We start from the raw sequence: 57,671 nt of genomic DNA, 5'->3' as shown, positions 1-57,671 counted from the left end.
TCTAAAAATATTCTTAATATGCTGGTGTTGTTCATAATACTTTGATTGGTAGCCTTTTTCTTCTGAGGAGAAGTTTTTGGCTCGAATGTTCCAGTATATTTTCTTTGATATGATAGGTGATAATCTAAATAAATATCGATGCATTTTCTTAAGAATTGACATTATTTTTCTCAGCAGTAATGATAAGTAACTGACGAACTCAGAAGTCATCAGTTACAAATTGAATGACTTAATGTGTTCTAAACAACTTGGGCAATAAACATTGAGTCAGATGTGTAGGAATTAATGCAATTGTCTTTGATGAGTTCATCAACAGCTTGTTTTACACCACATGGGTTTCCGTAGTCATGGAATATGACAATGCCACCTGATTTTACTTTCGGGAAAAAGTTAACAATGTCTTCTTTGCATCCTTCATAAGAATGGTCGGCATCTATAAATAGAATATCAATGCTCTTATCATTGAATTTACTTTCAAACTCTCTTGAGTATCCTCTGTGAATGGTTATATTTTTGAGCTCTTTGGTGTTCTCTAAAAATGTTTGATAAGTGTCCCAATTGCCATCACTCATGGCATCGTTTTGCCACGTATCTAAACAATGCAATTCATCACATTCATCTTTGTTCATTCCAATGAAGTTTGTCGATCTTCCGAGGAATGAACCAATCTCAATTATTTTTTTGCTCTTATTTTTACTCACGATATGAGATAACTCTGCTCCTTCTATTCGAGATAAATGTCCTTTTATTGGGTAATCTGGATACTTTGATAAAAGATATCTGTTGCGTATCGATTTATATATTCTCTTTGTTAAATTCATAAAAATAACTCTGTTAATTGTTCAATACTTAAATGGTATTACTTTAGCGAGCGTACTCTATTACTAATTTAGATATATTAGTAATATCCTTGTGAGTTAATCCCATATGCATAGGTAGTGAAATAATTTCATCGCTCGCTGCCAAAGCATTTTCACAGCGGCCACAGCTACGATACATTGCATACTCAGAGTTATCGGTATAATGAACACCAGGGAAGATGTCATTCTCGTTTAACTTAATTAACAGCTCATCGCGGTTAGATACGCGAATTTGTAGTAAATGAGTAGATGATTCGCAGTCTTTTGCGATAGGAACTATTCGCACGTAGGGTGCGTCTTGCAAACACTCACGGTACCAACTTGCAATTTGACGGCGATATGCGTTATCTGTGTCTAGATATTTTAGTCCAACTAACGCTAGGCTCGCCATAATAGAATTACCATGGTACTTAAATCCAAGTTCTTCAACATCGTACTTCCATTTGTAAGAGCCTTGTGCAGCTGTTCGTGCATAAGTGTCTTTGTTGATTCCTAGCCAAGTGAGTTTTCTTGCTAGTTCATCATCCGCCTTGTCTTGAAAGCAAATCATACCAGAGTCAGCAGTAGGTAAGTTTTTAACGGCTTGAAAGCTAAAGACAGAAACATCGGCATTGTGACCTACATGCTTTTGGTTTACACGAGTTCCAGCCATATGAGCAGCGTCTAGGACCAAAGCTAACCCGTGTTCTTTACAAATTTTAGATACTTCTTCAAGTTGACCTGAATTACCCCCAAGACCAACAAAAACGACCGCACGAGTTTTTGGGGTTATTTTTTGCAGGATACTTTGTGGATCTAAACATAGGTATTGATCAACATCTGCGAAAACCGGTTCAAGTTTTGCATATCGGATGGCATGGTTTGTTGAGACAAAAGTAAGTGAGGCAGAAATTACTTCATCACCGTCATTCCAGCCATGTTTCTTTTTCAGAACTTCGAACGCAAGATGTAAGCCTGCAGTTGCTGAGCTTAGGAAGTGAGCATGAGGTAAACCAGTATACTCAACCCATTCATTTTCTATCTCGACTGTTTTGAACCCCATACCTGTCCAGCCTTTTTCTAGACATTCGCGTATTTGCTCAAGACATTCATCTACTCGAAAGTTTGGAACGAAAAGTTGTGTTGCCATAATTAAACCTATTGAAATATTTCAGCGTCTTCGAAAGAAGTGCCATTCTTATCTTTGTCAGAAATAGTGAATTCTACATCTAATTCTGGCCATGATATATTTAATTTATCATCGTCCCACTTGATGGTTTTCTCATCCGCAGGGGAATAGTAGTTGTTCGTTTTGTAAAGAAATTCAGTATGGTCTGAAAGAGAAAGGAAACCATGAGCAAAGCCTTCAGGAATCCACAATTGTTTTTTGTTTTCCTCTGACAGCTCAACTGCAATCCACTGCATAAACGTAGATGAGTTAGCTCGAAGATCGACAGCTACATCGAGTACTTTACCCTTAACGACACGAACGAGTTTAGCTTGTGTGTTCTCTATTTGATAATGAAGCCCACGTAAAACGCCCTTTGCTGACTTAGAATGATTATCTTGAACAAACTTTACGTTGCGACCAACTACATCAAGAAATTCTTTCTCATTAAAACTTTCCATAAAGAACCCCCTGTTATCACCAAAAATTTGGGGAGTGAGAATCAGGACGTCATTCAGTTTTGTTTTTTCTACCTTCATTTAGTCACCAGTTGACACAGATATTTTCCGTATTCGTTTTTCATCATTGAGCTAGATAGCTCTAATACTTTTTCGCTAGATAACCAACCATTGCGCCAAGCGATCTCTTCCAAGCAGGCAACTTTTAGTCCTTGAACATTTTCTATGGTTTGTACGAATGAAGATGCTTCATGTAGACTTTCATGGGTTCCCGTGTCTAACCAAGCAAAGCCCCGACCTAAGAGTTCAACCCTAAGGGTCTCTGCTTCTAAGTACATTTGGTTAATACTCGTAATTTCGAGCTCCCCACGAGCTGAAGGGGTAACTTGTTTAGCGTAGTCAATGACTCGATTATCATAAAAGTACAAGCCTGTGACCGCGTAGGTGGATTTAGGCACTAGTGGCTTTTCTTCTATTGAAATCGCTTTCATATATTGATCAAATTCTACAACACCAAATCTTTCAGGATCTTTAACTTGATAACCAAAGATTGTTGCGCCTTCTGTTTTTGTCGCTGCGTTTCTTAGTGTTTGACTGAATGATTGCCCATAAAAGATATTATCACCAAGTATAAGGCAGCAATGGTCATTACCAATAAAATTCTCTCCAATAATGAAAGCTTGTGCTAGTCCATCGGGAGTTGGTTGCGTTGCATACTCTAGATTGATGCCAAGATCTTGCCCATCTTTCAGTAGTCTTCTGAAACTAGCACTATCTTCAGGAGTTGTAATGATCAGAATATCCCGAATGCCCGCGAGCATTAGTGTTGATAGGGGGTAATAGATCATTGGTTTGTCATAGACTGGTAGCAGCTGCTTGGATATACCTTTTGTGATCGGGTATAGCCGCGAGCCAGAACCGCCTGCTAGGATGATACCTTTCATTTTGAACCTTTCCCCTTCCGTTCTATCTGATAAGAACTATCAAGAATACCTTGCCACCATTGATGGTTTTCAAGATACCATTCAACCGTTTTTCTCAATCCTGTTTCGAATGTTTCTTCAGGCATCCAGTTAAGTTCTTCTTTTATCTTAGAAGCGTCAATGGCGTAACGTAGATCATGACCAGGTCGATCTTCAACAAACGAAATGAGATCTCTATACATGGAGATCCCTTTGGGTTTTTTAGGGGCTAACTCTTCGAGGAGTGCACAAATCGACTCAACCACTTCAATATTGGATTTTTCATTGTGGCCGCCAATATTATAAGTCGCACTTACCTTTCCCTTAGTCGCGACAGTGTATAGTGCTCGAGCGTGATCTTCGACGTAAAGCCAATCTCTTATCTGTTTCCCTTCGCCATAGACAGGCAATGGTTGCCCATTCAGAGCATTAATAATAACCAGAGGGATTAATTTCTCTGGAAAATGATAAGGGCCATAGTTGTTCGAACAGTTAGACACGATTGTCGGTAAACCGTATGTTCGATGCCAAGCTCTGACTAAATGATCACTGGATGCTTTTGATGCTGAATATGGGCTACTTGGGGCATAAGGTGTTGACTCTGTGAATAAGTCGTCCGAACCGTGTAAATCGCCAAACACTTCGTCTGTTGATATATGATGGAATCTGAAAGATGTTTTTCGAGGTTCTGACAGTGTGTACCAATACTCTCGAGCCGCCTCAAGAAGGGTATACGTACCTATGATATTGGTTTGAATAAAATCTGCTGGCCCATCTATGGAACGGTCTACATGTGATTCAGCAGCGAGATGCATAATTGTGTCCGGTTGAAAGACATTTATTGCTTTCTTGATCGAGTCATAGTCACAGATATCAAGTTTTTGGAAAGAGTAACGTTCACTACTAGCAATAGGAGTTAATGAGTCTAAGTTTCCTGCGTAGCTGAGTTTATCGATGTTTAGTACATCGTCACTTGTGTTGCTTATGATATGACGGATCAACGCAGAGCCGATGAAACCTGCCCCCCCAGTAACTAAAATTCTCATATAATAACCGTAAAAAGTAGAGTGATCTGCGATTGTAGCAAAGGAAAAATAGAGGGTATAGACCTTCATAAGGCTTTAATTTTGTTTCATTGCCGTAGGTCTTCGTTGGTATAGTGTGTCTGCATGACTGTGACGCAGAAAGAGTTGTTTAGAGGCTTGTGAGCATATGCTAGTATACGCAAAATTTAATGTTTAGTATTTTTAATGGTAAGAATATTATTATGGAAGTCTCTCTGGAAAAATATTTAATTACCTTGGGGATGGATATAAATTGAAATGATGAAAGTTAAAAACATTGTTAAAACAAAATTTTTTAAAGATCTGTCTAAGTTGACTAGTGCAAAATTAGTGTCTGTAGGTGTAGTTTTTATCCTAAAAATAATCATTGCTAGGCTTTTAACTAAAGAAGACTTTGGTGTGATTGCTGTACTGACTTCTCTTAGTACTTACTTTGGCATGATTAGTGATTTTGCAACTAACTCAATAACGCAAAGGAATGTTATACAAGATAGAAATAACTATAATGATCATTATTCAATATATTTCCTTACAAAAATAATTACTCTTTCATTTAGTACGGTCATTTTTATTTTGGTCTCTTATCTCTTAGGTTATTTTGAGCATGATGTTGTTATGACCATTATCATAATAAATATGATATTGGGGACCATTTCATCAATACCTAAGGTGATGCTGGAATCTTTTGAGCTTTTTCATAGCTATTCAAAAATAATAATTATCGTCGCATTGTTTAATTTGATATTTCAAACCGCTACAGTTTATATATTTAGAAGTATAGAGGCGCTCGTTTTTTCAACATTAATGGCGGCTTGCTTAAATATTTTACTGTATTGGAGAGAGGCAATAAAAAGCTTGGTAATGAGCCCAAATTTAGGCATTGTAGGATTTGCGGGTGTGCGTAAACTGCTTATGGAAGCATTACCTCTTTTTCTAGGGAACTTTTTCTATTTGCTTTATTATAGAATAGATACCGTAATGATTGAAAGTATTTTAGGCTTTGAGGCGGCAGCTGAGTATAGCCTCGGATTTAATATGGCAGATCAGATAATAGACTTGATTTGGGTTCAATTTATTATTATCTATTATCCAAAGATGGTTTTAGGATTTAAAAAAGATAAAGATAAACTTTTTAAAGAAATGATGATTATTTCAACAGTTATTACGATTTTGTTTGTGTTGGGGTTCATTATTTCTCATTTGTTGGCTCAAGATGTGTTCTCTATTATATTTGGGGCGGAGTATGCAAGTTCTGGGATTATATTTAAATGGGCGATGCTTTCCAGTTTGTTTATAACATTGTTTGCTTTGTTTTATAGAGTGCTAATCATCGATAATAAGCAAAAAATCTACTTGATCGTGGCAGTTTTTTCTTCAGGGTTAAATGTTTGTCTAAACTATATTTTAATTAATAATTTTGGTGCTGTCGGTGCTATTTATAGTTCGGTTATTGTTAACTTGATAATATTTTTTATTGTATTTATCTGTGCATGGAAAATATTTAAATGTAAATCATTAAGATAAAGTAAGGTTGATTTGGTGAGTAAGAAAATAGCCGTTGTCCACTACGATTTCAATCGTAGTTATTTAAACAAAAATGTCGGTTACTTTGTAGATGCTGCGATTAGTAAAAGTTATAATGTTGATTTTTTGACACCTAGAGATAAAGTAAGAGATAAAATAACAAAAGGTGGTTTTAAAAATATCGAGATCAATGCAAATGATATTGAATCGTTAGAGCTATATGGATATCTATTTAGGAATAGAAAATCTTACGATGCAATCTGGTTGTATCCTTCATATAGCAAATTTTATTTTCTAGTGTTTTTTTGTCGAATGTTGGGTATCAACCCAATAATTAAAACTGATAGTATGAACTGCGACTATACAGGTATGCCTTTGTACAGTTATATGAAAAGGATTATAAATTGGAAGATAGTAAAATTCTTTTCTAAAGTTATAATTGTTGAAAATAAAAATCTACTCAACTTCTTTCATAGTGATAAATGCATGTGCTATGGTTTGGGGCTGCCTAGTAAAAACATTGAACTTATAAAAGAAATATCCAAAAAACACCATAAAGAAAGGGTGATTTTATATATTGGTCGTATCGTCTATGAAAAAGGACTGGAACGATTAGTAAAAATATTTGAATCCGCATTACTAAGTAGTGAAGTTAGTGATTGTTACAAGCTAAAAGTTATTGGTAAGATTGATGATGAAGAATACTATTTACAAATTTTAAAGATAGTAAAAAATAGTGCCATTCTAAGAGATAGAGTGATTTTTGAAAACGAAAAAAGTGGAGAAGATTACTACGCTGAAATAATAAGGTCACAACTAGTTGTTTTACCAACGAGAGAAGAGGGGTTGCCCAATATACTCGGTGATTGTTATTACTGTAATACTCTATTTTTAACCACAAAGGGAGCAAAAGCGGACCATGTAATCAATGATAAAGTATTTTTTAGTGATAATGACAACCTCTCTCTAAAGGAGTCAATGATAGAGATATTAAACAATAGTGATAACTACTATAATAATTTCGATAAAATATATAATAATGATTATATTATTGACTCTGATGGTTTTTTTAATGAAGTGATTAATAAAGCAATCCGACAGTGATGATGGAGACTCAAATGGTAAAATACGATTCTGAAAACTTTGACCCAGAAAGCTTAAGTAGTAATAATATAGATTACATCCAATTGAAAATGATAGCAGGGAACTCAAGAGTGCTAGAAATTGGTTGTGCTACGGGCTTTATGAGTGATTATCTTAGAAAAGAGAAAAACTGCTTTGTTTATGGAGTTGAATACTCAAAAACTCAAGCAGAAGTTGCATTGTCAAAAAGTGACTTTTTAACTCAAGGCAGTATTGAAGATAGTAATGTTCATAAAGAAATAGATGAACATGTAAAACTGTATGGGAAATTTGATGTTATCTTTATATCTCAAGTGATAGAACACTTAGTGTCGCCCAACAATATATTAGAAAAAATGAAAGATTGGCTTGCTGTTGATGGAAACTTAATTATTTCTACTGTCAATGTGGCTCATTGGGAGAGTCGAATAAGATTACTAAAAGGTGTATGGGAATATTCTGACTATGGATTGTTTGACAATACACATTTGCGATTTTTTACCGTGAATAGTTTGGAAAAAGACTTAATCAGTAGTGGTTATATCATTGAAGATTCTGGTTATAACGTGGTGGATTTTCCACCTTTATTTATGATTCCCGTTTTGAATAAAATAACGTTCATTAAAGTATTAGACAAGCTTGGTATAAAGAATAGCAAGGCAAGAAATTGGTATGTTAATAAATTTAGAAATTTGCTCGCATTCCAGTTTGTATTTAAAGTAAAACTAAGGTCTAGCTCGGATGTTTAAGAGATAATCTAGATGGAAAAACTTGTTTCAATAATAACACCTACTTATAACTCACAGCAGTTTATTCTAGAAACCTATCACTCGATTATTGCTCAATCTCATCAAAATTGGGAATGGGTAGTAACGGATGATTGCTCATCTGACACTACAATCGATATTTTAACTGAATTGGCGAGCAAGGACGCTAGAGTTAAGGTCTACAAAACAGAAGTAAACTCGGGAGCGGCTGTCGCTAGAAACACTTCTCTTCGCGATGCAAAAGGGGACTATATTGCCTTCTTGGATAGCGATGATCTTTGGTATGAGAGTAAGTTAGAAAAGCAGATAGCGTTTATGGGAGATAGTATTAACTTCTCATATACTGCATATGAAATTGTGAACGAGGATGGGCTACCTAGCGGGAAAACCATTGATCACGCTTCTCCGACAGAGTGTACTTATCATGGTCAGCTCAAAAAAACAACAACATTAGGGTGTTCAACCGTAATGTTGAGAAAGGATGCGTTTGGTACCATTCAAATGCCAAACTTGAGAAACCGCCAAGACTTTGCGTTATGGCTTCAGCTTCTTAAAGGTGGCGAGAAAGCATATCTAATCCAAGAAGTTCTCACCAAGTACAGAGTTGTTAGCAATTCCATTTCAAGAAATAAATTCAAAATGGCTCAAAGAACTTGGCATGTCTACCGAAAAGTCGAGTGCTTGACTTTAATAAAGTCGCTATACTATTTCTCTTGCTACGCTTGGAATAGCGTGTTCAGAAAATAATTTACTAGGGTTTATTTGTGGACGTATCAGTTTGCATAGTTAACTTCAATACTTACGAGTTGACTAAAAAGTGCATAGAAAGCGTGTTGAGCAAAACTATCGGATGCACATATGAAGTTGTTGTTATCGATAACAATTCTAAAGATGATAGTGCAGCGAAACTTGCAGTCGAATTTGGCGATAGAGTTATTATCAAGAAAAATGCTTCAAACAGATACTTTTCTGGAGGCTTTAATGATGCATTGGCTTTGGCCAGTGGTGAGTATGTTATTTTCTTAAATTCAGACGCAGAGCTGAGCAACAACGCTGTTAAGATGATGTTTGATTTTATGGAAAAAAATGACGCGGTTGGTGCAGCTGAAGGGACGATAGTCGATGTTGCGACGGGAGCAATTACGCAAACTTGTTCTCTGGAGCTTACTGAAAGACGAAATCTTGTTCGCTCCTCACGGGTTCGCAAAATATTCTTTAAATCTGAGTATGATGCATACCGAATATCTGAATGGGATAGAAAAAGCGATAAGGAAGTTGAAGTTATCTGTGATGCGTTCATGATAGCTAGAACGGAGTTGCTACGTAGATTTTCTGGCTTTGATGAGGCGCTGAAGTTGTACTTCACTGAGGAATACTTATCAGACAAGATTAGAGAATCAGGTTATCAGTTATGGCACTTAGCTGAACCAAAAGTGACTCATCGCTGGAGTAGCAGTACAAAAAAAGTGTCGAGTGACTTTATTCGAGCTATCTATAAAAGCGATGAAAGATTATATTTTGAGTTGAAGAAACTATGAATATTTTTTTGACAGCATTTTATACCAAGGACCTTGGTGGTGGTGAAACTAGCTTTATCAATTTGGTAAATTACATTGCTACTAGAGATGACATTAATAGTATTACACTATGCGTCCCTAAGAGGGGGGCGCTAACAGAACGGCTTAATAGTAAGATTGAAATAGTCGAAAAGTCATCTCTTTTTGAACTAATGAGTTTAAGCGGTCAATTTGATTTAGCTATCCATAATTACATGAATTTTGGTAAGAAGTTTCTTTTCTTGCCAAGATTAAAAATAAAGCGAAATATATTTTTGTGCCATGGTTTGTGGGATATACCGCGCTATACGAAAACACTATTTTTCGATATGACTGGTGCGGAAATTTCATGTGTTAATAAAGATGTCTACCATAAAATAAAATATAAAAACAAAAAAGTAACACACTTGCCTTTAAACTCAGGTAATTTGATAGATTCGAAAATAAATGATGGAAGTATGAATATATCTGTCATAGGAAGATATCAAGATATAAAAAATCAATTATTTGCGGTTGATGTCTTTGAGGAAATTGCTGAAAGCCACGAAAATGTGAAATTGAACTTTATAGGTGACTCTGCTTTCTCCCAAGAGAGCATTCAGTATAAAGAAAGGGTCGAAGCAAGAGTTTCACTATCTAAATACAAAGATAGAATAAGTTTCTTTGGGCATCTTGAACCATCAGATGCTTACAGTAAAACAGATTTGGTCTTTGTCTCTTCGAAATATGAAAGTTTTGGCATGGTTATTATTGAGGCTCTATCTGTGGGGATCCCCTGTATTGCTCCATACATAGGAGGCCCTAAAGAAATAATGTCAAAAGAATATTCTAAATTCCTGTATGAGCCTGATTCAGTAGAGCACGCTTCAAGAGTATTACAGGACGTTATTGCATCTTTCGGAGAAACAAAAGGATATTTTAAGATATTGTCGGAGAAAACCAAATCTCAATACGGGGCTGACAAAATTTTTGAAAATCTAATATCTAATGAAAATAATATACATACTTGATTTTTTGCCGTTTGATCATGAACTAAATGGCTTGTCAAAAATATACTATAATTTGATTAAAAATGCATCATTGGAGCATGACGTAGACATTATTATTTTTACTAATGATGAAGTTGAGAATAATGAAAGCTTCTATAACGTCAATAATATATTTTATGAAACTAACCAAAGTTCAGCGCTTAAGAGAAATCTGAATAGATTAAAAGGAGATGTGTTCAATGCCATTTCATTGTCTGATGTAAAAAAGATAAACGAAAAATACAATCTAAGTGATTACGATATTATACACACGGCTCATTTGTTTTTTTCAAAAATCGCAAAACTACATCCGAATGTTGTCGTTGGAGCGACAGACGCATCTTCTCTTGCGATGACCCACAATGGAAACCCTCGGCGTTATCTCAGGAAACTTTATTTCAGAGCGATTGAAGCTAAGTTGAGCAGACAGGACGTATGGATTCATACAGTGACTGAAAGAGATTGCGCTGGCTTTGGTACTGATAAATGCTTCGTTATTACTAACGGGGTAGATAGTGATATATATAAACCATTAGTTTGTGTTGAGCGAATCCCTAATAGTTTCGTATTTCACGGCAATCTTGATTATAAACCAAACCAAGAAGCTATAGTTTATATGAGTGGTGTCCTCAAAAAGGATAGTCCCTCGGCCACACTTTATGTCGTAGGGAGAGGTGAACCTGGAGTTTGTCTTACTCTTGATAATGTTGAAGTTGTTGGTGAAGTATCTAACATCGCTCAAGAGCTTTGCAAATATGAAAAGTACCTTATATTAATGACTTCTGGTACAGGGGTTAAAAATAAGTTGCTTGAGGCATTAAGTTGTGGGTGCAATGTTATTGCAAATGAGCTTGCTATCAACGGTATTGAACCTGTAGATCAACTAAAAGAAGTCATCCAGATATATGATGGAACAAATGAAATTAGTTCAATATCATCAAATGCAAATAAAATAAGTTCACGAGGGTACATAGAAAAATATCATGGATGGAAATTGTTTACCGAGCAGTTTGGCTCAATTTATGAAAAGATTATCTCTGCAAGCAAGTAATAAAGATTATAATATTTTATTTCTTTCTGCGTCTATCTCATTATATGGTATTAGCTTTTTTGGAGTTAGCACAATTACAATAGGGCTCGTTTTATTTAATATTTTAAGCTATCGAGAGATTTCTTATTGGATTAAATATGTGACATATAATAGCTCTATGCTTCTTTTTTTAATCTATGCAACTTTAGTATGTGTCTCATTTATCTTTTCCATTAATAAATCTGCATCAATAGAAGAAATATTTACCATTTTTAACTGCATGCTATTGATTATTGCGCTGAGCCATTATGATAAACACCGTGTTATTTTGATTCTAACGGTAGCGCTGTTTTTTAGAAGTGGCTATGAGATTGTAAGTATGTTTCTAAATCCTGATGAGTGGTTAGGATTAACGCAACATGATGTCAGAATGGCAGCAACAAGTTTAGGTGGCGATCCAAATAACCTAGCATTGATGCTTGTAGTGGCTATTGTTTTTTCACTCTATTACTGTAAAGGAGTATGTAGAGTAATACTCCTTTCTGCTTTTACTTTGCATTTTTTCGCACTTTATTCTCGAGGTGCATTTTTATCTATACTCTGTGCATTGTTTGTTTGTTTCATTTTCCAAAAGCAATATAAGAATATACTGTTTTTGATAACCTGTTTCTGTGCTGTTGCAGTGCTAGTTTGTGTGCTTTATAAAATACAATATGTACACTTCAATTTAACAAGCTTTACTTTTTCAGATAGCTCAAGTAACACTAGGCTAACGTACTGGCATAAGGCTCTTCAGTTTAATGATTTGAAGAGTTTACTGATAGGTTATGGACCCAAAACCTCACTTTCGCACTATGGGCATATGATCCATAGTAGTTGGGTTACAAGGTTAAATGAAGTTGGTCTGTTTGCGTTTATAACATATATGTTATTGCATCTGACTGCTATTATAAGGCTGTACCTCGCAAAATCCCCTATAGGTATAATGCTAATGGCATTGTTTGTGGGTAGCATGTTTGTTGATTTTCACTATAACATTGTTCTTTGGATGATTTTGGCTTTTGCCTATCAACCCTATTTTTTTCCTTTTGATCAAAATGGTATCTACGATGAAAAAGATTAATATTGCCTTTGTTAATATAATGGATTGCTATAGTGGTGGAGAAAAGGTACTCGAAAGGATTGTTAATAATATTGATAGAGAAAAATTCCACCCCATAGTAGTTAGCCGAAATACTGTTTTTTTAAATGCAATTGAGGTTAATCATGAACAGTTAATCGTGATCAATAGAAGTTTTCAGTTAGGACTATCTCGTTCTCCAATGGTTCTATTTAAAGTTATTGCTAACTTCTTCCAAGCCTTTTTAATTTGTTTCAAACTAAGAATCATTCATAAAGTGAAAGTAGTTCACTCAAATTCATTGATTTCAAACGTCTACTTTTCTCTCTTTTCTAGAATTTTGGGTATGAAATTTATCAGCTACTCACATGAAGTAAGATATGGGTTAGCATATAAGGCTCTCCATCGATACTTGTCTCTGACATCATCTAAAATTATTACTGTCTCTGAAGCTGTTAGAAAAAACTGGATTAATAATGGTGCTGATAAAAAAAAAGTGATTACTATTTATAATGGGTTGTAATATGATTTTTTCCAATATATCAGCTATTTCAGCAACTAAAGGCATTGATATTTATATTGAAGCAGCTTTAGAATCTGAATTAAATTCATCTTTTCACATTGTCGGTAAAGCTAGGGATGTTGAGTACGCTTTCGAAGTGGCAATGAGGCAAAAAGTTGAAGCTAGTGGAAATCAAAATATTAAGTTTTTTGGCTATCAGAACAATGTTATTGAATACCTTGAAAGTATCGATGTGGTGGTTTTGACGTCTGTTGTCGAAGATGCATTGCCTACAGTTTTAATTGAGGCTATATCTCAAGGTAAGATCATTATTGCTAGTGACGTGGGGGGGGTAAGAGAAATTGTTCCCGCGGGGTGTGGTAACATCATTATCCCTAAGGGAGATGTCCAAGAGTTGAAAAAGGCAATTCATACCGTTACTAACTATGATGCTTCGATTGTTGAAACGACATCTAAGATGAACCGAGCGCATTTTGCTGAAAAATTCATTTTTGAGAACCAAATTCACGCGCTAGAGAATGTATATAAAGGGGTTTTATAATTATGGGAGTTTTTTCGCATGGTAAAGTCGTAACTGTTTTACAGTATTTCACTCCCATATTTCAGGATTACTGGCACACTATTTATCCTGTAACCAGACGTGTAGATATAGCGAATGACCGCTTTAGCTATTTCTATGATATATCGAGTAAAGCTATGTCATTTTCCGGGCGTTTTAATGATGAAGGTATCTATCTTTTTCCAGGGTACGATGGCCAAGATCATATTCATTCACTGGAAGTTGCTCAGTATACGCTAGCATGTTGGTTATCATGGAGAAAAACCGACGATGTATTTTGGTTGAACAAAGCGATATTGCATAGCGAATGGTTGAGAGAAAATCAGCTAGATGATGGACGCTGGGTTATCTCCCATGTGAATCCTCAATATAGTGATTTGGGCGAGTCATGGTGTTCTGGTTTGGCGCAAGGTTTAGCTATTTCTGCATTAATCAGAGCTTATGAGCATACTTCAGATATCAGTTATATGGATGCAGCACTAAAAGCCGCAGATTTTCTTGAGCGTGACTTTGAACTCGGCGGTCTCAAGAGAAGTATAGTGATTAATGATGTCGAAGGCTTTGTGTATGAAGAGTACCCAAGAGATAAGGTCAGTGGTGTTTTAAATGGACATATTTCTAGTGTCTTAGCCATTTTCGAACTTTCACACTATGAAAAACGATTCGAAATTAGTGCTGAAGAAAATATTGAAAATCTAGTAAATATCCTTCCATTATATGACATCGACTATTGGTCATTATATTCTTTAGATGGAGTTATATCGAGCGGATTCTATCATCGACTAGTTATCAATCAGTTGGATGCTTTGTCTTCTTATGATGAGAGATTTGAAAGTTACAAAATCAAATTTTCTTCGTACGCTAATAGCCTACTATTTGCAACTAAAGCCTTGATAAAAAAAATTGGTTCAAAGATATGAATGTATTGATTGTACATACTTTTGGTCTAGGCGACACAATTATGTTTACCCCTGCTTTGGCGGAGTTGATCGCTTTTGAACCTAATGTAAAAATTGATTTTTTAATCAAACAAAAGCATTCAGTTGAACCTATAAGAAGGTGTAAAAATGTCAACGATATATATACGTTTGAAGGTGGTTTCTATCAAAAGATAAGGTTGTTGAATAAATTATCTAAGAATAATTACGATTACATTGTTCATACCAGTGGTAACTCAGTTGGTAAAATATCACTTCTTCTTTTATTGATTAAAGCTAAAAACAAAGTTGGTGAGTTTAGTGGATTTAAAATACCTTGGTATAGATATCAAACTCCGAGTAATTTCAAGCAACATAGAGTTATTTCAAATTTTAAATTGATATCCTGCCTAACAGGAAAAGACGTTCTAACTAAAAAAACAACTTATTATAACGGTCAGGTTCCAAATGAAAGGGTGAGTAATAGTAATGCTGTTATTGGATTGCATCCTGGTTGCAATAAAGTAAATGATGACAAGCGCTGGCCAATTGATAATTACTTGGCGCTATTAAGTAAATTCGATAAAAAAGTTAAGTGGTTGGTTTTTTTAGGACCCGATGAGTTAAGCTTAAAAGAAGATTTTGAGTCAGTTGATTTAAACATAGAGATCGTCATTGGAGACATGGATTATGTGTTTTCACAAATGGGTGAACTTTCTATGATGGTCACAAATGACAGTGGTTTGGGGCATTTGGCATCATGTTATGATATACCATGTGTTACTATATTCACTAAAAAATCTTTGGCACAGCCACATAAGATCAAGCCTTATTGCTCTCATTCAATAGTCGTAGATTTTAAGTCACATACGTCGATTGACTCCGCCCAAGAGGTTGAATTGGTAGAAAATAGCATTAGAGACTTGATGTAAGAGAGAATTATGAATGTACTTTTGACTGGCGCTTCTGGTTTTATAGGTAGACAAATTGCACTCGATTTAGATTGTGTTTGTGTTGTTCGAAAAAAAAATAGTGGTAACTCGTGTCGAACTATTGAAGTTGAGAGTATTAACGGAGATACGGACTGGGGAGATACTCTAAGTAATATTGATTCAGTTATACACTTGGCCGGTGTCGCACATAACCCAGCGATCCCTGCCTCTTATATTGATGAGGTGAATGTTAACGGCACGTTACAATTAGCTAATGCAGCCTCTTTATCTGGAGTAAAACGGTTTGTGTTTGTTAGCTCTATCGGTGTAAACGGTTCTTACAACCAAAATGGGCATATATTTTCTGCTTTTTCAGCTGTAAATCCAACTAACTCCTATTCACTTTCTAAGTCTGTTGCGGAAGAGAAGTTAAAGAACTTTTGCCAGATAACAAATATGGAGTTAGTTATAGTTAGACCGACTTTGGTGTATGGGGTTGATGCTCCAGGTAACTTTGGGAAACTGGTCAAGTTAATATCAAGGTTCAGGATGTTACCTTTCCGTTTAGTGTCGAATCGAAAAAACTTTATCGCTGTACAAAACCTTTCTAGCCTATTGATTGAGTGTGCTCGCAATCCCAATGCCCCTGGCCATGTTTTTTTAGCGAGCGATGGTGTGACTGTTTCCACTCGGCAGTTTACAGACGCTATCGCGAAAGGCTTAGGGGTTTCGCTCGTTCAGTTACCTGTACCGGTATTTCTTATGACTTTTGTCCTCAAGTTGTTTGGTAGAGAAACGTTATTAGAGCAACTATTTATGGATCTGGTAGTTGACAGCTCTTGCACAGAGAAAGTACTAGGTTGGAAACCTTTAATAAGCATGGAGAAATCGCTTGAGCAATTGGGCTCTCGTTTATAGTTTATAGTTTATAGTTTATAGATATTGTAAACCACCCCTAATTAGTTGCATCCATAATTAGAGTTTTCGGCTTGTTCACTCTTCATTAAATATTCTCATGGTGTTAGATCATTGAGAGCATCATGGGGACGGTCTTCGTTATATCTTCGTATCCAGTTTTCTGTCAGCTCACGCACTTCATTCAAGGTTCTGAATACATATCTAAGATCTCTGTGTGATACGTACGGTTAAAGCGTTCGATATAGGAATTCTGAGTCGGCTTGCCTGGCTGGATAAATCTCAGATCGATATCATGTTCTTCAGCCCAAGTCGCTAGCGTCAAAGAGATAAACTCTGGACCGTTATCCATTCGTAATTTTTCAGGGTAACCTCACCATGCAATGATCCGGTTAAGCACTCGAACCACTCGTTGCGTAGGTAGACTTAAATCCACTTCGATAGCTAAAGCTTCGCGATTGAAGTCATCCACCACGTTGAAAGTTCTAAATCGTCGAACGCAATGTAGGCTGTCACTCATAAAATCGGTGGACCAACACTGGTAGCTAACATGGGCACACTAAGCGGCTCGGACAAACGAGTTGGTAAGCGTTTTTTCCTTTACGACGCTTATTGAGTTTGAGTTCGCAGTAAATCCGATATATCCGTTTGTGATTCCAGTTATGTCCCCAGCGACGAAGTATTTTGAGCAATTTGTTAAAACCGTAGGCAGGATAACGTTCAACCGCCTTCTGCAGTTCAACAATCACTTCATCGTCGTTATTCGCTTTAGGTTGATATCGATAAACCGAATCACTCATGCCAACTACGCGACACGCAATACGTAAACTGGCATTGTGCCGTTGTCTGGCATACTCAACCAGTTCGTGTCTTATCGCTGGCTTTACAGCTTTTTTCTACAATGTCCTTGAGAATTCGATGCTCTAAACTCAACTCAGCAAACATGGCTTTCAACCGGCGATTCTCATCCTCCAAGTCCTTAAGGCGCTTTACGTCAGAGGCATCCATCCCACCGTATTTCGCTTTCCAGTTGTAATAGGTTGCATCTGAAATACCGTATTCACGGCACACTTCATTGACCTTATGACCTGCTTCCACTTCTTTTAAGATTTTGACGATTTGTGTTTCTGAGTAACGTGATTTTATCATCGCGAGTTCTCCTTCTGTGCTCAGTCTAAGTCGAAGAACTCTAAAATGGTATGTCCCTAGTTTAGGGGCGGTTTACAGTGGGAGGACAAATTTAATCCTCTAGTAGGGAAAACTTGTGTTCAATGGTAAAATTGTTCGAAGATTCGTGTAATTAATACTTTGTGAGGGACTTAGGTTGAAAATTATTCCTGTAATATTGGCTGGTGGTGCTGGATCAAGGTTGTGGCCACTATCTAGAGCTCAACACCCTAAGCAGTTTTTGAAATTGACTAGCGATAAAACTATGCTGCAAGAAACAGCGATAAGAGCAGAATCGATTTGCAAAACAAGGATAGTAACGATCTGTGGTGAAGAGCATCGTTTTTTGGTGGCTGAGCAACTAAGAGAAATAGATCTATTAGGCGATATAATTTTGGAGCCTTCAGCTAAAAACACTGCTCCCGCCGTTGCCCTTGCCGCTCTAGAGGTTAAAAGGCAGTATAAAGACGCAATAATGCTTGTTTTGCCAGCAGATCATTTCATTGGGGATGTTGATGGACTGACAGAAAGTATAGAGAGTGCTTTAGCTACGGTTGAAAATGGAAAAATGGCTACATTTGGTGTGACTCCAACTTCTCCAGAAACGGGATACGGGTACATAAAAGCTGGTAAGCCAGTTGTTGGTGCGATGGAGTTGGATAAGTTTATAGAAAAACCAGATATAAAAAGTGCACAATACTATTTGGATGAGGGATACTTTTGGAATAGTGGGATGTTTCTACTTAAGGCTTCTCAGTACCTAGAAGAATTGCAAAAGTATCGACCTGATATCTACGAGTTTTGTAACATGTCATTCGCCAAGATGTCTTCTGACTTAGACTTCTTGAGAATTGAACAGTCCCATTTCATGAAGTGTCCATCAGAGTCAATAGATTATGCTGTAATGGAAAATACAAAGGATGCTGTAGTTATTCCACTTAATACAACATGGAGCGATGTAGGGTCTTGGTCTGCTCTGTGGGATTTATTTCAGAAAGATCCTGAAGGTAATGTAATTCAAGGGGATGTACTTTGTGTCGAGAGCCGAAATAACTTCCTCCGCTCAGAACAAAAGCTAATTGCAACAGTTGGTGTCGAAAATCTAGTAATAGTTGATACTAAAGATGCAGTTTTAATAGCAGACAAAAATCAAGTACAAAATGTTAAGTCGTTAGTAGAGCTTATGGACATGAAAGGAAGGAAGGAGCACATTTTAAATCGTGAAGTATATCGTCCTTGGGGGAAATATGATTCGGTAGATGCCGGGAAGCGTTATCAAGTGAAACGGATCACAGTAAAACCTGGTGAAAAACTTTCTATTCAGATGCACCATCACCGCTGTGAACATTGGATAGTTGTAGCTGGAACTGCAAAAGTTACAGTGGGAAATTCCACAACATTAGTAACAGAAGATCAGTCCACTTATATACCTGTCGGGGCTGTTCATGCTTTAGAAAATCCAGGGAAAATACCTTTAGAAATGATAGAAGTGCAAACAGGGAGTTATCTTGGAGAGGATGATATAGTAAGATTTGAAGATCGTTACGGACGAACTTTACAAAGTTAAAGGTTGGCAATTCATGAAAGCTAATGAAATAATAAGAAATAGTGGCGTATCTTTTGGTACTAGCGGTGTTAGAGGATTGGTTGAAAACCTAAGTGATCATGTATGTGCCGCTTTTACGTTAGCATTTCTAGATGTTATGACAGACAAATTTTGTTTTGATACTGTTGGAATTGCTATCGATAATCGCCCTAGTAGCCTAAAAATAGCTATGGCATGTGCTAACGCGGCGCAACACGCTGGAATTGATGTTATTTATTTTGGTGTAGTACCGACTCCAGCTCTGGCGTTGTTATCAATTCATAAAAAAATTCCTGCAATTATGGTGACAGGAAGCCATATTCCTTTTGACAGAAATGGTTTGAAGTTTTATCGGCCTGATGGCGAAATTGACAAGCAAGATGAATGCTCAATTCTAGCATCAGATGTTTCGGTTGAAATAGGTCAGGTATTGCCAACTCTAACTGTGAGTCAAGAAGCATCGAGATTATACCTTGATAGAAACACTAGTATTTTTCATGGAAAGCCTCTATATCAAATGCGAATAGGAGTGTATCAACATTCGAGTGCTGGGCGAGAATTGTACCCTCTAATTTTCTCTGAGCTTGGGGCTGACGTTATTTCGTTAGACCCCAGTGATACGTTTGTCCCAGTAGATACTGAGGCTGTAGGAATAGAAGAACGAACGAAAGCGAAATTGTGGTCTTCAATATATAACTTGGACGCTATTTTTACAACGGATGGTGATGGTGATCGCCCTATGTTGTCTGATGAGAATGGGGAGTGGTTACGAGGTGACATGTTGGGGATGCTTTGTGCGGAGGCGTTAGGAATTGAAGCTGTTGCTATTCCTATTAGTTGTAATACATCGATAGAAACATCAGGCGTTTTTTCCCATACAAGCCTAACACAAATTGGCTCTCCATATGTAATAGCAGAGATAGACAGACTAAAAAAGAAGTTTACACGAGTGGCAGGTTTTGAGGCCAATGGTGGGTTTATACTTGGTTCTGACATATATGAGTCTAATTTTTACTTATCAGCCTTACCAACACGCGATGCAGTATTGCCTGCACTAATCGTTTTAACTAGCGCAGCGCAGAGGTCTGTAAAGATTTCTGAACTGCTAAAAACATTGCCTAGACGCTATACTTCTAGTGATCGTTTACAGAATTTTGACCATAACGATAGTAAAAGATTACTCGAATTAGGATTATCAAAGCCTCAAGCTTTATTGGATTCTTGGCGTGTTGAGGGGGAGTATATAGATAAGATAGACATTACTGACGGGTTAAGGATGTACCTCAAGAGTGGTGATATCATCCATATTCGCCCTTCAGGTAATGCTCCTGAGTTAAGGTGTTACTCTGAGTCATCCACACAAGAACGAGCTGATTGGTTAGTGAAACTTGTTCTCGACGCTGTTACAAAATAGGCGTCTATTGTAATCATTGCATTTCCCTCCTTCCACTTCGCTAAAAACAAACCTGGCAGAACAAGAAATATAAGTGTCGGGAATACAAGATAACGACGTCAATATGAGAGGTGGTTTTATTATTGAACTCACCGTAAAAAGGTGAAGGTAAAGATTTTAGATTTAAAATCTGAGTGGTTAGACGGAACTGTTGAGGTGTTCCGCTTCAGCAGCTTTGGATGCCGATTTAAATGAGTACAATCACTAAATAGGTTAACAATAGCAACTAAGAAAACTATAATTAAATGTCGTCCTGAGTTTAAGGCTGAATCTTTGCAACTAGTCGATAAAATATGAGTAGTTGTGTCAGTAAGACAGTTTTATATGAATCTCATATTTACGGGTGACGAAAGAACTTGACGAAAGAACTTGAAGAAAGACGTTAGTGGTAGCTAGCATGAACAAGTACTAGTCGCAAAAAGTTGCGAAGCTCTATAGGCCGTTAGCTGAGCAAGCAGAAGAGCTAGAAATTGTGAAAATGGCTGCCACCTACTTCACGAAGAGTCTAAAATAAATTGCTACGAATTTATGCTCGACCTGCTTCTGTGCTTAAGTATTGTGCGTATGGTCAAGGCGTTCGGGATTTCCCAAAGTGGGTTTATTACTGAATTAAGAATCGATACAAGGCTATCCAACGCGAGGCTAGGCTATTCGACAAAATCTTGGTAGAAAGGTCAAAGGGGACATGAAAACAGCGAAGGTCGAGATGGTTAAAAGTGCATCCCCAATGAACTGGTTGGTAGCGGTCATAATCACAATGTTAAAACCATTGCTGTAAGTAAGATGCTGTCGAAAGCTGCACTTAAGTCTAAGTGCATTATGGAAAGCAAGCATCAAATATCTGTTGCTAGAAATTTGTTAGTTCAGAACCTTAAAGCAGTAGCTCAGAATGAAAATGGGCGGGAGAATTGCTACAAGTGAAGGCAGGCTGTTTCTGGAGGTAATTATTGAACTTTAGCCAAGATAAGTAATTGGACGGTCTATGGATAGCAAAATGATGTCTACGCTGGTCTATGTGCGCTATCTACTCTGTGAGCGGTTGTCGTATATAGTGATCGAGGAAGTCAGTGCTGCTCAAAAGACTATCGAGACCTCATAACTGACTTATAATCTAAAACAACGAATGAGTAGGAAAGATAGTGCTGGAATAATTTTCGTGTTGAGTGCTTGTTCCATTCTATGAAATTTGACGCGACCCTAAATGAACCGATTAGGTAGAGAGACCTGATGCGCCAAAAGATGTTCGAGTTCATAGGGGGGGATTATATTCGGTCGAGAACGTCCAGTGTTCTTCGGTATCTAAGCTCAGTTAACTTTGAACAACAAAATTTCGCTTGATGACGTGCCCAGTCTGACTGGATCAGAACAAAGTTATTAATGCAAAAGTGTTCAAAAATAGCATTGCTTTTGATGTATTTTAAGTAATCCTCGCTATCACCAGATTACTTGTTAGGATCAATCTAAATATAACGTCAAGCTAATGGATTCTGGCTGATTTAGGTTTAGTATTTTGCTACTGATAACAAACAACATACTCAGCCCATTAATCAGGTAGCGGTTTGCGTTTTCTCTTCAACTATATAGTATCGCATTTTAAGTCATTACTGCTGTTTATTAATGTTCATTGGAACATGTTAAATTGAGAATTCCAATCTAAATTGTGTCGGAATATTATTAGCCAAAATCAATGAGTATATATCTCACAGAAGTGAGTGCTAATTGGAGTAAATTGTGAAAATTACCATAGTGGGTACAGGATATGTTGGCCTATCTAATGCAATGTTACTAGCGCAACATCACCAAGTAGTCGCATTAGACGTTATTGAAAAAAAAGTTGAACTTCTTAACCAAAAAATCTCTCCTATTGCTGACGCTGAAATTGAAGGCTTTTTATCAAGTAAGTCGCTCGATTTTGTTGCAACGACTGATAAGACCCTTGCTTACCAAGATGCACGTTTTGTTATAATTGCTACACCAACGGATTATGACCCTGAGACTAACTACTTCAATACGTCCTCAGTTGAGTCGGTTATCAAAGATGTTATAACGCTTAACCCTCAAGCTGTAATGGTCATTAAGTCAACGGTTCCGGTTGGCTATACTGAACGTATAAAGAAGGAGTTTAGGTGTGATAACTTACTGTTCTCTCCTGAGTTTTTAAGAGAAGGAAGCGCCCTTTATGACAACTTGTATCCATCTCGTATTATTGTGGGGGAGCAGAGTGAACGTGCGCAAGAGTTCGCCAATCTGCTAGTTGAAGGTGCTGTAAAAGAGAACATCGATGTACTCCTAACTAACTCGACTGAGGCTGAAGCAGTAAAGCTATTCTCAAATACTTACTTGGCTATGCGTGTGGCTTATTTTAACGAGCTTGATTCTTATGCCGAGGCACATGGTTTGAACACGCGACAGATTATCCAAGGCGTGGGATTAGATCCTAGAATAGGTAGCCATTATAATAACCCTTCGTTTGGTTATGGTGGCTACTGTTTACCTAAAGACACTAAGCAGCTACTAGCTAACTATCAGGATGTTCCTAATAATATTGTTTCTGCGATAGTTGATGCAAACCGTACTAGGAAAGATTTTATTGCTGACTCGATTTTAAAGCGTAACCCTTCAATTGTTGGTATTTATCGTTTAATTATGAAATCTGGCTCGGATAATTTCCGAGCTTCTTCTATTCAAGGCATTATGAAGCGTCTGAAAGCTAAGGGGATTACGGTTATCGTTTATGAGCCTACACTTCAAGATGATGAGTTCTTCCATTCAGAAGTGATGCGAAATCTTGAGGCGTTTAAGGCTAAGTCTGACGTGATTATCTCAAACCGAATGGCGCAAGAACTTTCTGATGTAGTAGATAAAGTTTATACACGTGACCTTTTTGGTTCTGACTAAAGGAATAGTGGCTGAGCAACTACTCCTTATCTCTAACTGCCTTTTTCTGAAAGGTGGAGTATTTTTAGACAAAATTTGTGTTGATATAAAGGATTAAGTAGAATGTCAAAGACAATGATATGTCCAATTTAGCAGTAAGTGTTGAATTAATGTCCACTTTCGCATGATAGATACGTTGATGCCCTTGGCAAAAACTCGTAGTGAATGTTTTTATTTAAACTTATTATACTAACGAATAACTATTTCACTTATTTTATCCAAACAGCGACAGGCAAAGGAGCTGGAGATCGAGTTTAACTCGACGTTCTCCGCAACTTCACAATGCTAACCTTCCTATTTTTGTCTTGAGTATTACTCTGAAATTAAAGACAAAAATAGGGAGCGTTGGCAATGCAACTCATCCACCACGGCGGTAAAAATACAGTCACAGGTTCTTGTCACGAACTCGTGTTTGGTGACCGTTCGATTCTGATTGATTGCGGTATGTTTCAAGGTGCGGATGCGCAGCAACTTACCGAGCCATTTCCTTTAAATAACGTGAAAGCGTTAGTGCTTACTCACGCGCATATAGACCATATAGGGCGCTTGCCTTGGCTTATAACTCAAGAGTTCGATAAACCCATTTACTGCACCAAAGCGACGGCTGAATTAGTGCCTTTGATGCTTGATGATGGGCTCAAAATTCAGCAAGGCCTAACGTTAGAAGCTCGCAAGCCGATTATTGAAGCTATCATTCGTCTGCTTCATCCGGTGGATTATTATCGCTGGATTGATGTCGATACTTTCCGCTGTCGATTTAATCCTGCTGGTCATATCTTAGGCTCTGCGTATTTAGAAGTGGAGTTACCAAATCAGGAACTTGTGGTGTTTTCTGGTGATTTAGGACCAAGCAATACACCGCTATTACCTGATCCTATACCACCTAAGCAAGCAGACTTTCTGGTTATTGAAACAACTTATGGCAATGCCAAACACGAAGGGGTAGAGCACCGGTCCCAGATACTAAAAGAGATCATAGACCGTTCTTTGTCTGATGGTGGCACAATCCTTATTCCCGCGTTTAGTGTCGGTCGAACTCAAGAATTGTTATTCGATATCGAACAATTGATTCATGAGCATCAACTCGATTCTAAACTGCCTATCATTCTTGACTCACCCATGGCACAAAAGGTTACTTTGTCTTATCAAAAATTCAGAAGTCTTTGGGGTGAAGAAGCCAAGCAACGCCTGAAAATGCATCGTCATCCACTCGCGTTTGAACAGTGTATTACGGTTGGCGACCATCAAGCGCATCAAGAACTTGTGAATCGTCTTGTTTCAACAGGGGAACCGGCGATTGTCGTAGCTGCCTCTGGCATGTGCGAGGGCGGGAGAATTATGGATTATCTCAAAGCTCTTTTGCCTGATGAAAGAACCGATGTGATATTTGCAGGGTTCCAGGCTGAAGGGACGCTAGGTAAGTGTATCCAACAAGGAAACAAAACAGTTTGGATTGATGAAGAGGAAGTGTTAGTAAACGCTCACATTCATACTATGTCGGGTTATTCTGCTCATGCAGATAGTGATGACTTACTCAAGTTTATTGAAGGTATACCAGTTAAACCTAAGCAAGTTCATCTCATTCACGGAGAACTCGAATCCAAACAAGCTTTTGCCAATATCCTGCGTTCCAAAGGATACAAAGTTGTTGAGTAAGCTTACCGACTAAATACAAGAATGAACATGATTGCGGATGTATTCCACCACCTCTGCTTCAAACCAATGATTTTTCTTTAACCAAAGAGTGTTGCGAGGTGAAGGGTGTGGAAGTGGTATAAACAGCGGTGCCCATTTTTGCCATTGCTGTACGGTTTCTGTGAGAGTTACGGGTTTATCTTTTAGGTAGTAATTTTGCGCGTACTGACCGATCAGTAAGGTCATTTCTATGTTCGGCAATTCTGCTAGCACTCTTTGATGCCAGAGTGGAGCACATTCTTTTCTTGGTGGTAAGTCGCCACCGCTACCTTTGCCGGGATAGCACAATCCGATTGGCATGATGGCAATTTTCTCAGGGTTATAGAATGTCTCTTTATCTATATCCAGCCAGCTTCTTAGGCGGTTTCCACTAGGGTCATTCCAAGGAATAGATGTCTCGTGTACTTTTACTCCCGGAGCTTGCCCAATGATAAGCAACTTAGCCTTTTTGTTAGCCTGAATAACTGGGTTTGCACCTAAGGGAAGTGAGTGAGCACATACATCACAAGCTCTGATCTCCCTGAGTAGAAGATCTAGCATCAGTAGCCTTTGTCAAAATCAATTCGGTTTTCTAATTGGAAGCCATCTCGCCACAAGCGGTAGTTGTGAGCAAAAATCTCTACTACCTGGTGCGGAAAACTCAATGCTGCGATATGCGGAGTAACGGTTATCCCGTTGTGATTCCAGAAAGGGTGTTCTGGTTTTAGCGGTTCACTGATAAACACATCAAGAAATGCGTGTTCGATATGCCCATTTTCAATTGCGGGAATTAAATCTCCCTCAATCAAAATGGCACCACGACCTACATTAAAGAGCAGAGCATTTGAGCAGTAACGTAGTGTTTTAGCGTTTAGTAGCCCTTTGGTTTCTACGGTATTAGGCAAAGTATTGACGATAATGTCAGCTTGTTTCATGGCATTTTCAAGCTCATTGATATGGTAAGTCTCATGAAACGTCCCTGTTTTTGCTGGAATCCCCGTCGTATTAATCCCTATAACTTTCATGCCAAAGTTTGCGGCTATAGATGAGAGGTGTGAACTTATTGAACCGGTGCCGAGTATCAATATTACCTTTGTATCAATCGATTGATATAAGTGTTGCTCCCAGTGATGTTGTTCTTGCTGTTTTTGATAGTTGGCAAAGTGACGATAATGGCTAATCGCATAGCCTAAGACATACTCGGAAATTTGTTGGCCGAAAATACCTTTAACATTAGTTAACTCATAATCCTGCCGCAGATGAAGAGCCGTTAATGCGTCTATTCCGGCATACGCAGATTGCAGCCATTCCAGTTTAGGAAATTCATCAAGGCACTTCGCTGCCATTGGTGGTGCCGCTAAAAGGATAGAAGCTTCATCTTTGACATCCGTAATAACTAAGTCTTCAAGTTCTAGAGACTCTATGTTTTCACGATAAACATCGTTTTGTTCCGTCAAAATATAAAGCTTGTGAGTGAAATTGTTCATAAGAGCGGCTTTTTTCCCCGTTGGTTATCCAGTACACTTCCGCTGTCAATTTTCCTCAACGGTTGAGTGCTTATGCTCCAAAATCCTGTACAGGTTCGTCTAGAAAAGTTCGAACCTTGGCAACAAATTACCTTCATGGCTTGCTTGTGTGAGCGTATGTACCCTAACTATGCCATGTTTTGTGAAAATACTGAATTTGCAGATGCTCGTGTTTATCGTGACATTCTTGACAGCGTCTGGGAGCAGATGACAGTCAAGACGGCAAAAGTTAACTTTGAACATCAGCTAGAGAAGTTAGAAGAGATCATTCCGAGTTCGGAAGACTTCGATATGTATGCCGTTTACCCAGCGATTGATGCCTGTGTTGCATTGTCTACCTTACTTCATGGCCTGCTCGACCGTGATTACCTGTTTGATAACATGTTAGAGGTGAGCCAGATATCGGTAACTACAGTGGCTCAACTAGAAGAAGCTCAGACGGGCGAAGAAATCACTAACGAAAATCAGAAGCAGAACGAAGCTGTCTGTGCTGAATGGGATGTTCAATGGGCAATTTATCGTCCTCTGCGTGAAGCTGAAGGTCGTGACATCAGCCTAATTAAGGACTTACGCCAAGAGCTGCGTGAAGAGGGTGTAAGTAACATTGGTGTTGCTCTTTGACCATATCTTTTTATAAAGCTTGGTCTTTTTCTGAAAAGTTAGTGCAATTAAAGCACTTCATCTTGGAAGCGTTAGATTTTCGATCGCGAATTTGGGTGATCCGGATTTCTGAATCGAGATTGAAAGATGAGTCGTTCATCATCAATGAAGATAGCTTCCAAGAGCCTTTGCAATGGATGAAACGTCGTCACTATTCGTTGGCTATGCTCGAACAGGTGGAAAATATGAAGCGTTCCCAAGTTCGAACCTTTCAAGTCGGTCAACAAACGCATCGTTTACTTAGAGTCAAATAGAGTAATCTATTTGGCTTTTTGTATTGTATTCCTTGATGCTTAATTCTTATTTATATCACTAAGTTAAATGAACTTAGGTCTCTCGTTTGTGTTAAGCCAGACGCGATGAGCTCTGACTTTGGCTCAAATTGTGAGTTGAAGCTCAGAATATGGTTAAAACTACGTCATTTAGCCCCAAGATGCGTGACAAACCTTTGCCAGACGGGGCGTTTATGCTTTAGAGTGAAGTGAATTCGATAACCTATCAGAAGGGAAAACTAATGAACAAGACCCAATTAATCGACTTTATCGCAGAGAAAGCAGATCTATCTAAAGCTCAAGCTAAAGCTGCTCTTGAAGCGACTCTAGGCGCAGTTGAAGGTGCACTTAAAGATGGTGACCAAGTTCAACTAATTGGTTTTGGTACATTCAAAGTAAATCATCGTGCAGCTCGCACTGGCCGTAACCCAAAAACTGGTGCTGAGATTCAAATCGCTGCAGCAAACGTACCTGCATTCGTAGCAGGTAAAGCACTGAAAGATTCAGTTAAGTAATCTATACTACGCCGAGGTAGTCTTATCTCGGCGTTCTTTTCTATGAAAAAAATTCTTTCCTCTTTCATCACTGCTATCTTAGTTGCGGGATGTTCATCTTCCGTAACGAATTCTAATTTCAACCCAATGAGCCAGTTCTCTGGTGGTCAACGTACCGGAGATGCAACCAGCTATTATTGGTATACCGAAAGTTCATCACAATCTGTATCAGCTTCTGATCATGTGACCTCTGAAACATACGGTTGGTACGAAACTTCATATCGTTGGGACGAAGGAAGCGTTAGAGAAGTGGTCCGCAATGGTGAGCAACTAAAAGATGGTGAGCTTGTGCCGTACACTGCACATGTCCGTTTTAATAAGGACGGCGAAGCAGTATATCAACAGTACCGCGTGAATAAAAAAATCCTTCCTTTAAACGAAGGCCAGCTAGAACGCTATGTTTTAGAAGCGAAAGCCATCAACAAGATAACCAAAGACCAAAACAAGCAAGGTCTTGAATTGATTCAGGGCTTTTGGGATGGTTCGACGTTTGAAAGCTGTAATGGGCTTGATTACAACAAAGTCGAATTTAATCATACGCTTCCTAACTTCGTGATGAGTCGCTTGTCTAGTCTAGATAACTACATTGGTTTTTTGGGCAAAATTCGTAATAATACTGTTTATATCGATGAGTTATTGATTCTTGCCGATGATGATCATGACTGTATCGAAAGACCTAAGTTGATCACTGAATAACGGATTACGTCTAAAAAGATTAAGCAATAAAAAAGACGCTGATTTCTCAGCGCCTTTGTAATCAATTATCAGGTGTGACTTCTTCTACTATTCGCCAGCTTGCTCACGAGCGATAGCTCGGTAGCCGATATCATTACGGTAGAAAACACCATTCCATTGAATTTGTTTCGTTAGCTCGTAAGCACGTTGTTGTGCTTCCGATACTGTGTTGCCTAATGCTGTTGCACAAAGAACACGACCACCATTAGTTACTACGTTACCGTCTTTTTCAGTTGTGCCAGCATGGAAAACTTTCTGACCTTCTACTTCAACGGTTGGCAGGCCAGAAATGACATCACCTTTATTGTAATCACCAGGGTAACCACCGGCTGCAAGCACAATACCGATTGAAGCGCGTGGGTCCCACTTAGATTCCATTTGGTCAAGTTTGCCATCAATAGCAGCTAAACATAGCTCCACCATATCTGATTGCATACGCATCATGATTGGTTGCGTTTCTGGATCTCCAAAACGGCAGTTGTACTCGATAACTTTAGGTGTGCCAGCTGCATCGATCATCAGCCCTGCGTATAGGAAGCCTGTGTACGGGTTACCTTCCGCAGCCATGCCATGTACCGTTGGGTAAATCACTTCTTGCATGATGCGGTCATGGATTTCTTGAGTAACCACTGGCGCAGGAGAGTAAGCGCCCATACCGCCGGTGTTAGGGCCAGTATCTTTGTCGCCTACGCGTTTATGGTCTTGGCTGGTGGCCATAGGTAGAACGTTAACGCCATCAACCATCACGATGAAGCTTGCTTCTTCACCATCAAGGAACTCTTCCACCACAACGCGACTGCCTGCTTCACCAAAAGCATTGCCAGCGAGCATATCTTTGATAGCGTCTTCCGCTTCTTCAAGCGTCATTGCGACGATAACGCCTTTACCTGCAGCAAGACCGTCCGCCTTAACTACAATAGGTGCGCCTTGCTGACGAACGTAAGCCAATGCAGGTTCTATTTCAGTAAAGTTTGCGTATGCTGCCGTTGGAATGTTGTGGCGAGCTAAGAAGTCTTTGGTGAAAGCTTTTGATCCTTCTAGCTGAGCCGCAGCTTGAGTTGGACCAAAAATTGGCAAACCCGCTGCACGGAATGCATCAACGACACCGATAACTAATGGCGCTTCAGGACCAACAATCGTCAAATCAATCGCGTTTTCTTGTGCGAAAGTCACTAGGCTAGCAACATCTTCAACCTGAATAGCAACGTTTTGCAGCTTAGGCTCTAACGCTGTTCCCGCATTACCCGGTGCGATATAGATGTTTTTAACGTTTGGGTTTTGAGCTACTTTCCAACCAAGGGCATGTTCACGACCGCCGGAACCAATAATTAATACATTCATTTTAATATCTCTTGAATTCAACTCCCCTTCATGTGAAGGGGAGAACTAAAAACAAATTTGTTTAGTGGCGGAAATGACGCATGCCAGTAAAGATCATCGCCATGCCGTGTTCATCTGCTGCTGCGATAACTTCGTCATCGCGCATTGAACCACCCGGTTGAATTACGCACTTAATGCCAGCTTCTGCGGCTGCGTCGATACCATCACGGAATGGGAAGAATGCGTCTGAAGCCATTACGCTACCCGCAACTTCAAGACCTTCATCTGCCGCTTTAATACCTGCAATTTTAGCTGAGTATACGCGGCTCATTTGGCCAGCGCCGACACCGATAGTCATGTCGCCTTTTGCGTAAACAATCGCGTTTGATTTCACATACTTCGCAACTTTCCAGCAGAATAGGGCATCTTTTAGCTCTTCTTCTGTTGGTTGACGTTTAGATACCACTTTGAGGTCATCTACAGACACCATGCCTTGATCGCGATCTTGAACCAACAGACCGCCGTTCACGCGTTTCACGTCAAAACCAGTCGTCTTAGTTGACCACTCGCCGCACTCAAGTAGACGCACGTTTTTCTTCGCTGCTACCACTTTAATTGCTTCTGCAGAAACTTTTGGTGCGATGATCACTTCAACGAACTGACGTTCAACAATTGCAGATGCCGTTTCAGCATCTAACTCTTGGTTAAATGCGATGATGCCGCCGAATGCTGATGTAGGGTCTGTTTGGTAAGCGCGGTTGTAAGCTTCTAGGATGTCTTTACCAAGCGCTACACCACATGGGTTCGCGTGTTTTACAATCACGCAAGCTGGTTCTGCGAACTCTTTAACACACTCTAGTGCAGCATCAGTATCTGCAATGTTGTTGTAAGAAAGTGCTTTACCTTGAATTTGTTTCGCTGTGGAAACAGACGCTTCTTGTGGGTTTGCTTCAACATAGAAAGCAGCAGATTGGTGACTGTTTTCACCGTAGCGCATATCTTGCTTCTTCTCGAACTGCATGTTGAAGGTGCGAGGGAACTTAGACTCATCGTCACCCTCTTTATTCTCACCGTAAGATGGAACCATAGTACCGAAGTAGTTAGCGATCATGCCGTCGTATGCCGCTGTGTGTTCGAATGCTGCGATAGCGAGGTCAAAACGAGTAGCAAGAGTCAGAGATTTTTCGTTCGCATCCATTTCAGCAATAACGCGGTCGTAATCTGAAGCATTGACTACGATAGTGACATCTTTATGGTTTTTCGCTGCAGAACGAACCATTGTTGGGCCGCCGATATCGATGTTTTCAACAGCATCTTCCAGCGTACAACCTTCTTTCGCTACTGTTTCAGCGAATGGGTAAAGGTTAACAACGACCATATCGATAGGGTTGATGCCGTGTGTTGCCATGATTTCATCATCTTGGCCACGACGGCCCAATACGCCACCATGAACTTTTGGGTGTAACGTTTTTACACGCCCGTCCATCATTTCCGGGAAACCGGTGTAGTCTGAAACTTCAGTTACAGCAATACCTTTCTCAGCAAGAAGGCGAGCTGTACCGCCAGTAGATAGGATATCGACACCGCGCTGTGCTAGCGCTTGGGCGAACTCAACGATGCCAGTTTTATCTGAAACACTGATCAGTGCGCGGCGAATTGGACGAGCGTTATTCATGCTTCCATTTTCCTTTAATTCATGGAGTTGATACGAAAGATGTTTGCCAAAATTGTTCATGGGTGATGGCTGAGCATCACAGTTTGGTCAGTTTTGGTAAAGACCCTATATCAATATCAACGAGGTTCCAAGATTTCGGATGGCGCGTATTCTAACCAATTTATTACAAAAGATCTCGCGCAATCGTTTGGCATGGGGAAAATAATATCTAAAAACAGGTTTTTCAAGAGAAAAAAGTAACAAGAGCTTAAATAAAGCAGTTTAATAATACAGTTGATGCTGAACGAATAGATAAACACTAAGGATAGAAAAAGGGTGAGTTTGAAGAAAAATGGCTAGAGAAGGTACAGCGAAGGTAATAGGGCAGATGTGGTAGTTTTTGTGTGGGCAAACAACAAAAAAGCTCAACTATTTCTAGTTGAGCTTTTCAAATTCAATCAGTTAGAACTTTGTATTAGTTCATACCATATTTTTTAAGTTTCTTGCGAAGAGTACCGCGGTTGATACCCATCATAGTTGCTGCGCGAGTTTGGTTACCGCGAGTGTACTGCATGATTGTATCTAGTAGTGGCTGTTCAACTTCCGCTAGAACTAACTCGTATAGTTCTGTCACTTCTTGGCCATTTAACTGAGCAAGATAGTTTTTAAGAGATGCTTTAACGGAATCACGTAGTGGCTTTTGCGTGATTTGGTCTTGTGAAGTTACTGTAGTTACTGTTAAAGCTTCTGAAGTCAGATTTTGTTCGAACATATTCGGTCTAGCTCTTCTCTTAATTATGATGATGCAACGTTACCCGCGCGGGTATGCTTGGGTATTATCAAAATAACCTTCAAGCGCTTCTAATTGCAGCGGTGCTGCCTCTATGGCGTTGAAGGTACGGCGAAACTCACTCGCTTCTTCATGTTCTTTTAGATACCAACCCACGTGCTTACGCGCGATTCGTGGACCTAAATACTCTCCATAGAAACCATGCAGAGCTGTCACATGACCCAGCATAATGCTTTTCACTTCCTCAAGAGGAAGCTCAGGCATTGTGGTGCCGTTTTGTAAATAGTGTTGGATTTCTTGGAAAATCCACGGACGGCCTTGGGCAGGGCGTCCAATCATTAAAGCGTCAGCGCCTGTGTACTCAAGCACATATTTAGCTTTCTCCGGAGAATCGATATCACCGTTAGCGATAACCGGAATATTGATTGCCTCTTTCGCCGCTTTAATGCTGTCGTATTCGGCCTCACCTTTGTACATACAAGCTCGCGTTCTCCCATGGAGTGCTAATGCTTGTATGCCGCAGTTTTCGGCTAATTGAGCGATATAGACACAGTTTTTGTTGTCTGTATCCCAGCCAGTACGGGTTTTGAGTGTCACAGGGACATCCACTGCATCTACTACTGTTTTTAAGATCTCTTCGATGAGGTCTGGAAAACGAAGTAGAGCAGAGCCGGCTAGCTTCTTATTCACTTTTTTTGCTGGACAACCCATGTTGATGTCGATGATTTGTGCACCGTTTTCAACACTGAATTGAGCAGCATCTGCCATTAGCTGTGGATCACTGCCCGCAATTTGTACCGAACGAATGCCCGATTCGCCTTCGTGTACCATACGGTTTTTTGATTTCTCGGTTCCCCACAATGCAGGATTAGAAGACATCATTTCACTGACTGCCATTCCTGCACCGTACTGAAGACACAACTCGCGAAATGGTCTGTCCGTGACACCCGCCATTGGGGCGACGATAAGATTGTTTTCGAGTTGATAGTTTCCGATCTTCAAAATGTCTTCACAGCTTATTTTTAGGTCAATCGACCAGTAGCAAGGGCGCGCATTTTACGCATTTTTTTACTGCGTGAAAAGACTAATATTTGAGCATTTACAATTTGTTTTTGTAAATAGCCCAATTTTCAATCAATTACGCTTTTACCTTGTAATTAGAAACTGCAACATTGCTTTGTATCTATAACGTTGGCGTCGTTTCACACCTGTTTCTAAGATGTTTCAACAGGCATGAGATCACTTTTTTCTCTCTGTTGCAGTTACCTATCTCTTATCACAAACCAGCTTGTTAGCTGAGTTTTTGCCCAGAGATGCGACACCATTCGTTCTTTTCAACAATTGGGTCTACTTGTAGTTCATCGCGATAGTAGTTCGCTACATCTTCAGCTTGGGTATCCAGTACGCCTGACATAGCAAGTTTGCCACCTGGCTTCATAAGACCTTTGATGATTCCAGAAAGTTCACGTAGTGGGCCTGCAAGAATGTTTGCTACGACAACATCAGCTACTAGGCCTTCAGGTTGGTCTTGAGGAAGGTATACTTCGATTTGGTCTTCAACGCCGTTACGGCCAGCGTTATCTTTCGATGCAAGCAGAGCTTGTGGATCGATGTCGATGCCGATAACTTTTGCTGCGCCTAATTTGATCGCTGCGATCGCTAAAATACCTGATCCACAACCAAAATCGATGACGGTTTTACCGCTTAGGTCAAGAGACTCTAACCACTCAAGGCACAGCGCCGTCGTTGGGTGAGTACCTGTACCGAATGCAAGACCAGGGTCGAGCATTACGTTCACTGCACTTGGATCTGGAACATCACGCCAGCTTGGACAAATCCAAAGACGTTCGCCGAACTTCATTGGGTGGAAGTTATCCATCCATTCGCGTTCCCAATCTTTGTCTTCAATTTGCTCGACTTTATGCGCAAAGCCTTCTGGAAGAAGCTGGCTGTCGCGAATTTGGCTGATTATTAGTGCAGTATCGACTTCAGCATCGTAGAGAGCTAATACGTCTGTATCTCCCCATAAGCGAGTTTCGCCCGGTAGTGGTTCAAATACAGGTGTATCTTTTGCGTCTAGGAAAGTGACGGATAACGCACCCGTTTCTTCCATTAGCATGTCGCTAATTTGTTCAGCGTTTTCATTGGTCGCGTTAAGCTTTATTTGAATCCAAGGCATGTGATTGCTCTCTTCGTTCTTGGTTCTAGTACTTGGTACTAGCTCTTGGTATTAGATAATGGCGCAGAGTTTACCCCTGTGCTTAAGGTGCTGCAACTTTGTTCGTTAATGACGGCTATCACAAAAAATAAAGTCACAGAAATAAAAATGCCCACCGAAGTGGGCATTTCTTAAATCAGCATCGATTATGCTTTGTTCAAACCTAGTTTTTTCTCTAGGTAATGAATGTTCGCACCACCATGTTGGAAGTTCTCATCCTTCATGATTTCTTGTTGTAGAGGTACGTTAGTCTTAATACCTTCTACAATCATTTCATTCAGTGCGTTACGCATACGTGCAATCGCTACATCACGGTTCTCACCGAAAGTGATCAGTTTACCGATCATTGAATCGTAGTGAGGTGGAACTGTGTAACCTGAGTAGATATGCGATTCCCAACGAACACCCATACCGCCAGGAGTATGCAGACGTGTAATCTTACCTGGGCTTGGTAGGAAGCGTACTGGGTCTTCCGCGTTGATACGACATTCAACTGCATGGCCGCGGATCTTGATGTCACTTTGAGTAAATGACAGTGGTTGACCAGCTGCAATACGAAGTTGCTCTTTAATCAAGTCTACGCCGGTAACCATTTCAGTTACTGGGTGTTCAACCTGAATACGAGTGTTCATCTCAATGAAGTAGAATTCGCCATTTTCGTATAGGAACTCGAACGTACCTGCACCGCGGTAACCGATCTCGATACATGCACGAGTACAACGTTCACCGATGTACTTACGCATCTCTTCAGTAATGCCAGGTGCTGGAGCTTCTTCAACCACTTTCTGGTGACGACGCTGCATTGAACAGTCACGCTCACCTAGGTGAATTGCGTTACCTTGGCCATCAGCAAGTACCTGAACTTCGACGTGACGTGGGTTCTCTAGGAATTTTTCCATGTAAACCATGTCGTTGTTGAACGCTGCTTTTGCTTCTGCACGAGTCATGCTGATTGAATTAATCAGATCTTTTTCAGAACGAACAACGCGCATACCACGACCGCCGCCGCCGCCAGATGCTTTGATAATTACTGGGTAGCCGATGCGTTTAGCGTGAGCTTTGTTCTTCGCTTCGTCATTGTCCAGTGGACCATCAGAACCCGGTACACATGGTACGCCAGCTTTCTTCATTGAGTTGATTGCTGAAACTTTGTCACCCATTAGGCGAATAGTTTCTGCTTTCGGACCTACGAAAATGAAGCCGCTTTTCTCTACCTGTTCAGCAAAGTCTGCGTTCTCAGATAGGAAGCCGTATCCAGGGTGGATCGCCACTGCACCAGTCACTTCTGCAGCAGAAATGATGCGAGGAATGTTTAGGTAACTTTCCATGCTTGATGCTGGACCGATACAGATAGACTCATCTGCAAGCAGCACATGTTTTAGATCGCGGTCAGCTGTAGAGTGTACAGCAACCGTTTTGATCCCTAATTCTTTACACGCGCGAAGAATACGAAGTGCAATTTCACCTCGGTTCGCGATGACTACTTTATCTAACATAGAAAAGGCCTCTATTATTCGATAACAACAAGTGGTTGGTCGAATTCTACAGGCTGACCGTCTTCTAGTAGGATTGCAGTAACAACACCAGATTTGTCTGATTCGATTTGGTTCATCATTTTCATCGCTTCAACGATACATAGAGTATCGCCAACAGACACTTTTTGACCCACTTCGATGAATGGTTTTGAGTCTGGACTTGGAGAGCGGTAGAAAGTACCAACCATTGGAGAAAGAACTTTGTGGCCTGCTGGTACGCTTGGCTCTGCCGCTGCAACTGGTGCTGCTGTAACAGGCGCTGCTACTGGAGCTGGAGCTGCAACAGGTGCTGGTGCTGCGTAGTGAATTGGTGCTGGAGCAGGAACACCGTGACGACTGATTCGTACTGACTCTTCGCCTTCAGAAATTTCTAGCTCAGCGATGCCTGATTCTTCAACTAACTCGATTAGCTTCTTGATTTTACGAATATCCATTGTTTCTTTTCTCTTTTATCTTGTTGAGTAAGACAGTCCTTTCGGACTGCAGAGTGTTTGGTTACTTTGCCTGCAAAGTTTTAATGGCAGCAGACAGAGCAAATTCATAACCTTGCGCACCTAAACCACAAATCACTCCTTGTGCTTTATCAGACAGGTAAGAGTGGTGGCGGAATGGCTCGCGAGCATGCACGTTCGACAGGTGTACTTCGATAAACGGAATAGCCACGCCGAGTAAAGCATCACGAATAGCGACGCTGGTGTGCGTAAATGCTGCTGGGTTGATAATAATGAAATCCACATTTCCATGAGCTTGGTGAATTGCTTCAATAAGTTCATATTCGCGGTTGGATTGAAGATGTTCTAACTCAACACCTGCTTTTTCTGCATTTTCACGTAAGGTCGCGACAATGTGTTCTAAGGTGTTAGAACCATAATGTGTCGGCTCACGTAAACCTAATAAGTTTAGGTTTGGACCGTTTAAGACAAGAATGCGTAATTTGGCAGCCATTGTGTCGCTATCTTCCTCTAATGTGGAGCGAATCGGAAATTCTCGGGAATCTTCTCGTATTCGACACTATTTTTTGTCAAAAATTCGTAGAAATTTTTAAATTGACCAAGATTATAGCCAATTCACAGCAAATGGCAGCAAATTACTGGTCTTATCACTTTTATTTAATATTTGAGTATAGATGAAATGGGAGGAATGGCACATTGTGAACCAATCCTTAAGCATTTCATTCTTTAGTGGGTAAGCCAATATCGGATTTCTCTGATAATTCAAAAAATTGTTGTTAATCTGATATTCAAGACTCAATCAGAAACTATAGTTTATGAATTAAGCTTTAACGAGTGTGTTAACACTCGAGTCAGTGGTGGAATCGAAGAGCTTGCTTGATATATGGATTTAGGTACAAGTATCAACAGTTTCTTCGTAATAAGGTGATTAAAAAATGAAGATAGCTCCATTTATAGCAATAACGTCGTTATGTTTGGCTGGTTCAGTTTATGCGGCTCCAAGTAAAGATATTAAAGACAATGAATCGAAGTTAGCCGATGACCCAACTAAGGTTGTCACCAAAGTGGGTATCTCTTATGCCAATAACTACGATTTTGATGATTCTAATGTCTCTTTTTCAGGTTCTTTAGCGTTCGATCCTGCGAGAAAGATTAACGTTCGCCTTAATTCAGATGCGAGTGAATGGCGTGTTGGTGGCTCTTGGTTGTTTCCGGTTGGTATCTTGAACTTTAACTTTGGTAAGAATGAGTACACCAACGGTGCAAACCAGACTAACTATAGTGTTGGTACCTTTATCCCACTAAGTGTATTTGGTATCGAACCTCTAGGTGTTCAGTTGTTCCCGATGGCGGGTTATACCTATAACGACGGTGAATCGCCTCGTTGTAATGGTTCCGGTGCATGTTCTGATGTTGCTTTCGTTGGTACACCAAGTGCTGAAAATGGTTTCTATATGGCGGACTCTGCAGGAAGCAGTGGCTATGTCGGTGCTTTTGGTTTGAAACCGTTATCGCAAGAAGTGACATTAATGGGTTTTGCTGCGGGTACTTATGGTTCAGAGAATGATGAAGGTGAAAACTACAAAGGTTTCTTCCTTGGTGGTGGTGTGAGTTATTTGGCAAACAAGAACCACTCATTCAGTTTGATGACGTTTATGATGGACAACAATACTTACTTAGATGATCCAGATAAACGTGTGATTGCTTCTTACACTTATCAGTTCGATTAATTGCGAACTTGACGTTGCTGAGTTGAGATAAGAAAAAGCCCCAATTACGTATTGGGGCTTTCTGCTTTTAGAGTTTCTTTGATTATACGTAGAGTGCCTTCGATTATACGAGCTCAGCTTTCTCAGCGATGAGTTTATCCACTACGCTTGGATCAGCTAGGGTAGAAGTATCACCTAAGTTACCAGTATCACCGGTTGCAATCTTACGTAGAATACGACGCATGATTTTACCTGAACGTGTTTTAGGTAGAGCATCAGTCCAGTGCAGTACATCTGGCGTTGCGATAGGACCAATTTCTTTACGTACCCAGTTTTTCACTTCTTTATGTAATTCGGCGCTTGGATAAACACCGTCATTCAAAGTAATGTATGCGTAAATTGCTTGTCCTTTAATGTCATGAGGTACACCAACAACAGCCGCTTCGGCAATTTTATCGAATGCAACCAGAGCGGATTCGATTTCTGCGGTACCCATACGGTGGCCAGATACGTTTAGTACGTCGTCCACTCGACCAGTGATCCAGTAGTAACCATCTTCATCACGACGAGCACCGTCACCGGTAAAGTACATGCCTTTAAAGGTTGAGAAGTACGTTTGCTCGAAACGCTCATGGTCACCATAAACCGTACGCATTTGACCTGGCCAAGAGTCGAGAATAACAAGGTTACCCTCAGCTGCTCCGTCAACGATTTCACCCATGTTATCAACCAGTGCTGGTTGAACACCGAAGAAAGGACGAGTAGCAGAGCCCGGTTTCAAATCGGTCGCACCTGGTAGTGGAGTAATCAAGATGCCACCAGTCTCAGTTTGCCACCATGTATCGACAATAGGAGATCTCTCGTTACCAATGGTTTTGTAATACCACTCCCAAGCTTCAGGGTTAATCGGCTCACCTACTGAACCCATGATACGTAAGCTGTCACGAGAGGTTTCTTTTACCGCTTCGTCACCTTTTGCCATCAGAGCACGAATCGCCGTTGGCGCAGTGTAGAGAATATTCACTTTGTGCTTATCAACCACTTGGCTCATGCGGTTGGTATCTGGGTAGTTAGGCACACCTTCAAACAGAATGGTTTTCGCACCGTTCGCCAGTGGTCCGTAAATCAAGTATGTGTGACCAGTAATCCAACCCACATCTGCCGTACACCAGAAGGTCTCGCCCGGTTGGTAATCGAATACGTATTTAAATGTCATGGTTGCGTATACAAGGTATCCGCCAGTGGTGTGCAATACACCTTTTGGTTTACCCGTTGAACCCGACGTGTAAAGGATGAATAGAGGATCTTCCGCTTTCATCTCTTCAGGTGGACAGTCTGCAGATACTTTAGCGGTTGCTTCGTGCCACCAAACGTCACGATGCTCATGCCACGCCACTTCGCCGCCAGTACGTTTAAATACAATAACTTTGTTGATGTTTTTGATTTCAGGATTGGTCAGTGCTTCATCGACGTTTTTCTTCAACGGAACTGCGCGACCACCACGAACACCTTCATCGGCAGTGATGACCAGTTTCGCGTTTGAGTCAATGATACGACCTGACAGAGCTTCTGGAGAGAAGCCGCCGAATACCACAGTGTGCACAGCGCCGATACGTGTACAGGCAAGCATTGCTATCGCTGCTTCTGGAACCATTGGCATGTATAGACAAACTACATCACCTTTACGAATACCTTGTTCTTTCATTGCGTTTGAGAAGCGACAGACCTGCTCATGCAACTGCTTAAAAGTAAGAGTCTTGTCTTCCTCAGGGTTGTCACCTTCCCAGATGATCGCAACATCGTCACCGCGCTTGGCAAGATGACGGTCGATACAGTTAGCAGAAACGTTTAGCGTGCCGTCTTCAAACCAGCGAATGTCTACATGCCCAGTGTCGAAAGAGGTCTGTTTCACTTTAGTGAATGGCTTAATCCAATCCACAATCTTACCGTGTTCGCTCCAGAATCCTTCTGGATCTGTCACTGACTGCTGGTACATGGCTAGGTAAGTTTCATTATCCGCATGCGTGTGAGATTTAATATTTTCTTTTACCGGATAAATGTGGGCTTCACTCATTACAAATTCTCCTTGTGAATACTGCAATCACCTTGATGGCGTTTAAAACGTCCAACGAGGAAACTCGTTATGCCTATAACTCTTAGTCACATAGGGAAGTTTCACAATTAGACTTTAGGATAAATGCGCTCTCATTTGATGATGAATAAACCTACTTTGGCTTGTTTTAATTGGGAGTCACGGTGAGAGCTAGACTTTAGTGATAGGAGGATGTGAACTTAGGTAAGTCACCTTGAGTGAGACGAACAAAAACCAATGCGGCTGAAATGGCATCTTGCAGTGCGTCGTGTTTGTCTTGAAGAGGTAAATCGAGGTGTCGACAAATAGAATCCAAACTCAAATCTATATAAGCATTGGGCAGGTGGCGTTCGAGTTTGTCGTGGTATATCTGGCTTACCTCAATCAGTGAGTTTGGTAATGGAAACCCAAGCTGCTTTCGGCATGCGATGTCTAAGATTTTTTTATCGTAGCGGATGTGATAGCCAACCAGAGGTCGGTTACCGATAAAATCAATCAGCTGCGTTAGCGCTTCTTTTTCTGAAATCCCGTCGATTAAGTCTTGGTGACGCATACGGTGAATACGAACCGAATTGGAATCCAGCGATTGAGGGGCTCTAAGGCGGACCTCAAAAGGCTGACTGGTGATGATCCGATTATCAATGATTTTGGTTGCCGCTATGGTCACAAGCTCCGCTCTGTTTGGGTCTAAGCTAGTGGTCTCGCAATCAAGTGAGACATACTCATTACCACTGTTCGGTTCAAACAGTGGTTGGTAGCTAGAGCCTTTTAGTTTGTGGCGCCAATAGCGTCGACTTATCCAATTCATACACACCTTTAATCTCGGAACTGCCTAATCTCGTATCTGCCCTAGTCTCTGATTTGCCTAATCTCGTATTTGGTAATGATAGCCAAGCCATTGTTTGAATTTTTTAACCACATGCAGACTGTGTCTGAGTAGGTCTCTTTCGGTACGATCCAACAGTTTAATATCGATGTTGTTGCTGCCTTTCTGATCGCCGTTTTGCTGGTTTCCTAATTGCTGAGCAAGGCGGAGCTTAAAGAATTGTTTAAGTGCTTCGCTGAGGTTATCACCGGTCTGTTTCTCCAAAACACGTCGTTTAACCAGTTCGTTGATACGGTCGAAAGTGTTATTTGGCTCTATCATGTGCTCTAAGCTCAAGGCTCGAATGCCATGCACAATAGGAAAAATGCCGCCTTGTTTTATATCCAAGCCAGTTTTGGAATTCTTCACATTGCCGAACAGAGTAAGAGGAACAGAGAAGTTCAGAGCGGGGCGGGTGAACTCTGTCAGAATCAGTTCTTGATCTGCCATTAAGTGACTTAAGTGCGCTTTGACTGGAGCAAGCAGCGATTTATTACCTGCAATCGCGTGAGCATCTGCCATGATGGCAATATCCATCACTTGCTCTGGCTTCGCGTTATTCACCCAACTACTGAGCATTTTTTTCCATTGAGATTGGCTCTTCACCCACTTAGGGTTGTTGACCATCACTTTGCCCGGACACAAGGGATAACCAAGTTGCAGCAAGGTATGAGTCAGTTCGTGCATGACGTTCTCGCACTGGTGCCATTCCAATCCGTCTTTGATGATTAAAGCGTTGTCTTGATCGGTTTTGAGTATCTGTTCGCCACGTCCTTCCGAGCCTAATACGATAAAACAACAGTGATCATGCAGTGCTGGTGGCACCACCAATTCAAAGGCTTTTTCTATGATTTGTTCGTTGACCGCAGAAATTAGCTCCATGATGAAACGGGTACGAACCCCTCGGCTAAGTAGACTTTCAATTAGTTCTATCTGCTTGTTGGATGCCAGTGACAGCTCTTCTACGCTGGATGCTCTTGCAATCGCTAACGTCAGTACATGCGAGTGGGTGGAGAAGGTGCTTAGGATCTGCGTCATATCGAGCATGCCTATGGCATTGTTGCCATCGCACACCATCACTCGTTTAACGCGGTTTCGCGTCATCATCACCATGGCATTAAATAGAAAATCCCCGTCATCTACGTGCATCACAGGGAAGGTCGCGATTTTTCCGACCTGTGTATCAAGCGGGTGTTCATCCAACATCACCGCATGCAGCATATTGGTTCGAGTGACAATGGCATACGGGTGATGAGTCGAGTCAATCAGGCGAATGTCACTATCCGCAAGCTTAACCAAAGCAGCATCCACACCGCTTTCTTTCATCTGCATTGTAACGGCTTTTAAGGATTGCTCAGGAGTGACAATCATTGGCGGAGAGTAGATGGAGTTGTCCACTTTGGTCAGAATGAATTCTGCGATATTTTTCTGCTGCTGAGCTGCTTCTATCAGTTCTTGTCTTTTGGCTAAGTTGTTATCGAAGTAAGCGGCAAACTGCCCGTTTTCAGAATAGAGAGAAAGGAAGACCTCTCTCGGAATGAGGTAAGAAAGCGTATCTTCTAGTGCTATGTATTGATGACGAGTATGTTCTTCAAATAGGGCGCGTACATCAAACATGTCATCATTCGCGTAATGGGCGAATATCTCTTTGCCTGTTGGCGAGCGTTCTTCGACTGTGCCTTTAATTAGCACGTGCAGATGAGTACTAGTTTGTCCGCTTTTCAGCAGAGTGGCACCTAATCGGTAATAAGCTACGTCTAAGGAAGCGCGCAGTTTTTTCTGTTGATCAGAGGTCAAACGATCAAAGGGTGGAGATTGCATGTTGAATTTATCAGGCATATACCCTTCCTATTTGCAGGCGCAGTCTGCTTGTTTCAGTTGCAGTTAATCTTGTTATTGGTGTTGCCAATCTTGCAGATGTCATCGTTATTGCAACAACACTAGCTTTGACTGCGGCGACAGAAGTTCACCAGAGAGAAATATCTAGCTTAAGTGTGACAAATTTCTTTCTACCCTCCAGACGACTTTGGTCTAATGGCACCGTTTTGTGCACAATGAAAGTTGTGATAGGGGAAACAGTTCGTTTAACAAAGTTCCCTTTTTCGCGGGCGTGACTCATTGCATAATGGCGGCGTTTATTTCTCTCATGCTGTTTAGGATATCTAATGTTTAAGCCCTCTCCCTACGGATGGATTTCCCAATACTTTTTCGGCTTTTTCTTCGCTTATGGTGTCTATCTACCGTTTTGGGCGCTGTGGTTTGAAGGGCAAGGTGTGCCTGCCAGCGACATTGGTATCCTAGTTGGGATTGGTTTTGCTACCCGCTGTGTAGCGAACTTAGTTATTACGCCGCGTATCCATAAAGTGGAACATCTGCTGCCAGCACTGCGTTGGGTGACGTTAGCACTGATGCTGTTTATCGCTTTCCACTTTTTTACCGGTGGCAGTTTCTGGTTACTCGCGTTAGCGACTGTTCTATTCAATATGGTGTGTGGACCAGTATTACCGTTGTCTGACTCGGTGGCTAACCACTATGCCAAACGTAACATGCTGGATTACGGTCGCACTCGTTTGTGGGGCTCGATTGCCTTTATTGCCGGCTCTACGGTTGTGGGTTACCTGATTGTACTGTACGGCTCAGACATGATCGTTTACACCGCATTTTTTGGGGCATTTGTTACTCTGCTAATTAGTCTGCGTAACCCTTCCGCTATGCCAGTGACCGAAAATCATGAGCATAAAATTCGTCCCAAACTCACAGAATTACTTCGTGAATGGCCGGTAATTAAGTTCCTACTACTGGTTGCCCTTATCCAAGGCAGCCACGCGGCGTATTACAGTTTTAGTTCTATCCACTGGCGTGCCGCAGGCCACTCGGAAGACATCATCGGCTACTTGTGGAGCTTAGGTGTGGTCTCCGAAATTCTGATATTTGCCATCAGTAAACGTGTATTTTCCAAGTGGAATATCCGCACTCTATTTGTGATTTCAGCACTAGGGGTAATCGCTCGTTGGGGTTTAACGGCGTCAACCACGGCACTGGTAGCCTTGGTGGCGATTCAGTCTTTGCATGGTGTGACCTTCGCTTTGGCTCATATTGCGACCATTAAATACATTCAACATGCACCGCAACACAAAATGGTTGCTTTACAGGCACTCTACAATGCCATTCCGCTTGGTGCTGTCATCGCGATGATGACGACTTTGAGCGGTTGGGGTTACGAAAGCTGGGGTGCAGGCGTGTTCTGGGGAATGGCGCTGATGGGCGTTCTGGCGTTGTTCGTCAAAGTGGAATTGCTTCCATCACAAGTTAAAGATGTTTCGATCAATAAAGCGGAGCCTGAAGCACAAAATTAACCCAACCAGATTGAGTTAAAATTCCATACCTGTTTAATAAAGCTTCTATTAAAGAAGCTTTATTTCTTTATAGCCGCAAAGACGGTTTTAGAACATTCAGAGATTTCACAGGGAATAGGGAAGTCGGATGCAGGGTTGGTTGGTGGTTCCAGTCTCGCTCGCTTATTTAGGCGTGCTGTTTCTCATTGCATGGTATGGCGATCGCCAGACACGTTGGCTGGCGAAATGGCGCCCTTGGATATACAGCTTATCTATCGCGGTTTACTGCACTTCATGGACGTTCTACGGTACGGTTGGTCAAGCCAGTCAAAACCCGTGGTCATTTTTACCGATTTATATTGCCCCTATTATTGTCTTCACCCTTGGCTGGCGAATACTGGCTCGTCTAATTCTGATCGCTAAGCGCGAGCACATTACTTCTATCGCAGACTTCATTGCAGCGCGTTATGGAAAATCACAAGGTTTAGCTGTTGCTGTCACTCTGATTGCAGTGGCAGGAATTCTGCCTTACATCGCTTTGCAATTGCGTGGTATTACGATGGGGCTGAATATTATTGCCCCTGATCTCGGAACTCAACTAGGGTATCAGGACGACAATGTTTCTTGGTTTGTCGTTCTAGCCTTAGCTTTATTCACCATGTTGTTTGGTACTCGCCACATCGATAACACCGAGCATCACCGTGGGATGATGATGGCGATTGCTTTTGAGTCCATCGTCAAGCTGGTTGCGTTTCTTGTGGTCGGCATGTTCATTCTCTATCTTGCGTTGAGCGAGCAAGATGTTGCGCTGTTGGACGTCGCGCGGGAAACCTATCAGGCGCCAAACTGGCCGACGCTGCTAGTGCACACCATTTTGACCATGATAGCTATCATCTGTCTGCCACGTCAGTTTCATACTATGGTGGTAGAAAATGAGCGTGCGCAAGACTTACATACCGCGCGCTGGCTATTCCCTTCCTATCTAACTTTGATGGGGATTTTTGTCTTACCTATCGCTTGGGTTGGGCAGAGCTTATTAAGTGGTACGCCGCCGGACACCTTTGTGATTAGTGTTCCCGTTGCGGTTGGAGCAAATGACATTGCTTTATTGGCGTTTCTAGGTGGCACTTCCGCTGCGTCAGGCATGGTGATTGTTTCCACCATTGCCTTGGCGATCATGGCATCCAATGATTTGGTGATGCCTTTACTGCTGCGCCGCATGCGCTTATCACAAAGAAATCACCGCCATTTTTCTGGTCTGCTGGTGATTATTCGCCGCACTTTGATCTTGCTGTTATTGCTCGGCGCATGGGGCTTTTATCTGGTTCTCGATACCATTCCGTCTCTGTCGGCGATTGGTTTCTTATCGTTCTCCGCTATTACTCAATTTGCCCCAGCGCTGATTGGCGGTATGTACTGGCGGGAGGGAAATCGCAAAGGCGTATACGTTGGTTTGTTGGTGGGTTTCACCTTATGGCTGATTACTCTGATGAGCGCCACCAATATGTTGGCGGGCGACCATGAAAGTAACGTGCTGCTGTGGGTGATCACTCCACCTGAGTTTCTCGGCAATATGGGACTAGAAAGTTCTGACTGGGGCATGCTGCTCAGCGTTACTTTGAATACCATTTGCTATGTGGTGATTTCTATTGCGACGCGTTCAAGTTTAAGCGAACGGCTACAGTCGGCATCTTTCGTTGGCACGCCATTACCGGAAAACGAAAATATCAGTTTGTACCAAAGCCGAGTCACGGTTGCGGAGCTCGAAATGCTGGCCTCGCGTTTTGTCGGACGACAACGTGTACGCGCTGCCTTTGGTCAGTATTGGGATCAACAACGTGAAACCTTGATGCCGAATCAGCAAGCGCCAGCAACATTGATTCGTCACACTGAGCGTGTTTTGGCTGGTGTGTTTGGGGCATCTTCAGCCAAGTTAGTGCTTACTTCTGCTCTGCAAGGTCGCAATATGCAGTTGGAAGAGGTAGCGACTATCGTTGATGAGGCCTCCGAGCTTTATGACTTCACCCGAGGTTTATTGCAAGGGGCGATAGAACATATTGGTCAGGGCATTGCGGTAGTGGATAAACAGCTCAGGCTGGTGGCTTGGAACCAAAGATATCTAGAGCTGTTTGATTTTCCTCCGGGACTTATTCAAGTTGGTAGACCAATAGCGGATGTCATCCGTCATAACGCTCAACAAGGTTTGTGTGGTCCCGGTGATCCAGAAGAACATGTTCGCCGACGGGTATATCACTTAGAGCAGGGGACGCGGCACACCTCTTCGCGTATTCGCCCTGATGGCCGCGTAATAGAAGTGCAAGGTAACCCTATGCCGGGCGGCGGGTTTGTAATGAGTTTTACAGATATCACGGTTTTCCGAGATGCGGAACGCACACTGCAAGAAGCCAATGAAAACTTGGAAGAGCGAGTATTAGAACGAACTCGTGAATTGGAAACTCTGAATAAGAAACTGGTGTCTGCGACTCAGCGCTCCGATCAAGAGTCGCAATCTAAGTCGCGTTTTTTAGCGGCGGTAAGTCATGACTTAATGCAACCACTGAACGCGGCGAGGCTGTTTGCTTCGTCTCTATCTGAAGTGGCTCAAGAAGAGGAATCTAAGCGGCTATCTCGCCATATTGAAAGTGCGCTGAGCGCTGCGGAAGATTTGATTGGTGACCTGCTGGATATTTCCCGTTTGGAGTCTGGCAAACTCGAAGTGAATTTGCAGAGCTTTAAAGTGAATGATGTGCTTGCGAACTTAAAAGCAGAATTCGAAGCTTTGGCACGTCAGCAAGGCATTAACTTCAGCACGGTTCCATCGTCACTCTATGTCCACTCTGACCCTAAATTGCTGCGCCGTGTGATTCAGAACTTTTTAACTAACGCTTTCCGTTACAACCCGAAAGGAAAGGTTGTTCTTGGTGTGAGAAGAGTCGCGGGCAAAGTTCGTATTGATGTCTGGGACAACGGTATCGGTATTGAAGAAGATAAACAGCAAGAGATCTTTGAAGAGTTTAACCGAGGTAGCCAAGTTCGTTCTGACCAAGGTTTGGGGCTAGGACTTGCTATATCGAAAGGGATAGCCTTTGTGCTTGGGCATGAGATATCAATGCGTTCTTGGCCGGATCAAGGTAGTGTTTTCTCACTGACACTAGATAAAGCCGAAGCCGCTCAGGTTGTGCCACAAAAAGCCGTGGTACTTGAAGCGGTGCATGATTTAGCACACCTGCGCGTACTGTGTGTTGATAATGAGAAAGACATTTTAGTTGGTATGCAAACTTTGCTTGAACGTTGGGGATGTGAGGTAAAAACAGCACTGGATATCAAACAGAGTATGAAAGCTTTGGATAATCAGTGGATCCCAGATGTGATTTTCTCTGATTACCGTCTCGACAACGGACGTACTGGTTTAGAAGTCCTACAGCAGTGCAGATTACGTCTTGGCGATTGTTTCGAAGGCGTGATTATCAGTGCGGACCGGAGTCCTGATATCCTTGACGGTATTAAATCCAATGGTTTTAGTTTTATGGCAAAGCCTGTTAAGCCGCTCAAGTTACGAGCACTACTCAATCGAATCGGATAAAACAAAGCCCTCATTTGAGGGCTTTTAAATTTTTGTGCTAGATACGCTAAGTCGGTATTCACTAATTGGAGTGAATGTTCAATGGCCAACCCATATCCGTTTGACGGTTTGCTTCCAGTTCGAGCTCTGCTCGAGTTAATGGATTAGCTTGTAGCCATTGCTTTTCTATAGATAGAGTCAGCTCGTCGCCATCGGCAGAAATTTCGACATTAGGTTCTAAGTCTACACAACGACGGTGGCTAAGAAGTACCGCTAAGCGTAGTAGGCGTAAAACTCGTTTACTGCTGATGGCTGATAGTGCGTGTTGCTCTGGTAGGGTAGTTAACTGTTCGCGGTAGCGTCTTGTTAACTCTGCCAGTAAATGTTTTTGTGCACGGGTAAAGCCAGGTAAATCGAGATTTTGTAAAAGGTAAGCGTTGTGTTCACCACCTTTCTTAAAATCAATCGATAAGCCAATCTCATGCAATTGCGCCGCAGTGAGTAACAGCATCTCCGCTTGCGGTTCTGTAATCCAGTTATGACCGCCACACTGAGCCAGCAGTTTACTGGCAAGTTCTGATACTTGTTGTGCGTAGCACTGGTCAATCTGATAACGTGTTTGGACACTATGAATGGTGCGTGAACGAATATCGTCTTGGCGCAAGTCATCCATCATGTTGTAGACCAAGCCTTCGCGCAGAGCACCGCCGGCAAGTGTCATAGATTCAATGTTTAACGATTCAAAAATAGCGATCAGAATCGATAAACCGCTTGGGAAAACTAACGCTCTTTCTAAAGTGAGCCCTTCAATTTCAAGCTCTTCAAGATGATCAGACTGCATAGCCTGTTTTTTGAGACGATTTAACTTAGCCAAAGTGATGACTTCATCCATCCCCTGAGCCAACATGATCTCTTGTAGAGCCTGAACTGTTCCGCTTGCTCCTACACATACATCCCAGCCTAACTCGGTGTATTGTTCCAAAATAGGAGCTAAGCGTTTTTTCGCTGCATCTATTGCGTTGTTAAAGTTGGTGCTGTTGAGTTGGCGGTCTTTAAAATGACGCTCAAGCCAAGTCACACATCCCATCTTTAAACTGGTTAACGCTTTTGCTTCAAAGCCTTCACCGATAATCACTTCGGTACTGGCTCCGCCAATATCCACCACTAAGCGGCGCCCGATTCCACCAGAGGTGTGAGCGACGCCTTTATAGATAGTGGCAGCTTCTTCTTCACCAGAGATGACTTCAATTGAATGTCCTAGAATTTCATTCGCTTTTACTAGGAAATCATTGATGTTCGTCGCTGTACGCAGTGTCGCTGTACCTACGATACGAATATTCTCGTGCGGGATGTCTTGTAAGCGTTCAGCAAACAAACCCAAACAATCCCAACCGCGTTGCATGGCTTCATGACTTAACGCGTTATTGTCATCTAAACCGGCTGCAAGGCGCACTTTGCGCTTAATTTTAGCCATGGTTTGAACGCTGCCGTCGACATGTCGAACTATCAGCATATGGAAGCTGTTAGAACCTAAATCAATCGCGGCATATAACGGTGAAGAAACAGTCTGGCACATAGATGAATTACGAATCCTTTTGCTTTTGAGGTGCGCGTGGGCGTCTTTGTGGCTTACGATTTCCGTTGTTGCGAGAACCACCAGTGTTTGTACGACGTTGTGGAGATGACGTGCGTAGTGTCAGTGGTTTAGGCAAATTCGTTAGTAGCGCTGACGGATCGTAATCCGACACAGGGATCGAGTGTGCAATGTATTCTTCAATTGCAGTCAGGTTGATCGCGTACTCTTCACAAGCAAACGAAACAGAGTGGCCACTTGCACCAGCACGACCAGTACGACCGATACGGTGAACGTAATCTTCACAATCGTCTGGTAGGTCGTAGTTAAATACGTGTGTTACTTGCGGGATGTGTAGGCCACGTGCTGCCACGTCTGTAGCAACAAGGATGTCCACTTCACCTTTAGTAAACTGCTCTAAAATACGCTCACGTTTTTTCTGTGGAACATCACCAGTCAACAAACCAACGCGATGACCATCAGCTGCAAGTGCACCCCAGATGTTGTCACAGCGGTGTTTTGTATTTGCAAAAATGATTGCGCGATCTGGCCAATCTTCTTCAACCAGAGTTTGTAGTAGCGCCATCTTATGTTCGTTAGAAGGGTAGAATAGCTCTTCCTTAATACGGTGACCTGTTTTTTGCTCAGGCTCAACCACCACATGCTCTGGATTGTGCATGTGTTCGAATGCTAGCTCTTGAACGCGGTAAGACAACGTCGCTGAGAACAACATGTTCAAACGATCTTTAGGTTCAGGCATACGACGGAACAAGAAGCGGATGTCCTTAATGAAACCCAAATCGAACATGCGGTCTGCTTCGTCCAGAACCACAGCCTGAATGTTGTTTAGATTGAAAACACGTTGCTTGTAGAAATCGATGATACGGCCAGTTGTACCGATCAGGATATCCACACCTTCTTGAAGTTTGCCCAGCTGTTTATCGTAGCTTTCGCCACCATAAGCCAGTGCGGCCTTAAGACCTGTGCTTGCAGCTAACGTGTCCGCATCGTTATAGATCTGAATCGCGAGTTCACGCGTCGGAGCCATAATGATTGCACGAGGCTGAGTAGCACTACGGCCTTCAACTTCTGGAGTTTTCAATAAATGGTTAAAAGTCGCAGCAAGAAACGCGATGGTTTTACCAGTACCCGTTTGGGCCTGGCCTGCAATGTCTTGGCCGGTGAGCAGTACCGGCAACGCCAACGCTTGGATAGGGGTACAGTACTCGAACCCTTTTTTTTCCAATCCTTCAATTACTTGGGGATGTAAATCCAAGTCGGCGAATTTTTGCTCTGTGATATGTGTCTTTTTCATTGCTATAGAATATCAGCTTCCACTTGCATTACGGAAGTAAATACATTCCAATAGAGCATCTATTTACTGGTTAGTCGACAATCAGTCTATTGATTGGTAATAATCAGTGCAGAAAAAAACACATTGGAGTGGAAGATGAGTGATAAAATTTTGCAGCTATCTGATGATGGTTTCGAGAACGATGTAATCAAAGCTGCAGGCCCGGTTCTAGTAGATTTTTGGGCAGAATGGTGTGGTCCTTGTAAGATGATTGCTCCTATTCTTGATGAAATCGCTGAAGAATACGAAGGTAAACTCACTATCGGTAAACTGAATATCGACCACAACGCAGGTACACCACCTAAGTTCGGTATTCGTGGTATTCCTACGCTATTGCTATTCAAAGATGGCAGCGTAGCAGCGACCAAAGTAGGCGCGCTATCTAAAACTCAACTTAAAGAGTTCTTGGACGCAAACCTATAATTCGCCTTAACTTTACCGTACATAGAAATATGTACGGTTTTGTTTTTGTAAAAAACAATTTCTAGACTAGGCTAATATTTAGTGCTAGTTTATCGCACGTAAATTAAACAAGTGTTCACTTCTTGGTCAGTCCTACGACCAAATCCATCTTAACTAGAAAATAGATCCTATTTTGACTAAACAAGTATCCACCACAATGAATCTAACAGAACTGAAGAACAGACCCGTATCTGATCTTGTCAAACTTGGTGAAAGCCTAGGCTTAGAAAACCTTGCTCGTCTAAGAAAACAAGACATTATTTTTGCCATCTTAAAAGCGCACGCGAAGAGCGGTGAAGATATCTTTGGCGACGGTGTTTTGGAGATTCTTCAAGACGGTTTTGGTTTCTTGCGTAGTGCAGACAGTTCATACCTTGCTGGCCCAGATGATATTTACGTATCTCCTAGCCAGATTCGTCGTTTCAACCTGCGTACAGGTGACTCGATTGCCGGGAAAATTCGCCCGCCAAAAGAAGGTGAACGTTACTTTGCACTACTAAAAGTGAACACTGTTAACCACGACAAACCTGATAACGCTCGTAACAAAATCCTATTTGAGAACTTAACTCCACTGCACGCAAATGAGCGTATGGTAATGGAGCGTGGTAATGGCTCGACTGAAGACATTACAGCACGTGTTCTTGATCTAGCTTCTCCTATCGGTAAAGGTCAACGTGGTCTGATTGTAGCTCCGCCAAAAGCGGGTAAAACTATGTTGCTACAAAACATCGCCCAAAGTATTGCTAGCAATCACCCTGAATGTGAATTGATGGTACTTCTTATTGACGAACGTCCAGAAGAAGTAACTGAAATGCAACGCCTTGTAAAAGGTGAAGTGGTTGCATCGACGTTTGATGAACCAGCATCTCGCCACGTTCAAGTTGCAGAAATGGTTATCGAGAAAGCGAAACGTCTTGTTGAACACAAGAAAGACGTTGTTATCCTTCTTGACTCTATCACTCGTTTAGCTCGTGCATACAACACAGTTGTTCCGTCATCAGGTAAAGTTCTGACTGGTGGTGTGGACGCTAACGCATTGCACCGTCCAAAACGTTTCTTCGGTGCAGCTCGTAATGTAGAAGAAGGTGGTAGCTTAACTATCATCGCTACAGCACTGGTTGATACTGGTTCTAAGATGGACGAAGTTATTTACGAAGAGTTCAAAGGTACAGGTAACATGGAACTGCACTTGAACCGTAAGATTGCAGAAAAACGTGTTTTCCCTGCGATTGACTTCAACCGTTCTGGTACTCGTCGCGAAGAGCTTCTAACCAAGCCTGATGAGCTGCAAAAAATGTGGATTCTGCGTAAAATCGTTCACCCAATGGGCGAAATCGACGCAATGGAATTCCTGATTGATAAGCTTGCAATGACGAAAACTAATGATGAATTCTTTGACGCAATGCGCCGTCAGTAATGAATAAACATTGATTATTTTGAAGCACCACCCATTGGGTGGTGTTTTTGTTTGCATTCTTCTCATTACCACACGACAATTATGAGAAATGTTAACAGGAGGTTAATATGCAACAAGGACTGTTGTTTAGTTTATTCCTCTCTCTTTTATTAGTTTGGACACCAGTCTCTGCTGTTGAAGTGTCATCATTGAGCCAGCAAAAGCTGCTTGAAGATAGCCAACTACAACAGAAAGTGACGGAATTGGTCGATCTGGCAATAAAAGACGATATAGATGCTCTTTCTTTTGCGGTGGAACGAATTTCGTTGCCACAACAGGAAGCTGCTCGCTTTTTATTGTTGCAACACTTAGAGCAACACCAAGTTGCCTTGTCTGAAAATTTGTTCCAATTCGTTGAAAAGCAAAAAAACATTGTGCCTGTTTATCAAGTCCTAGAGAAAGGGCAAGGGTATGAGTTTTCTGTTCCCGCTTTTGATTACATAGCGATAGCCCATCGATTGACGAAGCAATGGAAGAAAGATCAGAGTGTGGTTAACTTTATGCTTAAAGCGGAAAGTGGCGAGCTGAATCTGCAAGACTGGTTGACTGGTCCTGACTACTTAGTGCAGGAACGTGAAGATTTGTTACTGAGTGAGTTTGTCAATTTATCTGATAAAGTTCAAAACGATTTGGTTAAACAATTAACGGATGTAAAGGTCGTTAGTTGGCTACCATCTTCAACCGTCATGGTTAAAATGGCTCAAGTGACTGGCGATCTAGCGCTGTATAAGTTGTTGTGGTTAATGCGAGCTGATTTTTATGTTGAACAAGAGCTAAACAGGTTAGCCAATGTCGGTGATGATTTCGCGATTTCGCAAATTATGCTTGCAGCTGATAACCCAAGGCTGGCCAGTAATGCGTTGAAGTATTTAGTCAAAATACCCAAACCTTTTACTGAAGAAGTTAAACAGTTCCTCGTTAAACGTCTAGAAAACTCATCTGATGCACCTGTAGTAGCACAAGCGCTGGTAGAGCAGGGATATCAACCTTGGTTGAAAGAGTTGCTCAACAATAACCGACGAGTAGAAAGCCAAGCCATTTTGCACGTTCTTTCTCAGCAGTAATTATTTGAAGTAAGTATCTCGGCCACTTTTTCATCAGAAGACCTTTCAGTAAAAGTGAAAACTAAGTAAGAGAGAAAACAAACCGATAGCAAATTGTTTTTGCTATACTGCGCGCAGTTTAATCATCTTCAGAGCAGTTATGAGCTTTAAAAACTTACGTGATTTTCTTGACCATCTAGAAGCCAACGGGCAACTCAAACGTATTACGCATCCTGTTGATCCGCATTATGAAATGACGGAAATCAGCGACCGAACATTACGTCAATCTGGTCCTGCATTACTGTTTGAAAACCCGATTGGTTACGATGTACCTGTTCTTACTAATCTTTTTGGTACTCCAGAGCGTGTAGCTATCGGTATGGGGCGTGAAAACGTTCAAGACTTACGTGAAGTTGGAAAACTCTTGGCTTATTTGAAAGAGCCTGAGCCGCCACGCGGTTTTCGGGATGCTATCGATAAGCTGCCAGTATTCAAGCAAGTGTTAAACATGCCGGCTAAGAGGCTACGTAAAGCGCCATGTCAGGACATTATTTGGCAAGGTGACGAAGTCGATCTGGATAAAATTCCGGTAATGAGTTGTTGGGCTGATGATGTTGCGCCACTTTTAACTTGGGGCTTAACCATTACTCGAGGTCCAAACAAAAAACGCCAGAATCTTGGTATCTATCGTCAACAAAAAATCGCCAAAAATAAAATCATTATGCGTTGGCTGGCTCACCGTGGCGGAGCTCTAGACTTTAGAGAGTGGATGGAAGCAAATCCTGGCGAGCGTTTCCCTGTTTCAGTGGCCTTCGGTGCCGACCCTGCCACTATCTTAGGTGCGGTAACTCCTGTGCCTGACACACTATCCGAATACGCGTTTGCAGGTTTATTACGTGGTAGTAAAACGGAAGTTGTGAAATCGGTCAGTAATGATTTAGAAGTACCCGCGAGTGCAGAGATCGTATTAGAAGGTTACATCGACCCGAATGAATATGCAGATGAAGGTCCTTATGGTGATCACACTGGTTACTATAATGAAGTAGAACGCCATCATGTTTTCACGGTGACTCATGTGACTATGCGCAACAAGCCGATTTACCACAGTACATACACTGGTCGCCCGCCTGATGAACCTGCGGTTCTAGGTGTTGCACTCAATGAAGTCTTTGTTCCTATTCTTCAAAAGCAGTTTCCTGAAATCGTGGATTTCTATTTACCGCCGGAAGGCTGCTCATATCGCATGGCTGTGGTAACAATGAAGAAGCAATATCCGGGACATGCTAAGCGAGTCATGATGGGCGTTTGGTCTTTCTTACGTCAGTTCATGTACACCAAATATGTGATTGTGCTTGATGAAAGTGTGAATGCTAGGGATTGGAATTCTGTTACTAAAGCCATGTGTCAGCATATGGACCCAGCGCGCGATACTTTGATGATTGAGAACACACCAATCGACTCTTTAGATTTCGCTTCGCCAGTGGCTGGACTGGGTTCCAAAATGGGACTAGATGCAACCATCAAGTGGGAGGCGGAATTAGCGATGACGCCTAAAGTTGAATCCAGAGCATCACATGAGATAACAGAAGCAGATATAGAAGAATTCAAACGTCGTCATCCGCAAATTGAAGACATCTATTTTCCACCGTCGACAGAAAATCGAATAGTGATTATATCGATGCGTAAGTATGCCGCTGGTGAATCTAAAACTCTGTTAAAAGCCGTATGGGCGTTTTTAGCAGAATATACGGATGCCAAATTTGTCGTATTGTGTGATGACGATGTGAACGCCAGAGATTGGAATGATATTATCTGGGCTATCACCACAAGAATGGATCCTGCTCGTGATACTTACATCATTTCTGCTCAAGATGGATCTGTGTCTAAGCTAGGCTTGGATGCGACCAACAAGTTCGAAGGTGAAGTAACGCGTGAATGGGGTACACCTATTCACAAAGACCCTAAGTTGGTAGCAAAAATTGACGCTATGTGGGAAGAATTAGAAATTCTATGACTTTTACTGTACGTTTGCTGCCAAGCGAACTTCAGTTTGAAGTTGAAAAAGGGCAAACGATATTGGACGCAGCGCTCAACAGCCATATTGCATTTCCTCATCGATGCCAGGTGGGAGCGTGTGCTGCATGCCTGTGCCGAAAAATAGAAGGGGATGTCAGTTACCATTTAGAGCCTATGCTTACAGAGAAAGAGCAAGCCGAAGGATGGATATTCCCTTGTCAAGCAATAGCAGAAAGTCATTTAGTACTTACATTTGCAGAATAAGTTAACTTTGCAGAGTAAGTAAGAAGGATAAACATGACAATTAAATGTAAAGTAAAGTCGATACAGTCTTTAGCTAGCAACACATATCAGATACTGCTTCACCCAGAACAGCCTGTTGCCTTCAAAGCAGGTCAGTACTTAATGGTAGTTATGGGAGAAAAAGATAAGCGCCCATTTTCTATTGCAAGTAGCCCTTGTCGTCATGAAGGGGAGCTAGAGTTACACATTGGAGCAGCAGAGCACAACGCTTATGCCATCGAAGTTGTACAGCTCATGCGTGAAGCACTTGAAAAGCAAACTGACGTTGAAATCGATGCACCGCATGGTGATGCATGGGTAAAAGAAGATAGCGAGCGCCCATTACTGCTTATCGCAGGTGGTACTGGATTTAGTTATGTTCGATCAATCTTGGATCATTGTGTTGCCCAGAATAAAACTAACTCTATCTACCTATACTGGGGTGCAAGAGACAAAAGTCAGCTTTACGCTTTAACTGAACTCGAACAACTTGCAGCAAAATATGAAAATGTCCATTTTATTCCAGTAGTTGAAGAAGCAGAGGCTAACTGGCAAGGAAAAGTAGGTAATGTCTTGCAAGCAATCAGTGCGGATTTCGAATCTCTAGAAGATTTTGATATCTATATTGCGGGACGCTTTGAAATGGCTGGCGCAGCGAGAGAACAATTCACTCAAAGCAAACAAGCACTGAGTGAAAGAATGTTTGCTGATGCATACGCTTTTATATAAAAACTAAGTGATTTCAAGATGAAAAAGAGGGCTAAAAGCCCTCTTTTTGTTATTTTTGCTGCTTTATTAAACGAACGAGATGTTTTTTGAAGTTTTTTCAAAAAAGCACTTGCGCTGTTTTAATTCCTCCCTATAATGCCGCCTCACTGACACAGCAGACGTCGCAAGGCTTCAGCT

General features: G+C 41.4%; 51 protein-coding genes and 3 pseudogenes (1 of these 54 running past the window's edge). 31 read left to right on the top strand and 23 right to left on the bottom strand.

Translation table 11 applies throughout. From position 1 onward, the window contains the following. The 6 genes from ACOSVQ_RS11830 to rfbB form a co-directional block, all read right to left on the bottom strand. A protein-coding gene (locus ACOSVQ_RS11830; RefSeq protein ID WP_491982760.1) for a class I SAM-dependent methyltransferase crosses the window boundary here: on the bottom strand, nucleotides 1-162 show its 5' portion. The gene continues 483 nt to the left of window position 1, outside the view; 162 of the gene's 645 nt are visible here — the first part of the coding sequence; the start codon lies at nucleotides 160-162; its stop codon lies off the left edge, out of view. Between the two features lie 77 nt (nucleotides 163-239). Continuing rightward, entirely contained in the window at nucleotides 240-821 is a 582-nt protein-coding gene (locus ACOSVQ_RS11825; protein ID WP_491982759.1) for a class I SAM-dependent methyltransferase, read from the bottom strand. A 43-nt stretch (nucleotides 822-864) separates the two neighbouring features. Beyond that, a complete protein-coding gene (locus ACOSVQ_RS11820) occupies nucleotides 865-1,989 on the bottom strand; it encodes a DegT/DnrJ/EryC1/StrS family aminotransferase (protein WP_491982758.1) in 1,125 nt (374 codons plus the stop codon). Between the two features lie 8 nt (nucleotides 1,990-1,997). Then, the gene (rfbC, locus tag ACOSVQ_RS11815) at nucleotides 1,998-2,546 is read right to left on the bottom strand and encodes a dTDP-4-dehydrorhamnose 3,5-epimerase (RefSeq protein ID WP_491982757.1); all 549 of its coding nucleotides are present in this window, start codon (nucleotides 2,544-2,546) and stop codon (nucleotides 1,998-2,000) included. After that, a complete protein-coding gene (rfbA, locus tag ACOSVQ_RS11810; protein WP_491982756.1) occupies nucleotides 2,543-3,409 on the bottom strand; it encodes a glucose-1-phosphate thymidylyltransferase RfbA in 867 nt (288 codons plus the stop codon). The genes rfbC and rfbA overlap by 4 nt, the downstream gene beginning before the upstream one ends. Further along, nucleotides 3,406-4,473 carry a dTDP-glucose 4,6-dehydratase gene (rfbB, locus tag ACOSVQ_RS11805; RefSeq protein WP_491982755.1) on the bottom strand — a complete coding sequence of 356 codons (1,068 nt, stop codon included), beginning with the start codon at nucleotides 4,471-4,473 and terminating at the stop codon, nucleotides 3,406-3,408. Before rfbB ends, rfbA begins: the two co-directional genes overlap by 4 nt. A 276-nt stretch (nucleotides 4,474-4,749) precedes the next feature. Between rfbB and ACOSVQ_RS11800 the strand changes: the two genes are divergently transcribed. Genes ACOSVQ_RS11800 through ACOSVQ_RS11740 form a run of 13 tightly spaced genes read left to right on the top strand, consistent with a single transcriptional unit; the run spans nucleotide 4,750 to nucleotide 16,487 of the window. Continuing rightward, nucleotides 4,750-6,015 (top strand): oligosaccharide flippase family protein, encoded by a 1,266-nt coding sequence (locus ACOSVQ_RS11800; RefSeq protein WP_491982754.1) that lies wholly within the window; start codon nucleotides 4,750-4,752, stop codon nucleotides 6,013-6,015. A 15-nt stretch (nucleotides 6,016-6,030) separates the two neighbouring features. Further along, nucleotides 6,031-7,119, top strand: coding sequence for a glycosyltransferase (locus tag ACOSVQ_RS11795; RefSeq protein ID WP_491982753.1), 1,089 nt, complete (start codon nucleotides 6,031-6,033; stop codon nucleotides 7,117-7,119). 14 nt (nucleotides 7,120-7,133) lie between these two features. Beyond that, complete coding sequence (locus ACOSVQ_RS11790) at nucleotides 7,134-7,886, top strand: class I SAM-dependent methyltransferase (protein ID WP_491982752.1); 753 nt, start codon at nucleotides 7,134-7,136, stop codon at nucleotides 7,884-7,886. 12 nt (nucleotides 7,887-7,898) lie between these two features. Continuing rightward, a complete protein-coding gene (locus tag ACOSVQ_RS11785) occupies nucleotides 7,899-8,651 on the top strand; it encodes a glycosyltransferase family 2 protein (protein WP_491982751.1) in 753 nt (250 codons plus the stop codon). Nucleotides 8,652-8,668: 17 nt separating this feature from the next. Beyond that, entirely contained in the window at nucleotides 8,669-9,442 is a 774-nt protein-coding gene (locus ACOSVQ_RS11780; protein ID WP_491982750.1) for a glycosyltransferase, read from the top strand. After that, nucleotides 9,439-10,470 carry a glycosyltransferase gene (locus ACOSVQ_RS11775; protein ID WP_491982749.1) on the top strand — a complete coding sequence of 344 codons (1,032 nt, stop codon included), beginning with the start codon at nucleotides 9,439-9,441 and terminating at the stop codon, nucleotides 10,468-10,470. The genes ACOSVQ_RS11780 and ACOSVQ_RS11775 overlap by 4 nt, the downstream gene beginning before the upstream one ends. Continuing rightward, nucleotides 10,448-11,539 (top strand): glycosyltransferase, encoded by a 1,092-nt coding sequence (locus ACOSVQ_RS11770; protein WP_491982748.1) that lies wholly within the window; start codon nucleotides 10,448-10,450, stop codon nucleotides 11,537-11,539. Before ACOSVQ_RS11775 ends, ACOSVQ_RS11770 begins: the two co-directional genes overlap by 23 nt. Continuing rightward, on the top strand, nucleotides 11,511-12,641 hold the full coding sequence (locus ACOSVQ_RS11765; protein WP_491982747.1) for an O-antigen ligase family protein: 1,131 nt from the start codon (nucleotides 11,511-11,513) through the stop codon (nucleotides 12,639-12,641). Before ACOSVQ_RS11770 ends, ACOSVQ_RS11765 begins: the two co-directional genes overlap by 29 nt. Continuing rightward, nucleotides 12,628-13,161, top strand: coding sequence for a glycosyltransferase (locus ACOSVQ_RS11760; RefSeq protein ID WP_491982746.1), 534 nt, complete (start codon nucleotides 12,628-12,630; stop codon nucleotides 13,159-13,161). The genes ACOSVQ_RS11765 and ACOSVQ_RS11760 overlap by 14 nt, the downstream gene beginning before the upstream one ends. Nucleotide 13,162: 1 nt before the next feature. Further along, nucleotides 13,163-13,702: a glycosyltransferase family 4 protein gene (locus ACOSVQ_RS11755; RefSeq protein ID WP_491982745.1), complete on the top strand. Its 540-nt coding sequence runs from the start codon at nucleotides 13,163-13,165 to the stop codon at nucleotides 13,700-13,702. Nucleotides 13,703-13,704: 2 nt separating this feature from the next. Beyond that, entirely contained in the window at nucleotides 13,705-14,640 is a 936-nt protein-coding gene (locus ACOSVQ_RS11750; RefSeq protein ID WP_491982744.1) for a D-glucuronyl C5-epimerase family protein, read from the top strand. After that, nucleotides 14,637-15,569, top strand: coding sequence for a glycosyltransferase family 9 protein (locus tag ACOSVQ_RS11745; RefSeq protein ID WP_491982743.1), 933 nt, complete (start codon nucleotides 14,637-14,639; stop codon nucleotides 15,567-15,569). The genes ACOSVQ_RS11750 and ACOSVQ_RS11745 overlap by 4 nt, the downstream gene beginning before the upstream one ends. A gap of 9 nt (nucleotides 15,570-15,578) precedes the next feature. Continuing rightward, on the top strand, nucleotides 15,579-16,487 hold the full coding sequence (locus ACOSVQ_RS11740) for an NAD-dependent epimerase/dehydratase family protein (protein ID WP_491982742.1): 909 nt from the start codon (nucleotides 15,579-15,581) through the stop codon (nucleotides 16,485-16,487). A 95-nt stretch (nucleotides 16,488-16,582) separates the two neighbouring features. Here the strand turns inward: ACOSVQ_RS11740 and ACOSVQ_RS11735 are convergent. Next, a pseudogene (locus tag ACOSVQ_RS11735) lies at nucleotides 16,583-17,633 on the bottom strand (IS3 family transposase). A 175-nt stretch (nucleotides 17,634-17,808) separates the two neighbouring features. Between ACOSVQ_RS11735 and ACOSVQ_RS11730 the strand changes: the two are divergent. The 5 genes and pseudogenes from ACOSVQ_RS11730 (at nucleotide 17,809) to ACOSVQ_RS11710 (ending at nucleotide 25,282) form a co-directional block, all read left to right on the top strand. Further along, nucleotides 17,809-19,218: a mannose-1-phosphate guanylyltransferase/mannose-6-phosphate isomerase gene (locus ACOSVQ_RS11730; RefSeq protein WP_491982741.1), complete on the top strand. Its 1,410-nt coding sequence runs from the start codon at nucleotides 17,809-17,811 to the stop codon at nucleotides 19,216-19,218. A 13-nt stretch (nucleotides 19,219-19,231) separates the two neighbouring features. Further along, nucleotides 19,232-20,650: a phosphomannomutase gene (locus ACOSVQ_RS11725; protein WP_491982740.1), complete on the top strand. Its 1,419-nt coding sequence runs from the start codon at nucleotides 19,232-19,234 to the stop codon at nucleotides 20,648-20,650. 258 nt (nucleotides 20,651-20,908) lie between these two features. Beyond that, nucleotides 20,909-22,027, top strand: a pseudogene (locus ACOSVQ_RS11720) (transposase family protein). 393 nt (nucleotides 22,028-22,420) lie between these two features. Further along, nucleotides 22,421-23,587 (top strand): nucleotide sugar dehydrogenase, encoded by a 1,167-nt coding sequence (locus ACOSVQ_RS11715; protein WP_491982739.1) that lies wholly within the window; start codon nucleotides 22,421-22,423, stop codon nucleotides 23,585-23,587. A gap of 390 nt (nucleotides 23,588-23,977) precedes the next feature. Further along, nucleotides 23,978-25,282 carry an MBL fold metallo-hydrolase gene (locus ACOSVQ_RS11710; RefSeq protein ID WP_491982738.1) on the top strand — a complete coding sequence of 435 codons (1,305 nt, stop codon included), beginning with the start codon at nucleotides 23,978-23,980 and terminating at the stop codon, nucleotides 25,280-25,282. Nucleotides 25,283-25,291: 9 nt separating this feature from the next. Here ACOSVQ_RS11710 and ACOSVQ_RS11705 read toward each other — a convergent pair whose 3' ends face one another. Both ACOSVQ_RS11705 and ACOSVQ_RS11700 read right to left on the bottom strand, forming a co-directional pair. After that, nucleotides 25,292-25,861 (bottom strand): uracil-DNA glycosylase family protein, encoded by a 570-nt coding sequence (locus tag ACOSVQ_RS11705; protein WP_491982737.1) that lies wholly within the window; start codon nucleotides 25,859-25,861, stop codon nucleotides 25,292-25,294. Then, nucleotides 25,861-26,787, bottom strand: coding sequence for a D-2-hydroxyacid dehydrogenase (locus ACOSVQ_RS11700; RefSeq protein ID WP_491982736.1), 927 nt, complete (start codon nucleotides 26,785-26,787; stop codon nucleotides 25,861-25,863). Before ACOSVQ_RS11700 ends, ACOSVQ_RS11705 begins: the two co-directional genes overlap by 1 nt. A 72-nt stretch (nucleotides 26,788-26,859) precedes the next feature. Between ACOSVQ_RS11700 and ACOSVQ_RS11695 the strand changes: the two genes are divergently transcribed. The 4 genes from ACOSVQ_RS11695 to ACOSVQ_RS11680 all read left to right on the top strand — a co-directional run bounded on the left by ACOSVQ_RS11695 (nucleotide 26,860) and on the right by ACOSVQ_RS11680 (nucleotide 29,008). Then, entirely contained in the window at nucleotides 26,860-27,447 is a 588-nt protein-coding gene (locus ACOSVQ_RS11695) for a YjaG family protein (protein ID WP_491982735.1), read from the top strand. A 2-nt stretch (nucleotides 27,448-27,449) separates the two neighbouring features. Continuing rightward, complete coding sequence (locus ACOSVQ_RS11690) at nucleotides 27,450-27,740, top strand: hypothetical protein (RefSeq protein WP_491982866.1); 291 nt, start codon at nucleotides 27,450-27,452, stop codon at nucleotides 27,738-27,740. 260 nt (nucleotides 27,741-28,000) lie between these two features. Then, complete coding sequence (gene hupA, locus ACOSVQ_RS11685; RefSeq protein ID WP_102941587.1) at nucleotides 28,001-28,273, top strand: nucleoid-associated protein HU-alpha; 273 nt, start codon at nucleotides 28,001-28,003, stop codon at nucleotides 28,271-28,273. 42 nt (nucleotides 28,274-28,315) lie between these two features. Beyond that, nucleotides 28,316-29,008 carry a DUF1481 domain-containing protein gene (locus ACOSVQ_RS11680; protein ID WP_491982734.1) on the top strand — a complete coding sequence of 231 codons (693 nt, stop codon included), beginning with the start codon at nucleotides 28,316-28,318 and terminating at the stop codon, nucleotides 29,006-29,008. Between the two features lie 87 nt (nucleotides 29,009-29,095). On the opposite strand, the gene purD is transcribed toward ACOSVQ_RS11680, so the two are convergent. The 9 genes and pseudogenes from purD to aroQ all read right to left on the bottom strand — a co-directional run bounded on the left by purD (nucleotide 29,096) and on the right by aroQ (nucleotide 37,509). Further along, nucleotides 29,096-30,388, bottom strand: a complete 1,293-nt coding sequence (purD, locus tag ACOSVQ_RS11675; protein WP_491982733.1) for a phosphoribosylamine--glycine ligase — start codon at nucleotides 30,386-30,388, stop codon at nucleotides 29,096-29,098. 61 nt (nucleotides 30,389-30,449) lie between these two features. Further along, nucleotides 30,450-32,042 (bottom strand): bifunctional phosphoribosylaminoimidazolecarboxamide formyltransferase/IMP cyclohydrolase, encoded by a 1,593-nt coding sequence (purH, locus tag ACOSVQ_RS11670; RefSeq protein WP_491982732.1) that lies wholly within the window; start codon nucleotides 32,040-32,042, stop codon nucleotides 30,450-30,452. 138 nt (nucleotides 32,043-32,180) lie between these two features. After that, nucleotides 32,181-32,285, bottom strand: a pseudogene (locus ACOSVQ_RS11665) (phosphoribosylamine--glycine ligase); the annotation flags it as partial. Between the two features lie 211 nt (nucleotides 32,286-32,496). Then, nucleotides 32,497-32,793, bottom strand: coding sequence for a DNA-binding transcriptional regulator Fis (gene fis, locus ACOSVQ_RS11660; RefSeq protein WP_000462885.1), 297 nt, complete (start codon nucleotides 32,791-32,793; stop codon nucleotides 32,497-32,499). A 39-nt stretch (nucleotides 32,794-32,832) separates the two neighbouring features. Then, nucleotides 32,833-33,813: a tRNA dihydrouridine synthase DusB gene (dusB, locus tag ACOSVQ_RS11655; RefSeq protein WP_491982731.1), complete on the bottom strand. Its 981-nt coding sequence runs from the start codon at nucleotides 33,811-33,813 to the stop codon at nucleotides 32,833-32,835. A 289-nt stretch (nucleotides 33,814-34,102) separates the two neighbouring features. Beyond that, a complete protein-coding gene (gene prmA, locus ACOSVQ_RS11650; RefSeq protein ID WP_491982730.1) occupies nucleotides 34,103-34,990 on the bottom strand; it encodes a 50S ribosomal protein L11 methyltransferase in 888 nt (295 codons plus the stop codon). Nucleotides 34,991-35,175: 185 nt separating this feature from the next. Beyond that, nucleotides 35,176-36,525 carry an acetyl-CoA carboxylase biotin carboxylase subunit gene (accC, locus tag ACOSVQ_RS11645; RefSeq protein ID WP_491982729.1) on the bottom strand — a complete coding sequence of 450 codons (1,350 nt, stop codon included), beginning with the start codon at nucleotides 36,523-36,525 and terminating at the stop codon, nucleotides 35,176-35,178. Between the two features lie 14 nt (nucleotides 36,526-36,539). Beyond that, nucleotides 36,540-36,998 carry an acetyl-CoA carboxylase biotin carboxyl carrier protein gene (gene accB, locus ACOSVQ_RS11640; RefSeq protein ID WP_491982728.1) on the bottom strand — a complete coding sequence of 153 codons (459 nt, stop codon included), beginning with the start codon at nucleotides 36,996-36,998 and terminating at the stop codon, nucleotides 36,540-36,542. Nucleotides 36,999-37,059: 61 nt separating this feature from the next. After that, the gene (gene aroQ, locus ACOSVQ_RS11635) at nucleotides 37,060-37,509 is read right to left on the bottom strand and encodes a type II 3-dehydroquinate dehydratase (RefSeq protein WP_102941600.1); all 450 of its coding nucleotides are present in this window, start codon (nucleotides 37,507-37,509) and stop codon (nucleotides 37,060-37,062) included. Nucleotides 37,510-37,951: 442 nt separating this feature from the next. Here aroQ and ACOSVQ_RS11630 point away from each other — a divergent pair, with 442 nt between their 5' ends. Next, entirely contained in the window at nucleotides 37,952-38,746 is a 795-nt protein-coding gene (locus ACOSVQ_RS11630) for a hypothetical protein (protein ID WP_491982727.1), read from the top strand. 103 nt (nucleotides 38,747-38,849) lie between these two features. Here ACOSVQ_RS11630 and acs read toward each other — a convergent pair whose 3' ends face one another. The 3 genes from acs to ACOSVQ_RS11615 all read right to left on the bottom strand — a co-directional run bounded on the left by acs (nucleotide 38,850) and on the right by ACOSVQ_RS11615 (nucleotide 43,521). After that, the gene (acs, locus tag ACOSVQ_RS11625; RefSeq protein ID WP_491982726.1) at nucleotides 38,850-40,799 is read right to left on the bottom strand and encodes an acetate--CoA ligase; all 1,950 of its coding nucleotides are present in this window, start codon (nucleotides 40,797-40,799) and stop codon (nucleotides 38,850-38,852) included. A gap of 196 nt (nucleotides 40,800-40,995) precedes the next feature. Further along, nucleotides 40,996-41,625, bottom strand: a complete 630-nt coding sequence (locus tag ACOSVQ_RS11620) for a 3'-5' exonuclease (RefSeq protein WP_491982725.1) — start codon at nucleotides 41,623-41,625, stop codon at nucleotides 40,996-40,998. A 57-nt stretch (nucleotides 41,626-41,682) separates the two neighbouring features. After that, entirely contained in the window at nucleotides 41,683-43,521 is a 1,839-nt protein-coding gene (locus ACOSVQ_RS11615; protein ID WP_491982724.1) for a DUF294 nucleotidyltransferase-like domain-containing protein, read from the bottom strand. 326 nt (nucleotides 43,522-43,847) lie between these two features. Here ACOSVQ_RS11615 and ACOSVQ_RS11610 point away from each other — a divergent pair, with 326 nt between their 5' ends. Then, on the top strand, nucleotides 43,848-45,038 hold the full coding sequence (locus tag ACOSVQ_RS11610) for a 3-phenylpropionate MFS transporter (RefSeq protein WP_491982723.1): 1,191 nt from the start codon (nucleotides 43,848-43,850) through the stop codon (nucleotides 45,036-45,038). Nucleotides 45,039-45,165: 127 nt separating this feature from the next. Continuing rightward, complete coding sequence (locus tag ACOSVQ_RS11605; protein ID WP_491982722.1) at nucleotides 45,166-48,600, top strand: hybrid sensor histidine kinase/response regulator; 3,435 nt, start codon at nucleotides 45,166-45,168, stop codon at nucleotides 48,598-48,600. Between the two features lie 61 nt (nucleotides 48,601-48,661). Here ACOSVQ_RS11605 and gppA read toward each other — a convergent pair whose 3' ends face one another. After that, nucleotides 48,662-50,155 carry a guanosine-5'-triphosphate,3'-diphosphate diphosphatase gene (gene gppA, locus ACOSVQ_RS11600; RefSeq protein ID WP_491982721.1) on the bottom strand — a complete coding sequence of 498 codons (1,494 nt, stop codon included), beginning with the start codon at nucleotides 50,153-50,155 and terminating at the stop codon, nucleotides 48,662-48,664. Between the two features lie 7 nt (nucleotides 50,156-50,162). Continuing rightward, nucleotides 50,163-51,467, bottom strand: coding sequence for an ATP-dependent RNA helicase RhlB (rhlB, locus tag ACOSVQ_RS11595; protein WP_491982720.1), 1,305 nt, complete (start codon nucleotides 51,465-51,467; stop codon nucleotides 50,163-50,165). Between the two features lie 135 nt (nucleotides 51,468-51,602). On the opposite strand from rhlB, the gene trxA reads away from it, so the two are divergent. The 6 genes from trxA (at nucleotide 51,603) to fre (ending at nucleotide 57,494) form a co-directional block, all read left to right on the top strand. Continuing rightward, the gene (trxA, locus tag ACOSVQ_RS11590; RefSeq protein ID WP_042489933.1) at nucleotides 51,603-51,929 is read left to right on the top strand and encodes a thioredoxin TrxA; all 327 of its coding nucleotides are present in this window, start codon (nucleotides 51,603-51,605) and stop codon (nucleotides 51,927-51,929) included. Nucleotides 51,930-52,125: 196 nt separating this feature from the next. Then, nucleotides 52,126-53,385 (top strand): transcription termination factor Rho, encoded by a 1,260-nt coding sequence (gene rho / locus ACOSVQ_RS11585; protein WP_491982865.1) that lies wholly within the window; start codon nucleotides 52,126-52,128, stop codon nucleotides 53,383-53,385. A 107-nt stretch (nucleotides 53,386-53,492) separates the two neighbouring features. Then, on the top strand, nucleotides 53,493-54,488 hold the full coding sequence (locus ACOSVQ_RS11580; protein WP_491982719.1) for a hypothetical protein: 996 nt from the start codon (nucleotides 53,493-53,495) through the stop codon (nucleotides 54,486-54,488). Nucleotides 54,489-54,627: 139 nt separating this feature from the next. Further along, complete coding sequence (gene ubiD, locus ACOSVQ_RS11575; protein ID WP_491982718.1) at nucleotides 54,628-56,481, top strand: 4-hydroxy-3-polyprenylbenzoate decarboxylase; 1,854 nt, start codon at nucleotides 54,628-54,630, stop codon at nucleotides 56,479-56,481. Then, complete coding sequence (locus ACOSVQ_RS11570) at nucleotides 56,478-56,747, top strand: 2Fe-2S iron-sulfur cluster-binding protein (protein WP_491982717.1); 270 nt, start codon at nucleotides 56,478-56,480, stop codon at nucleotides 56,745-56,747. The genes ubiD and ACOSVQ_RS11570 overlap by 4 nt, the downstream gene beginning before the upstream one ends. Nucleotides 56,748-56,780: 33 nt before the next feature. Further along, the gene (gene fre / locus ACOSVQ_RS11565) at nucleotides 56,781-57,494 is read left to right on the top strand and encodes an NAD(P)H-flavin reductase (RefSeq protein ID WP_491982716.1); all 714 of its coding nucleotides are present in this window, start codon (nucleotides 56,781-56,783) and stop codon (nucleotides 57,492-57,494) included. The last annotated feature ends 177 nt before the right edge of the window (nucleotides 57,495-57,671 follow it).

Source organism: Vibrio sp. HM8-C (assembly GCF_058630515.1).
Note: the sequence above shows the minus strand (reverse complement) of the source record. Positions and strands in the feature narration are given on the sequence as shown.

Bases quoted from the DNA above. Each gene is read 5' to 3' on its own strand.
- ACOSVQ_RS11825 (WP_491982759.1), bottom strand. From the start codon at position 821: ATGAATTTAACAAAGAGAATATATAAATCGATACGCAACAGATATCTT.
- ACOSVQ_RS11820 (WP_491982758.1), bottom strand. From the start codon at position 1,989: ATGGCAACACAACTTTTCGTTCCAAACTTTCGAGTAGATGAATGTCTT.
- rfbC (WP_491982757.1), bottom strand. From the start codon at position 2,546: ATGAAGGTAGAAAAAACAAAACTGAATGACGTCCTGATTCTCACTCCC.
- rfbA (WP_491982756.1), bottom strand. From the start codon at position 3,409: ATGAAAGGTATCATCCTAGCAGGCGGTTCTGGCTCGCGGCTATACCCG.
- rfbB (WP_491982755.1), bottom strand. From the start codon at position 4,473: ATGAGAATTTTAGTTACTGGGGGGGCAGGTTTCATCGGCTCTGCGTTG.
- ACOSVQ_RS11800 (WP_491982754.1), top strand. From the start codon at position 4,750: ATGATGAAAGTTAAAAACATTGTTAAAACAAAATTTTTTAAAGATCTG.
- ACOSVQ_RS11790 (WP_491982752.1), top strand. From the start codon at position 7,134: ATGGTAAAATACGATTCTGAAAACTTTGACCCAGAAAGCTTAAGTAGT.
- ACOSVQ_RS11785 (WP_491982751.1), top strand. From the start codon at position 7,899: ATGGAAAAACTTGTTTCAATAATAACACCTACTTATAACTCACAGCAG.
- ACOSVQ_RS11775 (WP_491982749.1), top strand. From the start codon at position 9,439: ATGAATATTTTTTTGACAGCATTTTATACCAAGGACCTTGGTGGTGGT.
- ACOSVQ_RS11770 (WP_491982748.1), top strand. From the start codon at position 10,448: ATGAAAATAATATACATACTTGATTTTTTGCCGTTTGATCATGAACTA.
- ACOSVQ_RS11765 (WP_491982747.1), top strand. From the start codon at position 11,511: ATGAAAAGATTATCTCTGCAAGCAAGTAATAAAGATTATAATATTTTA.
- ACOSVQ_RS11760 (WP_491982746.1), top strand. From the start codon at position 12,628: ATGAAAAAGATTAATATTGCCTTTGTTAATATAATGGATTGCTATAGT.
- ACOSVQ_RS11755 (WP_491982745.1), top strand. From the start codon at position 13,163: ATGATTTTTTCCAATATATCAGCTATTTCAGCAACTAAAGGCATTGAT.
- ACOSVQ_RS11750 (WP_491982744.1), top strand. From the start codon at position 13,705: ATGGGAGTTTTTTCGCATGGTAAAGTCGTAACTGTTTTACAGTATTTC.
- ACOSVQ_RS11745 (WP_491982743.1), top strand. From the start codon at position 14,637: ATGAATGTATTGATTGTACATACTTTTGGTCTAGGCGACACAATTATG.
- ACOSVQ_RS11740 (WP_491982742.1), top strand. From the start codon at position 15,579: ATGAATGTACTTTTGACTGGCGCTTCTGGTTTTATAGGTAGACAAATT.
- ACOSVQ_RS11725 (WP_491982740.1), top strand. From the start codon at position 19,232: ATGAAAGCTAATGAAATAATAAGAAATAGTGGCGTATCTTTTGGTACT.
- ACOSVQ_RS11710 (WP_491982738.1), top strand. From the start codon at position 23,978: ATGCAACTCATCCACCACGGCGGTAAAAATACAGTCACAGGTTCTTGT.
- ACOSVQ_RS11705 (WP_491982737.1), bottom strand. From the start codon at position 25,861: ATGCTAGATCTTCTACTCAGGGAGATCAGAGCTTGTGATGTATGTGCT.
- ACOSVQ_RS11700 (WP_491982736.1), bottom strand. From the start codon at position 26,787: ATGAACAATTTCACTCACAAGCTTTATATTTTGACGGAACAAAACGAT.
- ACOSVQ_RS11695 (WP_491982735.1), top strand. From the start codon at position 26,860: ATGCTCCAAAATCCTGTACAGGTTCGTCTAGAAAAGTTCGAACCTTGG.
- hupA (WP_102941587.1), top strand. From the start codon at position 28,001: ATGAACAAGACCCAATTAATCGACTTTATCGCAGAGAAAGCAGATCTA.
- ACOSVQ_RS11680 (WP_491982734.1), top strand. From the start codon at position 28,316: ATGAAAAAAATTCTTTCCTCTTTCATCACTGCTATCTTAGTTGCGGGA.
- purD (WP_491982733.1), bottom strand. From the start codon at position 30,388: ATGAATGTATTAATTATTGGTTCCGGCGGTCGTGAACATGCCCTTGGT.
- purH (WP_491982732.1), bottom strand. From the start codon at position 32,042: ATGAATAACGCTCGTCCAATTCGCCGCGCACTGATCAGTGTTTCAGAT.
- fis (WP_000462885.1), bottom strand. From the start codon at position 32,793: ATGTTCGAACAAAATCTGACTTCAGAAGCTTTAACAGTAACTACAGTA.
- prmA (WP_491982730.1), bottom strand. From the start codon at position 34,990: ATGCCTTGGATTCAAATAAAGCTTAACGCGACCAATGAAAACGCTGAA.
- accC (WP_491982729.1), bottom strand. From the start codon at position 36,525: ATGTTAGATAAAGTAGTCATCGCGAACCGAGGTGAAATTGCACTTCGT.
- accB (WP_491982728.1), bottom strand. From the start codon at position 36,998: ATGGATATTCGTAAAATCAAGAAGCTAATCGAGTTAGTTGAAGAATCA.
- aroQ (WP_102941600.1), bottom strand. From the start codon at position 37,509: ATGGCTGCCAAATTACGCATTCTTGTCTTAAACGGTCCAAACCTAAAC.
- ACOSVQ_RS11630 (WP_491982727.1), top strand. From the start codon at position 37,952: ATGAAGATAGCTCCATTTATAGCAATAACGTCGTTATGTTTGGCTGGT.
- acs (WP_491982726.1), bottom strand. From the start codon at position 40,799: ATGAGTGAAGCCCACATTTATCCGGTAAAAGAAAATATTAAATCTCAC.
- ACOSVQ_RS11620 (WP_491982725.1), bottom strand. From the start codon at position 41,625: ATGAATTGGATAAGTCGACGCTATTGGCGCCACAAACTAAAAGGCTCT.
- ACOSVQ_RS11615 (WP_491982724.1), bottom strand. From the start codon at position 43,521: ATGCCTGATAAATTCAACATGCAATCTCCACCCTTTGATCGTTTGACC.
- ACOSVQ_RS11610 (WP_491982723.1), top strand. From the start codon at position 43,848: ATGTTTAAGCCCTCTCCCTACGGATGGATTTCCCAATACTTTTTCGGC.
- ACOSVQ_RS11605 (WP_491982722.1), top strand. From the start codon at position 45,166: ATGCAGGGTTGGTTGGTGGTTCCAGTCTCGCTCGCTTATTTAGGCGTG.
- gppA (WP_491982721.1), bottom strand. From the start codon at position 50,155: ATGTGCCAGACTGTTTCTTCACCGTTATATGCCGCGATTGATTTAGGT.
- rhlB (WP_491982720.1), bottom strand. From the start codon at position 51,467: ATGAAAAAGACACATATCACAGAGCAAAAATTCGCCGACTTGGATTTA.
- trxA (WP_042489933.1), top strand. From the start codon at position 51,603: ATGAGTGATAAAATTTTGCAGCTATCTGATGATGGTTTCGAGAACGAT.
- rho (WP_491982865.1), top strand. From the start codon at position 52,126: ATGAATCTAACAGAACTGAAGAACAGACCCGTATCTGATCTTGTCAAA.
- ACOSVQ_RS11580 (WP_491982719.1), top strand. From the start codon at position 53,493: ATGCAACAAGGACTGTTGTTTAGTTTATTCCTCTCTCTTTTATTAGTT.
- ubiD (WP_491982718.1), top strand. From the start codon at position 54,628: ATGAGCTTTAAAAACTTACGTGATTTTCTTGACCATCTAGAAGCCAAC.
- ACOSVQ_RS11570 (WP_491982717.1), top strand. From the start codon at position 56,478: ATGACTTTTACTGTACGTTTGCTGCCAAGCGAACTTCAGTTTGAAGTT.
- fre (WP_491982716.1), top strand. From the start codon at position 56,781: ATGACAATTAAATGTAAAGTAAAGTCGATACAGTCTTTAGCTAGCAAC.